At 64.3% G+C, this 57,545-nt stretch carries 47 protein-coding genes and 1 pseudogene (1 of these 48 running past the window's edge); 22 read left to right on the forward strand and 26 right to left on the reverse strand.

Features of this window, described 5'->3' with window-relative positions:
* Positions 1–177: 177 nt before the first annotated feature.
* Positions 178–1,692 (reverse strand): peptide MFS transporter, encoded by a 1,515-nt coding sequence (locus CR105_RS10195; protein ID WP_099788354.1) that lies wholly within the window; start codon positions 1,690–1,692, stop codon positions 178–180.
* 279 nt (positions 1,693–1,971) lie between these two features.
* Here CR105_RS10195 and ppnN point away from each other — a divergent pair, with 279 nt between their 5' ends.
* Both ppnN and CR105_RS10205 read left to right on the forward strand, forming a co-directional pair.
* Complete coding sequence (gene ppnN, locus CR105_RS10200) at positions 1,972–3,342, forward strand: nucleotide 5'-monophosphate nucleosidase PpnN (protein ID WP_099788355.1); 1,371 nt, start codon at positions 1,972–1,974, stop codon at positions 3,340–3,342.
* 82 nt (positions 3,343–3,424) lie between these two features.
* The gene (locus CR105_RS10205) at positions 3,425–3,853 is read left to right on the forward strand and encodes a hypothetical protein (RefSeq protein WP_099788356.1); all 429 of its coding nucleotides are present in this window, start codon (positions 3,425–3,427) and stop codon (positions 3,851–3,853) included.
* 39 nt (positions 3,854–3,892) lie between these two features.
* Here the strand turns inward: CR105_RS10205 and lysS are convergent, their stop codons facing one another.
* The 5 genes from lysS to CR105_RS10230 all read right to left on the reverse strand — a co-directional run bounded on the left by lysS (position 3,893) and on the right by CR105_RS10230 (position 9,484).
* A complete protein-coding gene (gene lysS / locus CR105_RS10210; RefSeq protein ID WP_099788357.1) occupies positions 3,893–5,425 on the reverse strand; it encodes a lysine--tRNA ligase in 1,533 nt (510 codons plus the stop codon).
* A 27-nt stretch (positions 5,426–5,452) separates the two neighbouring features.
* Entirely contained in the window at positions 5,453–6,118 is a 666-nt protein-coding gene (locus CR105_RS10215) for an HAD family hydrolase (RefSeq protein WP_099788358.1), read from the reverse strand.
* 3 nt (positions 6,119–6,121) lie between these two features.
* Positions 6,122–7,226 (reverse strand): peptide chain release factor 2 gene (gene prfB / locus CR105_RS10220; protein ID WP_131021856.1). Its coding sequence is split into 2 segments (ribosomal slippage): positions 6,122–7,144 and positions 7,146–7,226, totalling 1,104 coding nucleotides; the frame shifts between segments, so codons are not numbered across the junction.
* A gap of 63 nt (positions 7,227–7,289) precedes the next feature.
* A complete protein-coding gene (locus CR105_RS10225) occupies positions 7,290–8,051 on the reverse strand; it encodes a slipin family protein (RefSeq protein ID WP_099788359.1) in 762 nt (253 codons plus the stop codon).
* Complete coding sequence (locus tag CR105_RS10230; RefSeq protein ID WP_218968686.1) at positions 8,048–9,484, reverse strand: NfeD family protein; 1,437 nt, start codon at positions 9,482–9,484, stop codon at positions 8,048–8,050. The genes CR105_RS10225 and CR105_RS10230 overlap by 4 nt, the downstream gene beginning before the upstream one ends.
* Before the next feature lie 114 nt (positions 9,485–9,598).
* Between CR105_RS10230 and CR105_RS10235 the strand changes: the two genes are divergently transcribed.
* Positions 9,599–11,608 (forward strand): bifunctional 2',3'-cyclic-nucleotide 2'-phosphodiesterase/3'-nucleotidase, encoded by a 2,010-nt coding sequence (locus CR105_RS10235; protein ID WP_099788360.1) that lies wholly within the window; start codon positions 9,599–9,601, stop codon positions 11,606–11,608.
* Between the two features lie 36 nt (positions 11,609–11,644).
* Here CR105_RS10235 and CR105_RS10240 read toward each other — a convergent pair whose 3' ends face one another.
* The 4 genes from CR105_RS10240 to CR105_RS10255 form a co-directional block, all read right to left on the reverse strand.
* Complete coding sequence (locus CR105_RS10240) at positions 11,645–11,965, reverse strand: DUF2288 domain-containing protein (RefSeq protein ID WP_099788361.1); 321 nt, start codon at positions 11,963–11,965, stop codon at positions 11,645–11,647.
* Between the two features lie 18 nt (positions 11,966–11,983).
* Positions 11,984–12,667: an RES family NAD+ phosphorylase gene (locus tag CR105_RS10245; protein ID WP_370660679.1), complete on the reverse strand. Its 684-nt coding sequence runs from the start codon at positions 12,665–12,667 to the stop codon at positions 11,984–11,986.
* 2 nt (positions 12,668–12,669) lie between these two features.
* Complete coding sequence (locus CR105_RS10250) at positions 12,670–13,107, reverse strand: MbcA/ParS/Xre antitoxin family protein (protein ID WP_099788363.1); 438 nt, start codon at positions 13,105–13,107, stop codon at positions 12,670–12,672.
* 119 nt (positions 13,108–13,226) lie between these two features.
* Positions 13,227–13,865: a TetR/AcrR family transcriptional regulator gene (locus tag CR105_RS10255; protein ID WP_099788364.1), complete on the reverse strand. Its 639-nt coding sequence runs from the start codon at positions 13,863–13,865 to the stop codon at positions 13,227–13,229.
* A gap of 61 nt (positions 13,866–13,926) precedes the next feature.
* Between CR105_RS10255 and CR105_RS10260 the strand changes: the two genes are divergently transcribed.
* Positions 13,927–14,343 (forward strand): MAPEG family protein, encoded by a 417-nt coding sequence (locus CR105_RS10260; protein WP_099788365.1) that lies wholly within the window; start codon positions 13,927–13,929, stop codon positions 14,341–14,343.
* A 7-nt stretch (positions 14,344–14,350) separates the two neighbouring features.
* Here the strand turns inward: CR105_RS10260 and recJ are convergent, their stop codons facing one another.
* The 4 genes from recJ to CR105_RS10280 all read right to left on the reverse strand — a co-directional run bounded on the left by recJ (position 14,351) and on the right by CR105_RS10280 (position 19,200).
* The gene (recJ, locus tag CR105_RS10265; RefSeq protein ID WP_099788366.1) at positions 14,351–16,045 is read right to left on the reverse strand and encodes a single-stranded-DNA-specific exonuclease RecJ; all 1,695 of its coding nucleotides are present in this window, start codon (positions 16,043–16,045) and stop codon (positions 14,351–14,353) included.
* Positions 16,042–17,082, reverse strand: coding sequence for a hypothetical protein (locus CR105_RS10270; protein ID WP_229413823.1), 1,041 nt, complete (start codon positions 17,080–17,082; stop codon positions 16,042–16,044). The genes recJ and CR105_RS10270 overlap by 4 nt, the downstream gene beginning before the upstream one ends.
* Before the next feature lie 110 nt (positions 17,083–17,192).
* Positions 17,193–17,990: a ferritin-like domain-containing protein gene (locus CR105_RS10275; RefSeq protein WP_229413832.1), complete on the reverse strand. Its 798-nt coding sequence runs from the start codon at positions 17,988–17,990 to the stop codon at positions 17,193–17,195.
* Positions 17,991–18,018: 28 nt separating this feature from the next.
* On the reverse strand, positions 18,019–19,200 hold the full coding sequence (locus tag CR105_RS10280) for a hypothetical protein (protein WP_099788367.1): 1,182 nt from the start codon (positions 19,198–19,200) through the stop codon (positions 18,019–18,021).
* A 165-nt stretch (positions 19,201–19,365) separates the two neighbouring features.
* Here CR105_RS10280 and CR105_RS10285 point away from each other — a divergent pair, with 165 nt between their 5' ends.
* Genes CR105_RS10285 through CR105_RS10305 form a run of 5 tightly spaced genes read left to right on the forward strand, consistent with a single transcriptional unit; the run spans position 19,366 to position 24,112 of the window.
* Complete coding sequence (locus CR105_RS10285; RefSeq protein ID WP_099788368.1) at positions 19,366–20,631, forward strand: lipoprotein-releasing ABC transporter permease subunit; 1,266 nt, start codon at positions 19,366–19,368, stop codon at positions 20,629–20,631.
* Entirely contained in the window at positions 20,624–21,355 is a 732-nt protein-coding gene (gene lolD, locus CR105_RS10290) for a lipoprotein-releasing ABC transporter ATP-binding protein LolD (protein WP_229413834.1), read from the forward strand. Before CR105_RS10285 ends, lolD (CR105_RS10290) begins: the two co-directional genes overlap by 8 nt.
* The gene (locus CR105_RS10295) at positions 21,352–22,617 is read left to right on the forward strand and encodes a lipoprotein-releasing ABC transporter permease subunit (protein ID WP_099788369.1); all 1,266 of its coding nucleotides are present in this window, start codon (positions 21,352–21,354) and stop codon (positions 22,615–22,617) included. Before lolD (CR105_RS10290) ends, CR105_RS10295 begins: the two co-directional genes overlap by 4 nt.
* A complete protein-coding gene (gene lolD / locus CR105_RS10300; protein WP_099788370.1) occupies positions 22,610–23,305 on the forward strand; it encodes a lipoprotein-releasing ABC transporter ATP-binding protein LolD in 696 nt (231 codons plus the stop codon). The genes CR105_RS10295 and lolD (CR105_RS10300) overlap by 8 nt, the downstream gene beginning before the upstream one ends.
* Positions 23,306–23,308: 3 nt before the next feature.
* Positions 23,309–24,112: a TatD family hydrolase gene (locus tag CR105_RS10305; protein ID WP_099788371.1), complete on the forward strand. Its 804-nt coding sequence runs from the start codon at positions 23,309–23,311 to the stop codon at positions 24,110–24,112.
* Here the strand turns inward: CR105_RS10305 and CR105_RS10310 are convergent.
* Complete coding sequence (locus CR105_RS10310) at positions 24,104–24,817, reverse strand: hypothetical protein (protein ID WP_099788372.1); 714 nt, start codon at positions 24,815–24,817, stop codon at positions 24,104–24,106. The two genes, CR105_RS10305 and CR105_RS10310, sit on opposite strands and share 9 nt — an antisense overlap.
* A 170-nt stretch (positions 24,818–24,987) precedes the next feature.
* Between CR105_RS10310 and CR105_RS10315 the strand changes: the two genes are divergently transcribed.
* Positions 24,988–25,959 (forward strand): alpha/beta hydrolase, encoded by a 972-nt coding sequence (locus CR105_RS10315; RefSeq protein ID WP_229413843.1) that lies wholly within the window; start codon positions 24,988–24,990, stop codon positions 25,957–25,959.
* 110 nt (positions 25,960–26,069) lie between these two features.
* On the opposite strand, the gene CR105_RS10320 is transcribed toward CR105_RS10315, so the two are convergent.
* Positions 26,070–27,056 (reverse strand): PEP-CTERM sorting domain-containing protein, encoded by a 987-nt coding sequence (locus CR105_RS10320; protein WP_131021857.1) that lies wholly within the window; start codon positions 27,054–27,056, stop codon positions 26,070–26,072.
* Positions 27,057–27,493: 437 nt separating this feature from the next.
* Here CR105_RS10320 and CR105_RS10325 point away from each other — a divergent pair, with 437 nt between their 5' ends.
* Positions 27,494–29,857, forward strand: coding sequence for a DNA internalization-related competence protein ComEC/Rec2 (locus CR105_RS10325; protein WP_099788375.1), 2,364 nt, complete (start codon positions 27,494–27,496; stop codon positions 29,855–29,857).
* Between the two features lie 3 nt (positions 29,858–29,860).
* Here the strand turns inward: CR105_RS10325 and CR105_RS10330 are convergent, their stop codons facing one another.
* Entirely contained in the window at positions 29,861–30,331 is a 471-nt protein-coding gene (locus CR105_RS10330) for a hypothetical protein (protein ID WP_099788376.1), read from the reverse strand.
* 131 nt (positions 30,332–30,462) lie between these two features.
* On the opposite strand from CR105_RS10330, the gene CR105_RS10335 reads away from it, so the two are divergent.
* The 3 genes from CR105_RS10335 to CR105_RS10345 all read left to right on the forward strand — a co-directional run bounded on the left by CR105_RS10335 (position 30,463) and on the right by CR105_RS10345 (position 34,528).
* On the forward strand, positions 30,463–31,260 hold the full coding sequence (locus CR105_RS10335; RefSeq protein ID WP_099788377.1) for an alpha/beta fold hydrolase: 798 nt from the start codon (positions 30,463–30,465) through the stop codon (positions 31,258–31,260).
* Between the two features lie 95 nt (positions 31,261–31,355).
* Positions 31,356–31,925: a dCTP deaminase gene (gene dcd, locus CR105_RS10340; protein WP_099788378.1), complete on the forward strand. Its 570-nt coding sequence runs from the start codon at positions 31,356–31,358 to the stop codon at positions 31,923–31,925.
* Positions 31,926–32,053: 128 nt separating this feature from the next.
* Positions 32,054–34,528 (forward strand): outer membrane beta-barrel family protein, encoded by a 2,475-nt coding sequence (locus tag CR105_RS10345; protein WP_131021858.1) that lies wholly within the window; start codon positions 32,054–32,056, stop codon positions 34,526–34,528.
* Between the two features lie 166 nt (positions 34,529–34,694).
* On the opposite strand, the pseudogene CR105_RS10350 reads toward CR105_RS10345, so the two are convergent.
* Positions 34,695–35,486, reverse strand: a pseudogene (locus tag CR105_RS10350) (Orn/Lys/Arg family decarboxylase); the annotation flags it as partial.
* A 172-nt stretch (positions 35,487–35,658) separates the two neighbouring features.
* Here CR105_RS10350 and CR105_RS10355 point away from each other — a divergent pair.
* From CR105_RS10355 to CR105_RS28840, 4 genes are all read left to right on the forward strand, one after another.
* Positions 35,659–36,579: a hypothetical protein gene (locus CR105_RS10355; protein WP_229413847.1), complete on the forward strand. Its 921-nt coding sequence runs from the start codon at positions 35,659–35,661 to the stop codon at positions 36,577–36,579.
* Positions 36,580–36,690: 111 nt separating this feature from the next.
* Complete coding sequence (locus CR105_RS10360) at positions 36,691–37,152, forward strand: hypothetical protein (protein ID WP_131021904.1); 462 nt, start codon at positions 36,691–36,693, stop codon at positions 37,150–37,152.
* 630 nt (positions 37,153–37,782) lie between these two features.
* On the forward strand, positions 37,783–37,905 hold the full coding sequence (locus CR105_RS29230) for a cysteine peptidase family C39 domain-containing protein (protein ID WP_267873892.1): 123 nt from the start codon (positions 37,783–37,785) through the stop codon (positions 37,903–37,905).
* 20 nt (positions 37,906–37,925) lie between these two features.
* Positions 37,926–38,207, forward strand: coding sequence for a cysteine peptidase family C39 domain-containing protein (locus CR105_RS28840; protein WP_229413855.1), 282 nt, complete (start codon positions 37,926–37,928; stop codon positions 38,205–38,207).
* Between the two features lie 168 nt (positions 38,208–38,375).
* On the opposite strand, the gene CR105_RS10370 is transcribed toward CR105_RS28840, so the two are convergent.
* The gene (locus CR105_RS10370) at positions 38,376–40,628 is read right to left on the reverse strand and encodes an arginine/lysine/ornithine decarboxylase (protein ID WP_099788381.1); all 2,253 of its coding nucleotides are present in this window, start codon (positions 40,626–40,628) and stop codon (positions 38,376–38,378) included.
* Here CR105_RS10370 and CR105_RS28280 point away from each other — a divergent pair.
* From CR105_RS28280 to CR105_RS10385, 4 genes are all read left to right on the forward strand, one after another.
* On the forward strand, positions 40,627–40,767 hold the full coding sequence (locus CR105_RS28280) for a hypothetical protein (protein ID WP_180288150.1): 141 nt from the start codon (positions 40,627–40,629) through the stop codon (positions 40,765–40,767). The two genes, CR105_RS10370 and CR105_RS28280, sit on opposite strands and share 2 nt — an antisense overlap.
* A gap of 398 nt (positions 40,768–41,165) precedes the next feature.
* Complete coding sequence (gene carA, locus CR105_RS10375) at positions 41,166–42,323, forward strand: glutamine-hydrolyzing carbamoyl-phosphate synthase small subunit (protein ID WP_099788382.1); 1,158 nt, start codon at positions 41,166–41,168, stop codon at positions 42,321–42,323.
* A complete protein-coding gene (gene carB, locus CR105_RS10380) occupies positions 42,316–46,128 on the forward strand; it encodes a carbamoyl-phosphate synthase large subunit (protein WP_099788383.1) in 3,813 nt (1,270 codons plus the stop codon). Before carA ends, carB begins: the two co-directional genes overlap by 8 nt.
* An 11-nt stretch (positions 46,129–46,139) precedes the next feature.
* Positions 46,140–47,849, forward strand: coding sequence for a methyl-accepting chemotaxis protein (locus CR105_RS10385; RefSeq protein ID WP_229413871.1), 1,710 nt, complete (start codon positions 46,140–46,142; stop codon positions 47,847–47,849).
* A gap of 74 nt (positions 47,850–47,923) precedes the next feature.
* On the opposite strand, the gene CR105_RS10390 is transcribed toward CR105_RS10385, so the two are convergent.
* The 7 genes from CR105_RS10390 to CR105_RS10420 form a co-directional block, all read right to left on the reverse strand.
* Positions 47,924–48,439: a dihydrofolate reductase gene (locus CR105_RS10390; RefSeq protein WP_099788385.1), complete on the reverse strand. Its 516-nt coding sequence runs from the start codon at positions 48,437–48,439 to the stop codon at positions 47,924–47,926.
* 263 nt (positions 48,440–48,702) lie between these two features.
* Positions 48,703–49,497: a thymidylate synthase gene (gene thyA / locus CR105_RS10395; protein WP_099788386.1), complete on the reverse strand. Its 795-nt coding sequence runs from the start codon at positions 49,495–49,497 to the stop codon at positions 48,703–48,705.
* A 34-nt stretch (positions 49,498–49,531) separates the two neighbouring features.
* Positions 49,532–50,617, reverse strand: a complete 1,086-nt coding sequence (locus tag CR105_RS10400) for a threonine aldolase family protein (RefSeq protein WP_099788387.1) — start codon at positions 50,615–50,617, stop codon at positions 49,532–49,534.
* Between the two features lie 58 nt (positions 50,618–50,675).
* Positions 50,676–52,700, reverse strand: coding sequence for a methyl-accepting chemotaxis protein (locus CR105_RS10405; RefSeq protein WP_099788388.1), 2,025 nt, complete (start codon positions 52,698–52,700; stop codon positions 50,676–50,678).
* A 108-nt stretch (positions 52,701–52,808) separates the two neighbouring features.
* On the reverse strand, positions 52,809–54,662 hold the full coding sequence (locus CR105_RS10410) for an ABC transporter transmembrane domain-containing protein (RefSeq protein ID WP_099788389.1): 1,854 nt from the start codon (positions 54,660–54,662) through the stop codon (positions 52,809–52,811).
* Positions 54,663–54,690: 28 nt separating this feature from the next.
* Positions 54,691–55,761 (reverse strand): lipocalin-like domain-containing protein, encoded by a 1,071-nt coding sequence (locus CR105_RS10415; protein WP_099788390.1) that lies wholly within the window; start codon positions 55,759–55,761, stop codon positions 54,691–54,693.
* Positions 55,761–57,545, reverse strand: the 3' portion of a protein-coding gene (locus CR105_RS10420) for an FtsX-like permease family protein (protein ID WP_229413873.1). 765 nt of this gene lie beyond the right edge of the window; 1,785 of the gene's 2,550 nt are visible here — the last part of the coding sequence; its start codon lies beyond the right edge, outside the window — the gene reads right to left on this strand; the stop codon is at positions 55,761–55,763. Before CR105_RS10420 ends, CR105_RS10415 begins: the two co-directional genes overlap by 1 nt.

Raw genomic sequence — 57,545 nt, forward strand, 5'->3', positions numbered from 1 at the left:
ATGATTTATGCTCCACGCTTCCTTCCCACGGTCGGTTACCCTTCCGCAGTTGCGCTTCACTTCGCTCACTGTGGTCAGCTCGCGGCGGGACTTGCACCCACAGGAGTGCGCCCATGCTGGGCGCACAAATGAAAAACGGCGGCCCGAAGGCCGCCGTTTTAACTTGGTGCGACTGGCTTACTTGACGCCGTGCATCAGCTTCTGGATCATCGGTGCGAGCAGGAACAGCAGCACGCCGCCGGCCATCAGCGACCAGAAACCAAACGTGTAGCCGGACAGCGCCGACGCCACCGACATGCCGGCTTCGCCGGAGACGTGGCTGGCGAAGATGCCCGACAGGTTGTTGCCGATACCGGTCGACAGGAACCAGCCGCCCATGCCCAGGCCAACCAGGCGCACCGGCGCCAGCTTGGTGGTCATCGACAGGCCGATCGGAGACAGGCACAGCTCACCGATCGACTGGATCCAGTACACCGCGAACAAGGTCCAGAACGGGATCTTGTTGATGGTCGGGTCGACCAGGAACGACAGGGCGTACATCAGCAGGCCGAAAGCCAAGCCGTTGAACAGGATGCCGAGGCCGAATTTGCGCGGGATCGACGGGTTCACGTTCTTGCGGCCCATGGCGACCCAGATCCACGCGATGATCGGCGCGCAGGCGATGATGGCCACCGAGTTCACGCTCTGGAACCAGGCGGTCGGGAATTCGGCCATGCCGAACACGCCGGCGCGGTTGACGATATTCTCGGCCAGGAAGGTGAACGAGCTGCCGGCCTGTTCGAAGAACATCCAGAACAGGATGTTGAAGGCAAAGATGATCAGCAGGGCGATCGTCTTGTCGCGGGCGACGGCGCCGTCGCGGATGCCTTCGCGGATCAGCATGATGACGAGGCCGAGGAACAGGATCGTCAGCACGACCTGCAAGTTGGCCGCGCCGGCCTTGAGCAGGAAGTACATCAGCGGGATCACGGCGATGGAACCGAGCACCACGTACACCATGCGCATCGGGTTCTGTGCGTCCGCTTCCGGAGCGCCGATGCCCTTGAGCGCCTTGCGGCCAACGGCGAACCAGAAAAGGCTGATCAGCATGCCGATGCCGGAGGCGATGAACACGACCTTGTAGGCCGGGATGTCGTCGATGCTGAATACCTTCTGCGCCAGTTGCTGGGTCAGGATCGGCGCGACGAAGGCGCCGGCGTTGATGCCCATGTAGAAGATGGTGAAGCCGCTATCGCGACGGGTGTCGTCGAGCGAATACAGTTTGCCGACCATGGTCGAGATGTTCGGCTTGAACATGCCGTTACCGACGATGATCGTGGCCAGGCCAATCTTGAAGATATCAGGATCGGGAATCGCAATGGCGAACAGGCCGATGGCCATGAAGGCGGCGCCGATCAGGATCGAGCGCTGGTAACCGATGACTTTGTCGGCGACGTAGCCGCCGAACACTGCGCCCGCATACACCAGCGCCAGGTAGGAGCCGTAAGTGAGGTTGGCGTCGGCCTGGCCGGCAGCTGCACCGCCATGGAACTGGGTGACGATGTAGAGAACCAGCGCCCAGCGAATGCCGTAGAACGCGAAACGTTCCCAGAATTCGGTCATGAACAACATCCACAGCGGACTTGGATGACCCATTATCTGCTTGAATTCTGGTATTACGACTGGCTTCGTAGGTGTAGCAGCACCGCTCATGCGGGATCTCCCGGATATAGTTATGAATGGATAATCATATGGAGCTTCTATCGCCCCTCACGCCGCCGGATTTGCGATGAGTGAGGCCATCTATTCCAATGCGCTGCATTTTAATGTAAATCGGCCGGCGCAAGCGAATTTTTGCCGGATGTGTTAATCGCGCCTCATTTGGCCCGGCGCACCCCTGCCTCAAACTGCACTGCACAAAGTAGGTTCAGTTGTCGTATATTGGCATTGCAGGCTCGTTCGTTACACAGAATTAGAAAAGGAATTTGTACTATGGACCACGACGTTGTCGATACCCTAATTTCGCCGGAAGGCCGGCTCGAAGTGCTGTCGAAGGCCGAAGTTACCAAACTGCTCGACACCAGCCAGGGCGGCCTGTATCAGGTCTTTCGCAATTGCGCGCTGGCGGTGCTGAACTGCGGCAGCTCGATCGACGACGGCAAGGAACTGCTGGAGCGGTACAAGTCGTTCGACATCAGCATCGTGCAGCGCGAGCGCGGCATCAAGCTCGATATCAAGGGTGCGCCGGCGATCGCCTTTGTCGATGGCAAAATGATAAAGGGGATCCACGAGCACCTGTTCGCGGTGCTGCGCGATATCGTCTTCATCAACAGCGAAATCACCGACAACCCAAAGTTCGACAACTCGCTGTCGGGCGGTATCACCGATTCGGTCTTCCACATTCTGCGCAACGCCAACGTGCTGCGCCCGCAGCGCAATCCGAACCTGGTGGTGTGCTGGGGCGGCCATTCGATCAACCGGATCGAATACAACTATTCGAAAGAAGTCGGCTACCAGATGGGGTTGCGCGACCTCGATATCTGCACCGGCTGCGGACCTGGCGCCATGAAGGGGCCAATGAAGGGGGCCACCATCGGCCACGCCAAGCAGCGCCTGACGGGCGGCCGCTACCTCGGCATCTCCGAGCCTGGCATCATCGCGGCGGAATCGCCGAACCCGATCGTCAACGACCTGGTCATCATGCCGGACATCGAAAAGCGGCTCGAAGCGTTTGTGCGCACCGGCCACGGCATCATCGTGTTCCCGGGCGGCGCCGGCACCGCCGAAGAGATCCTGTACATCCTCGGCATCCTGCTCCATCCCGATAACGCCGATATGCCGTATCCGCTGATTTTCACCGGCCCGGAAACCTCGCGCGACTACTTCAAGCAGATCAACGAGTTTATCGGCGCGACCCTCGGCGAGGCGGCGCAGCAGCGCTACAAGATCATCGTCGACGATCCCGAAATGGTGGCGCGCGAAATGCAGGTCGCGATCAGGGAAGTGCGCGAATTCCGCAAGTCGCGCAGCGACGCGTATTACTTCAACTGGCTGCTGAAAATCGACGAGGAATTCCAGCGTCCGTTCAAGCCGACCCACGAGAATATGCGTGCCCTTAGCCTGCACAAGAACCAGGCCACGCATCTGCTGGCGGCAAACCTGCGCCGCGCCTTCTCTGGCGTGGTAGCAGGTAACGTCAAGGATGAAGGAATCCGCGCGATCGAAAAATTTGGCCACTTCGAAATCCACGGCGACCCGGCGATCATGGGTCCGATGGATGCGCTGCTGTCTTCATTCGTCGAGCAGAGCCGGATGAAACTGCCAGGTAAGACGTATGTTCCGTGCTATCGCGTGATTCAGTAGCTTAGCTGAGAGGCCTCAACGGGCGTGGCGATCGTATCGTGCATCCGTTGACGCTGATCCCGCGTAGCGGGATCATGGATGTATGAACCATGACTCGCGCTCCTTTGAAGATGACCTCTCGTCCCTGAAGGCGGACTTGGCGGTTGTTCGCTCAAACTACGTCACCAAGGCGGACCTGCAGGAAGTCCGGCTGGAACTTAAGGCGGAGATTCAGGACGGGCGCCTGGAGATGAAAGCGATTGAAGCAAATCTGCTGAGCCGCATCGACGCTGTCAGAGTAGATGATATCTACGGACTTAAGATTGAACTCAAGTCCGAAATCAGCGCCCTAGGGACTGAACTTAGGTCCGATATCAGCGCACTGAGGGTCGACAATGAAAAGCTGCGTGGTGAAATGAAAGCCATGTTGGCTGTGGTTCAGAAGAGTTTGAACGCGCAAACCTGGCGGATCATCGGCACCGTGTCATCATTGGTCGCCGTTGTTTTCTTCATCGTCCGCGCCGGATATTGAATCGGGGCTCATTCGAGCCCCCTTTTCAAACAAGCCTTCTTACTCTTCCCGGCGCAAGTGCGGGAACAGAATCACATCGCGGATATTCGGCGAATCCGTAATCAGCATCATCAAACGGTCGATGCCGATGCCGCAGCCGCCGGCCGGCGGCATGCCGTATTCGAGGGCGCGGATGTAGTCGGCGTCGTAAAACATCGCCTCCTCGTCGCCCGCATCCTTGGCCGCCACCTGCGCCAGGAAGCGCGCCGACTGGTCTTCGGCGTCGTTCAACTCCGAGAAGCCGTTGGCGATTTCGCGGCCGACGATGAACAGCTCGAAGCGCTCGGTGATGCCAGGCGCCGTGTCCGATGCGCGCGCCAGCGGCGACACTTCGGCCGGGTAGTCGACGATGAAGGTCGGCTCCCACAGCTGCGCTTCGGCGGTCTCTTCGAATAGCGACAGCTGCAGCGAACCCAGGCCCGACGTGGCGAACGGCTTGACGCCGAACTTGAGCAGCTCGGCCTTCAGGAAGTCCATGTCGTGCAGCTGCTCGTTGGTGTAGCCTGGCGCGAACTTGTTGATCGCCTCGACGATCGTCATGCGATGGAAAGGCTTGGTCAGGTCCAGCTCACGGCCACCGTAGGTCAGCAGCGCGGTGCCGTGTGCGTCGACCGCGGCCCGGCGGATCACCGCTTCGGTGAAGTCCATGATCCACTGGTAGTCGGTGTAGGCCGCGTAGAATTCCATCATGGTGAATTCTGGATTGTGACGCGGCGAGACGCCTTCATTGCGGAAGTTGCGGTTCACCTCGAACACGCGGTCGAAGCCGCCGACGACCAGGCGCTTGAGGTACAGCTCCGGTGCGATACGCAGGAACATCTCCATGTCGAGCGCGTTGTGGTGCGTGATGAACGGCTTGGCCGCGGCGCCGCCGGGGATCGTGTGCAGCATCGGCGTCTCGACTTCCATGAAGTCGTTTTCTTCCATGAAGCGGCGGATCGACGACATCGCGGCGGTGCGCGCCTTGAAGGTGCGGCGCGTCTCTTCGCTCATGATCAGGTCGACGTAGCGCTGGCGGTACTTGGTCTCCTGATCGGACAGGCCGTGGAACTTGTCCGGCAGCGGGCGCAGCGACTTGGTGATCAGGCGCAGGTTGGTGACCTTGACGGTCAGTTCGTCCGTCTTGGTCTTGAACAGCGTGCCTTCGACGCCGAGGATGTCGCCCAGGTCGTAGTGGTGCAGCGCTTCCATCGCGGCCGCGCCGGTCAGGTCCAGCGTGGCGTAGATCTGGATGCGGCCATCGGCGCGCGCGCCGGACGAATCCTGCAGCGTGGCGAAGGCGGCCTTCTTGCCCGCTTCGCGCTTGAGCATCATGCGGCCGGCCATGACCACGGCCACCGGGTTCGCTTCGAGTTCTTCGCGCGTCTTGCCGCCAAATTCTTCGTGGATGGCGGCGGCCTTGTGCTGCGGACGGAAGTCGTTCGGGAAGGCGATGCCATTGCCGCGCAGCGTGGCCAGCTTGGCGCGGCGCTCGGCGATGATCTTGTTTTCGTCGGCCGGCTGCGCGGCGTGGTCCTGGATGTCGGTGGTCATGATAGTTTTATTAGTAGGTTGATCAGGTCAGTCTGCGAACAGGGCGTCGATGTCGAGCTCGGAGAAGTCGGCGGCGACGGCGATGACGTTCTCGAACTCGTCGAAGGCGTTGGCGGGCAGGGTGGTGGTCAGCACCACGCAGCGCATGCCGGCGCGACGCGCCGCTTCCACGCCGAGCGGCGCGTCTTCGAACACGATGCAGCGTTCCGGCGGCACGGCGCAGCGTTCGGCGGCGAGCAGGAAGCCGTCCGGATTCGGCTTGCCGCGGGCGACGTCGGCCGCGCCGACGACGATATCGAAATGGCGCCGCAGGTCGAGGCCATCGAGCGTGAACTCGATGTTGGCGTTGGGCGCGGCGGTGGCCACGGCCAGTACCACGCCTTGCTCTTTGGCGCGGCGAATCAGTTCATCGAAGCCGCCCACCGTCTTGCGGTGCGGGCCGTACAGCTCGCGATAGACGGTTTCCTTTTCCAGGTTCAGCGCCAGCACCTCGTCGTCCAACAGGTGTTCGCCCATGTGCGCGCGGATGATCTCCTTGCCCTGGCGGCCGGCGGTGGTGCGGAAAAATTCTTCCGCATCGATCGTCATGCCGCGCTGTTCGAAGAAGGTGATCCACGACTGCGTATGGAAGGCCATGTTGTCGACGATGGTGCCGTCCATGTCGAAGATGAATGCGCTTTTTTCGAGGCCCATCGCTTACACGCCTTGCTTCAGGGAGGCGGCGATGAAGTCATCGAGGTCGCCATCGAGCACGCCCTTGGTGTTGCCGGTCTCGAAGCCGGTGCGCAGGTCCTTGATGCGCGACTGGTCCAGCACGTACGAGCGGATCTGGTGGCCCCAGCCGACGTCGGTCTTCGAGTCTTCCAGCTTCTGCTGCTCGCTCATGCGCTTGCGCAGTTCGTGCTCGTACAGCTTCGCCTTCAGCATTTCCATCGCCTCGGCGCGGTTGCGGTGCTGGCTGCGGTCGTTCTGGCACTGCACCACGATCCCGGTCGGCGCGTGCGTCATGCGCACCGCGGAGTCGGTCTTGTTGATGTGCTGTCCACCGGCGCCGGATGCGCGGTAGGTGTCGACGCGGATGTCGGCCGGGTTGACGTCGATCTCGATCGAGTCGTCCACCTCAGGATAGACGAACAGGCTGGTAAACGACGTGTGGCGGCCGTTGGCCGAATCGAACGGCGACTTGCGCACCAGGCGGTGCACGCCGGTTTCGGTGCGCAGGTGGCCGTAGGCGTACTCGCCCTCGACTTTCAGCGTGGCGGTCTTGATGCCGGCGACCTCGCCGTCGGACTGCTCGAGGATGTCGACCTTGAAGCCCTTGCGCTCGCAATAGCGCAGGTACTGGCGCAGCAGCATCGAGGCCCAGTCCTGCGCCTCGGTACCGCCGGCACCGGCCTGGATATCGATGAAGCAGTTATTCTGGTCCATGGGATTGCCAAACATGCGGCGGAATTCCATGCCTTCGATGACGAGCTTGATGGCGTCGGCGTCGACGATGACCGCTTCGAGCGTGTCGTCGTCGCTTTCTTCGCGCGCCATGTCGAACAGGTCGTGCGCGTCCTTCAGGTCGGCGTCGGCCTTCTGCAGCGTGTGCACGACGCCTTCCAGCGCCTTTTTCTCTTTACCGAGATCCTGGGCGCGTTTTGGATCGTTCCAGACGGTCGGATCTTCTAGTTCTTCGTTGACTTGTTCGAGCTTCTCTGACTTTTTATCGTAGTCAAAGATACCTCCGAAGTTCGGCCTCGCGACCGGTCAGGTCGTTGAGCAGGGCGGAGAGGGCGTTGATGCGTTCGGCTTCCATGGCGTTTCCGGTCTTGAATTGGGTTGAATCGAACCTTCGATTATACCCGATCCATTGGCAAGATCAGCGGGGAGCGCGGTCGGCCAGGGCTGCCAGCAGGTCCATCGGCATCGGGAACACGATGGTCGATGTCTTGTCGCCGGCGATGTTGGCCAGCGTCTGCATGTAGCGAAGCTGCATGGCGCCGCTCTGCTGCGACAGCACCTGGGCCGCCTGCATCAGCTTTTCGGACGCCTGCAGCTCGCCCTCGGCGTGAATCACCTTGGCGCGCCGCTCGCGCTCGGCCTCGGCCTGGCGCGCGATCGCCCGCACCATCGACTCGTCGAGGTCGACGTGCTTGATCTCGACGTTGGCCACCTTGATGCCCCAGGCGTCGGTCTGGGCGTCGAGCACCTGCTGGATGTCGATATTGAGGCGCTCGCGTTCGGCCAGCATCTCGTCGAGCTCGTGCTTGCCCAGCACCGAGCGCAACGTGGTCTGCGCCAGCTGGCTGGTCGCTTCGAAGTAGTTGGCGACCTGGATGATGGCGCGCTGCGGGTCGATCACGCGAAAATACAGCACCGCGTTGACCTTGACGGAGACGTTGTCGCGCGAGATGACGTCCTGCGTCGGCACGTCGTGCACCGACGTTCGCAGGTCCACCCGCACCATCTGCTGCAGCACGGGGATCAGCAGGATCAGTCCCGGCCCCTTCACCGACCAGAAGCGTCCCAGCTGGAACACCACGCCGCGTTCATACTCGCGCAGCACGCGCACCGACGTCGCCAGCAACGCCGCCAACAGCAAAAATAGGGCGCCGAGCCCAAAGCCGAACTCGAAGATCATGGCAATTCTCCCTTGTTGTAGTAGTCGATCGGCGCGACGTCGAGGATCGGGCCGGCGCGCCCGACGATGCGCACTTGCTGCCCGCGCCGCAGCGGCACCGCGGTGCTCACGCGCCAGGTCTCGCCGCCGGCGTTGGCCCAGCCTTCGCGCTCGGTGTCGTCGAGCATTTCGGCGACAGTGCCGATCAGGTTGTCGATGCCGGTGACGACGGCGCGGCGGCGCGAGCGCAGCGCCACGTTGACAGTCAGCGCCATCAACAGGGCGCTGGCGATGGCCACGGTGGCGACCAGCCAGATCGGAATGCCGTAGTCGGGCAGGTCGGTATCGATCAGGATCAGCGCGCCGGCGACGAACGCGGCGATGCCGCCCAGGCCGAGCGTGCCAAAGCTGGGCAGGAAGGACTCGGCGACCATGAATGTAATGCCAAGCAAAATGAGGGCAAGCCCGGCATAGTTGACCGGCAGCAACTGCAAGCCGTACAACGCAAGCACCAGGCAGATGGCGCCGATGACGCCGGGAGCGACCGCGCCAGGACTCATGAATTCGAACAGCAGGCCATAGATGCCGATGCTCATCAAAATGAGCGCGATGCTCGGATTGGTGATGACGGTGAGCAGGCGCGAGCGGGTGTCCGGCTGCACGTTGACGAGCGGCGCACCGGCTGTTTGCAGCTTCAACGGGCGGCCCAGCACCTGCACGATGGCGCCGTCCAGCCTGGCCGTCAGCGCCGCGACGTCCGGTACGATATGGTCGATCACGCGTTCCTTCAGCGCGTCCTCGGCCGACAGGCTGAGGCCCTCGCGCACCGAGCGATCGGCCCAGTCGGCATTGCGCCCGCGCATTTGCGCCAGGCCGCGCAGGTAGGCGGCCGCGTCGTTGACAGCCTTGCGTTCCAGCGCCGATGTCAGCGGCGGCGTGGCGGCCGGTGGCGTGCCGGCGGGCGTGCCGGGCTTGTCACGTGGTTCGCCTTCCTTGCGGGCGGGCGGCGGCTTGCCCTCCGGCTCCATGCCGGGCGCGCCGATCTGCACCGGCGTGGCCGCGCCAAGGTTCGTGCCTGGCGCCATCGCCGCAATATGGCTGGCGTACAGGATATAGGTGCCGGCGCTGGCTGCCCGCGCGCCGCTCGGGGCGACGAAACTGGCCACCGGCACGGGCGAAGTCAGGATCGCCTTGATCACCGAGCGCATCGACAGGTCGAGGCCGCCGGGCGTGTCGATCTGGAGGATCACCAGCTGGCTGCCGTCCGTGGCCGCGCGGGCGATGCCGCGCACGACGTAATCGGCGCTGGCGGGCCCGATCGGCCCGTCGATCGTCAGCAAGGTCACGGCGGCGCGCGGCGCGGCCGAGGTGGCCGGCGCAACGCACGCCAGCAACAGCGCAACAAGGACAAGGCGCAAGACGCGGTCAAGCATGGCGTGGCTGTGTTGGAACATTCGGCCTCCCCCCATGATGATTAGAAGCTCGGCGCGGCAGTTGGTTCCGGGCTTGATGCCGGACTCCGCACTGCGTATCATGCTGTCCAACATCATCAATTACACCAGATCCCCATGCGCGCCAAGTTTTGCCTGCCCCTGCTGCCCCTGATCCTGAGCGCCTGTTCGGCGCCTGGCGACCGCGCTGTCGTACCCGCCGGCGCGACGGCTGTGCTGGCTGTGCTGGAGACGACCGATATCCACTCGAACGTGCTCGGCTACGACTACTACAAGCTGGCGCCGGATCCGTCCTTCGGCCTGGACCGCACAGCGACGCTGATCGCCCAGGCGCGCAAGGAGTTTCCCAACACGCTGCTGCTCGACAATGGCGACACCATCCAGGGCACCGCGCTGGCCGATTACCAGGCGCTGGTGGCGCCGTTGCGCTGCGACCAGACATTGACCGTCTACAAGGTCATGAACCATCTCGGATTCGACGGCGGCGGCATCGGCAACCACGAGTTCAACTATGGGCTGGCCTACCTGAGCCAGGTGACAGGCAGCCGTTTCGACGTCGACGGCGTCGATCCGGCCAGGCCGCGCTGCGCCGGGCCGGCGTTTCCGCAGGTGCTGGCCAATGTCTATAGCAAAAAGTCGGGCAAGCAGCTGTTCGCGCCGTACCGCATCATTGCCAAGCAGGTCAGCGCGCTGGACGCCAACGGCAAGCCGGTCACCGCGACAGTCAAGGTCGGCATCATCGGTTTCGCGCCGCCGACCATCCTGGCATGGGACAAGCGCTGGCTCGACGGCAAGGTCTACACCGAGGGCGTGCGCGAAACGGCCCTCAAGTACATTCCGCAGATGCGCGCCGAGGGCGCCGACCTGGTCATCGCGATCTCGCACGGCGGCCTGGACGACAGTCCGTACACGCCGGACATGGAAAACGCCAACTACCACCTGTCGAAGGTGCCGGGCATCGATGCCATGCTGCTTGGCCACTCGCACCAGGTGTTCCCGAATGCCGCCAGCGCAGTGGCGCAGTTCAAGCTGGCCGGCGTCGACAAGGCGGCTGGGCTGGTCAACGGCGTGCCGACCACCATGGCCAACCTGTGGGGCAAGCACCTCGGTGTGATCGGCCTGCACCTGACGCATGACGGCGCGCGCTGGGTCGTCGACAAGCGCAAGACCACGGTCGAAGCGCGCGGTGCGCAGCGGGCCGACAAGTCGTTCGTGGCGCCTGATCCGGCGGTGGCGGCGCTGGTCGCGGCCGAGCATGAGGCCACCATCGGCTACGTCAAGACGCCGGTCGGCGCCAGCGCTTTTCGCATGTCGAGCTATTTCGCCGACGTCGGCGACGTGTCGGCAATCGCGGTGGTGAACCACGCGCAGGCAGATTACGTGACGACGTATGTGAAGGCCAGCTTGCCGCAGTACGCGGCGCTGCCGGTACTGTCGATGGCGTCGGCGTTCAAGAGCGGCTCGGCCGGCGTGACCGACTATACCGACGTCAAGGCCGGCGATATCGCGCTCAATAACGCGGCCGATCTGTACCTGTACCCGAACACGCTGTACGCGGTGAAGGTCGACGGGGCTACGCTGTTGGCATGGCTGGAGCATGGCGCCGGGCGCTTCAACACGATCGATCCGGCCGCCGCGGCGCCGCAGGAGCTGGTCGATCCATCCTTCCCGAGCTATAACTTCGACACCATCACCTCGATCGACGTCAGTTACGAGATCGACGTCACCCAGAAGCCGGGCAAGCGCATCGGCAAGCTGACGTACCGCGGCAAGCCGGTGGCGCCAAATCAGGAGTTCATCGTCGCAACGAATAACTACCGGGCCAGTGGCGGCGGCGCCTTCCCTGGGCTCGACGGCAGCAAGACCGTGTTTGCGTCGCCGGACAACAATCGCGATGTGCTCATCGCGTACATCAAGGGCGCCAGGCAGCTGACGTTTGCGTCGCACGGGGCGCAGCGCAGCTGGCGGTTTGCGAAAGTGAAGACGGCCGGGCCGGTGGTGTTTCGCTCGGCGCCGGGCGTGCTCGCGCTGGCGGAGCAGGCGGGGTTATCGAATGTGTCGCTGCTGCGCGCCGATGATGGCGGCGGCAAGGGTTATTCGCTGTACGCGGTCGATTTGTCGCGCTAGCGCAGAGATGCGAGCGCGGGGCCCATTTCGCGGCGTCTAGTTCAGCTTCGCTTTTTCCTGCTGGACCAGAATAAACGGGTGCACCACGCTCGTCCACAGCAACGCCTGTCCCTCGGTCCAGGCCTGCGCCTGCTCGTCGGTCACCTTGCCGATCTTACCGGCGCCCATCCAGGAGGAGATACTGTCCTTGTCGTCGTGCGAAATGCGCACGGCGACGTCAATCAGATCCAGGTCCGGGCTGACGAAAACCACTGAGCCCTGGGCAAAGTGCTTCTCCAGCTCAGCCCATGGCATGCGCGCGGTCTCGCTGTTGATCTTGCGGCGCAGGTCGGTATCGTTGTCGGGATTAGTATTCATGGAAGCTAAAAATAGAAGTCAGATGGAATCGACGACCGGGGTCGGCGAACCCGCCCATGTTAACCGATAGGCGCCGCCTTTGCGCACGTTACCCACCAGTGCGGGCCGAAAGCATGCCAGGTTGGTGCCGCCGCCCCGCCGCACGCTGGGAAAAATGACGCCCATCGACCCGGCTTCGAGCAGCTGCGCTGCCAGCTGCTGCGACGCGACATAGCTGTCCGGTGCGAGCTCCTTTGAAAACCCCCGCTGTCCGCGCAAGTCGTGGAAGGTGCTGGTGAAATCGGCCAGCATGGTCTGGTAGGTCACGCTGTCGTCGAAGCGGTCGATTTCCATATACTCGACGGTTTTGTGGAAGGTGATCTCGGCCAGCGCGGTTTCCGGTTCAAAGGCGCAGTACCACGCGCCGCGCTCGCCGTCGTTGAAGCGGCTGCCTTCCGGCCGTGGATACGTGTACGCGGCGTTGATGATGCGGAAGTTCGGCACGCCGAATACCAGCTCGTCGACGCCGATGCCCGGCAGGTCGCCATATTCGCCGCGCAGTCGCTCGTTGGTCGCGTTGTCGAGTTCGAACAGGTCGCGCAGCATGCCGTCGTCGTCGGCCAGCGGGGCCAGCACCGAATCTTCGACATCGGCGAAGCGCGACGGGATCAGGCGGCAGGTATCGAACTGGCGCAGCGCGGTCAGTGTTGGAGAAGCGGCCAAGGTCACAGCCCTCCGCGCCGCGCGTCGAGCAGCTTGCGCACCGTCTGCATTGCCAGCAGGCCGCCGGCCAGCATCTGCGACAGCGGCGTGCGGCCGCCAAATACGGCGTTCTTGTTCGGCAGCGTGACCCATTCGTCGGCCAGTTTGTCGCCGTACAGGATGTGCAGCGCCTTGTAGATGCCGAGCAGGTAGGAGATGCGCGTGATGCGGTCGACTTCCAGCACCCGCTCGGGGTTCTTTTTCCACTCGTAGAAGGTGGAGGAGGACAGGCCGCCCAGCAGTTCGCGCGCGTCTTCGTCGCGTAGCTGCCAGGCGGCGACCAGCTTGAAAAAACCCTTGAGGGCGGACTTGGACAGCCGCTCGCGTTCGGCCCTGGCGTTGAGGTCGACCAGGACGGCAGGTTCGAAACGGCTCTTCGGGTAGGCGTAGGCGAGATTCATGGTTTTCTCCGGTTATGGAGTATTTATACTCCGCTTCCGGGATAAATGCAAATGTTACGCCTGCAGAATTCACCCGGGCACGCTCAACATTGATCCGCGCATGCACGAGGTCACCTGGTTCAGAGGCCTTCCAGGATCGCCTCTACAATGGCGGTTTGACGCGGCAAGCCGTTTATCTCATCATTTTTTTCAACGAAATTTCCATCGAGGCGCATCGTCACGTAACCATGCACCATGGACCATAGCGCGATAGCGCGTGTCTCGAGGCTCGTTGTTCGGACTCTCTCATCTTTCCCGAGCTTTTCTATTAACAGGCCATAGATGCGATCCATCGCAGCGCTTAACTCGTGGTCATCGAGCAGATCGCGTCGCCATAACAGCCGATAGCGATTCGGGTGAGCCAGGGCATACTCGGTGACCGTGTTGGCAAAGGTCCTGATCACCTCGGGATACTTCATTGTCCCAGTCCTTAGTGCGTTCGTGATCTCTTCTGCCAGAGCGTGAAAAATGCTTGCGGCCAGCGACGTGAGGAGCGCCTGCTTGCTCGGAAAGTGATTCACGGGCGCGGAATGTGCCACGCCCGCCGCTCTGGCAACGGCGCGGATTGTGATTGCGTCCGCGCCGTCACTTTCAAGCATGTCGAACGCACAGCGCAGCAGTTCTTCCCGGAGATTGCCGTGGTGATACGAGTGCCTTGGCGAAGTTGCGGTTTTCATATTGACAGTGGGAATATTTGCATATAAATTGACGGTGTCCATATTGCATCATATGACTTATGAGAGCCATCTGGCAAGCCGGTCATTACACTATTAGGAGACTATGAACGCTGATCTGATCTTTGGCCCACTGCTGGCCCAAATGCTTCTGACGGTAGGTATGTTCGGGCTGCTCGCGGTACGCAAGGCACAGGCGGTTCGCATGAAGAGGGTCAACCTGAAGCAGACAGCGCTCGATCACAGCGCCTGGCCTGATGACGTAGTGAAGGTGTCGAATAACATTGCCAATCAATTCGAGACACCTATTCTGTTCTATATCGTGTGCCTGGCCTTATCCCAGTTGAACGCGGTTTCGGCCACCGTGCTGATGCTTTCGTGGTTGTATGTAGCAACCCGTTTTGTACACGGATTCGTGCATGTCCGATCCAACCGTGTGCCCATACGCCTGAGAGCCTTTGCCGCGGGACTGTTGATCTTGTTCGTCCTCATGCTCGTCATCTTCTGGGAGGTGCTCGGGTGAGGTCGAATCAGGCTGCTTCGGCGTGCTCCACCATCAGCTGCACCTTGGTCACGCCGTTGTATTCGTTGGCGTCGAGCCGGAAGGCGACGCGCGCGCGCTCGCCGAGCGAAGCGGTGTGGCCGAACCAGATCGCATCGTAACGCGTGCCGTTGCGCTCCAGCAGAAGCTTCAGGTGCCGCTCCTTCAGGATGCGCTGGCTGATGACGCGAAATTCGTCGCAGAACACCGGCGGCGCAAAGCCCTGGCCCCACACCTGGCCATCCATCAGGTCGATGAACGCAGTGGTGTAGTAGGCGTCTTCCAGCGGACCGTCGGTTTCGATCACGCGCTCTAGCTGCGCCGTCGTCAGCCACGCCTGGCCGACCGCCTCGAACGCCTTGGCGAACGCGTCGAACGCATCGGCGCGGATCGTCAGGCCGGCCGCCATCGCGTGGCCGCCGAATTTGTCGATCAGGCTGGGTGCGCGCTTCGATACCAGATCGAGCGCGTCGCGCAGGTGAAAACCGGGGATCGATCTGCCCGAACCCTTGATCCAGCCGTCGGCCCCGGGCGCGAACGTGATCGTCGGGCGGAAGAACTTCTCCTTCAGGCGCGAAGCGACAATGCCGATCACGCCCTGGTGCCAGCCGGCGTCGAACACGGCGATGGTGCTGCTTTCGGCCGGCTGGTAGGAATCGAGGTGCACCAGCGCGCCATCCTGCATTTCGGCCTCGATCTCGCGCCGCTTCAGGTTGATCTCGTTGAGCTGTTGCGCGATCTGCCAGGCGCGCCCCTCGTCGTCGGTGACCAGGCATTCGATCCCGAGCGACATGTCGTCGAGCCGGCCGGCCGCGTTCAGCCGCGGTCCGAGCGCAAAGCCAAGGTCGAACGGCGACGCACTGCGCGACTCGCGCCCGGCGACGCGAAACAGCGCCGCCACGCCGGCGTGCATGCGGCCGGCGCGCATCCGCTTGATTCCTTGCGCGACCAGGATGCGGTTGTTCGGATCGAGCCGCACGACGTCGGCCACGGTGCCCAGCGCGACCAGGTCGAGCAGGCTGTCGAGCTTGGGCTGGGTCTGGGCGTCGAAGATGCCGCGCCGGCGCATTTCGGCGCGCAGCGCCAGCAGCACGTAGAACACCACGCCGACGCCGGCCAGGTGCTTGCTGGGGAAGCCGCACTCGGGCTGGTTCGGGTTGACGATCACGCGCGCGGCCGGCAACGTGTCGGCCGGCAGGTGGTGGTCGGTGACGACGACTTCGATGCCGCGCCGGTTCGCTTCCGCCACGCCGTCGATGCTGGCGATGCCGTTGTCGACCGTGATGATGATGTCGGGCGACTTCTCGCGCGCGGTCAGTTCGACGATTTCGGGCGTCAGGCCATAGCCGTACTCGAACCGGTTCGGCACGATGTAGTCGACGATGGCGCCCATCGCGCGCAGGCCGCGCAGCGCGGTGGCGCAGGCAGTGGCGCCGTCGCAGTCGTAGTCGGCGACGATCGTCATCTTCTTGCCGGCGGCGATGGCGTCGGCCAGGAATACCGCCGCCGCGTCGATATGCAGCAGGCCGGCCGGCGCCATCAGCGAGCCCAGTTCGCTCGACAGCTCGCGCGCATCGGTCAGCCCGCGCGAGGCATACAGGCGCGCCAGCACGGGGTGCACGCCGCCCTGGCGCAGCATCTCGGAAGTACGGAACGAACAAGGGCGGGTGGAGATGCGGGTCATGGCAGCAATCGGTCGAGTGTCGGCTGGCGCCAGAATTTGCGCTGTGCCAGACTGGTGGTGGTGAATTCGCCAAGGGCGTTGCGGTGGCTGAGCACCAGCCGCGCACGGCCCACGCCGCCGGCGAGCGCGCCTAGCAGCGGGACGAACGTGTCGTTCTCGAGCCGCTGCATGTGCTGCAGCCAGCCGGCCCAGTCGGTCGCCAGCGCCGCTTCGGCCAGGCTGCCGTCGCAAAAAATGGCGTGCCTGGCCGGCGCGGCCAGCATCTGGGCGAACGAGGTGCCATGGCGGTTGGCCAGCGCCGCCAGCCAGGGCGGTACATCCGCGCAGGCCAGTTCGGTGGCCGTTGCGGCGGCGTCCGCGGCGCTGGCAGCGCCCCAAGGCCAGAAGCCGTTGATGGTGGCAAATCCGCGCGCCTCGCGTTCGGCGTTGGCCGGATGCTCGTGCCACAGCATCTGCACCTCGTTTTGCAGCTTGCGGTAATCGATCGCGCGTTCGCCCAGTGGCATCCAGTCGGTCAGGTTCATGCCGGTGGCCGCGTCGGCGGACGCGGTGTCGAGCGCGCCCCAGGCATCGGCGCGCAGGAACCAGGACATGGCGTCGCCATACAGCAGCGTGTGGCCGCTATCCTCGAAGTACGGTCTGGCGCTGTCGAACAGCGCGCGCGAGTGCGATTCGACCAGGCCGAGGCGCCGGCTGTCGGTCATCATCAGGAAGGTGCGGGAGATTTCGATGTGCGCGGGATTGACGATGAACCAGGCGCCTCCGGCCGGATCGAGGCCGTAAGCGCGCATCACCGCCGTCGCGACAGCCAGTTTGCGCCCCTCAAGCAGGCCAAGCGCGCGGCCCAGCCACAGTTCGTGCGGCAGCGCGCGCGCGCCCGGGTCGGCCGCGCTGGCCTGGTGCGACGAAGTGCGCGACAACAGCGCCGCCAGCGCCGGCATCTTCAGCGCGCGGATAAGGTCAGGGGCAAGTTCGGGCGGGGGCAGGGCGAACGGCAGGACGAGCGTGATTTCGATCATGCCGATATTGTAGGCCATCCGTGGCGGCGGCGGCCGAACTGGCCGCTTTCGCCATGCCAGCTTGCTTCTTTGATAGCGATGCCCGTACACCGCGCGCTTTCTGCCGCGCGGTGTACGGGACAGCGGCGTCAGGCCGCCGGCGTCGCGCCGCCGCCTTGCGGCGCCGCGGATCCTGCAGCATCGGCCGGGATCTCGACCTCGCCATAGCTCATGCCGAGCGCCTCGTCGAACCAGGTGGTGACCAGGCCAAGATGCTCGCGCTCCTTTTCCAGCGCCACGGTGAATTCGGCGGCCAGGTCGTCGAGCCCCTGGTCTTCGGCCAGCGCGACCAGCGTCTCCCAGCCGGCCTTGTCGGACAACTCCGCCGTCAGGATCGCGTGCAGCGATTGCGAAATCGTGGTGCGCGGATCGTTCAGCACCTGCACCAGTCCCATCGATTCAACCCCTGCGAGGTCGGCGCACGGCGTCTGGGTGGTGGGGTCGCCGCCCAGCGATTCGATGGCGTCGCTCACCAGCAGGAAGTGGCGCGCTTCCTCGGCGCGGATGCGTTCGAGGTCGGCCATCGTCATGCTGATCTGGCCGTCGAGCATGACCTCGCACTTGGTGATCAGCGCGTCGTACAGGCGCGTGCCGGTGCGCTCGAAGGCGAGCCGCTCGCCCAGTTTGTCGAGCAAAAGTGCCGGATGGTTCCCCTTGAGCATGGCCACTGCCGTCTGCACGGCGCCGCTGACCGACGCCGGCGGCGGCATCGATCCGACCATGTCGGCGCTGGCGATGTACTCGGCGCGCATGGCGGCCAGCGCCGATTCGTCGCCCGGCGGCGCCATCATCGACGGGTCGACATCCTGCATCTCCTTGCTGGCGATCGGCGACATCATGATGCCGGTGCGGTTCATGCCCATTTTGGTTGCTTGAGACTGGCCCATACTGCCTCCTGAATATCGAGATGAAAAATTAGTGCGTTACCCGCGGCGCCGCCGTGCCCTTGCGCGTCAGCTCCGTTCCGGGCGCCCAGCTGTATCCGGCGGCCACCGTCTGGCTCGGCGAGCCGTCGGCGTTGACCTCGGCGCGGTAGGTGAGCGATGCCTGGTCTTCCTGCGCCAGCGGCACGACCTGCGTGCCGCTGGCGCGCAGGTCGACTTCGTCGGCCAGCACCTGGCGGTAGAAATCGCGCTGGCTGCGAAACTCGATCGGGGAGCTCAGCACGCTGGTAATGATTTCGGCCGGATCGCGCCTGGCAAACTGCTTGAACGCTTCGCACGCCATGTTGAAGTGCCCCAGCTCGTAGTCGAGGAAGCGCTCCCAGATGGCCTTGACGGTGTGATTGGTCTCGGACTCGAGGCAGCTGTAATAGGTGAAACACTCGTTCGCCTCGTGCAGCAGCCATTGTTCGAGCCAGCTTTCGGTCGGATCGAGCATCGAGGAATAGTGGGTCACGTGCTGCTCTTCGACCGACGCGATTTCGGCGTACAGCTGGCGCGCCAGCGGGTCGGAAAACAGCGGCCCGATATTCATGTAGTAGTTGTGGGTCTGGGTCTCGGCGGCGAGGATGGCCAGCGCGTGCAGCTTGCTGAGCAGGTCGGCCTGCTTGCCGTAGGGATTGCGCACGTCGTTTTCGGGCGCCCGATGGTGCTCGATGGTCGGCCGGCCCGGCAGGATGTCGGTATAGCTTTGCAGGATGTTGTTGGCGTCCTTGCCCTCGAGCCGGTCGAGCAGCGCCGAATAGCGGTACAGGTGATCGAAATCTTCCAGCAGCCCGAAGCGGTACAACTGGGCCAGGTAGGGATCCGGCTCGCGCTGGGCGACCGCCGCGGTGACCTCGATCGCCACCTGTTCGTACGCGATCGTCGTTTCGAGCGGTGAATGGTCGGGGCCGAGCAGCCAGTTGATCATCGTCGCCTGGTGCTGCTCGGTGCGGCGAACCTTGGCCAGCGGCACGCGCAGGTCGGCGTTGCAGCGGGCGGCCATGCGGCCGAAATTAAGCGCTTCGAGTTCCTGGCCGTTCATCAGGATGATGCGCACGCGGGTAAACGCGTCGTCGTCGAGTTTGCTGATCGGCTTTTGCACCATGTCGCGCCAGGTAAAGCGCTGCCTGTCGATGCCGGCGCCCTTCGAATCAAAAAGGTTGAGTGCCATGTCCTTTCCTCCATGTCTGCGAAGCGGCGCCCATGCAAAGGGCGTATCTGGTTTTGACGGCCGAAGCAGCACCAAGTTCCGGGGCGATTCAATTGTGACAACCTCTGTCATGGCCGAGCTTTGTGTGGCACACTTCGGCTTCACACGAATTCGCTGCCGGAACACATGAGTATCATCCACAAACTGCCGTACGAATGGCTGGTCGGCCTGCGCTATACGCGCGCCGGACGGCGCAGTGGCCGCAACAGCTTCATCTCCTTCATTTCGCTGATCTCGGTGGCCGGCATTGCGCTCGGCGTGGCCGCGCTGATCGTGGTGCTGTCGGTGATGAACGGCTTTCGCAAGGACGTCACCGACCGCATGCTGTCGGTTCTGGCGCATATCGAAGTGCTCGATCCGCGCGGAGGCATGGGCAACTGGCAGGAAGTGATGAAGGAGTCCTTCAAGAATCCGGCAGTGAAGGGCGCCGCGCCGTTCGTGCAGACCCAGGGCATGCTGCTGCGCGATGGCGGCATGCGCCCGGCCGTGATCCGCGGCGTGCTGCCCTCGGACGAGCCGAACGTGTCCGACGTCGCCAAGACCGTCACCCACGGCAGTCTGTCGGCGCTGGTGCCCGGCCAATTCAACATCGTGATGGGCTACTCGCTGGCGCGTTCGCTCGGCCTGCAGATCGGCGACAAGGTGACGATGGCGCTGGCCCAGGCGCAGGTGACGCCGGCCGGCATGGTGCCGCGCATGCGCTCATTTACGCTGGTCGGCGTGTTCCAGGCCGGCCACTTCGAATTCGATAACGGCATGGCCTTCGTGCACATGGAAGATGCGCAGAAGATGGAGCGGCTCGCCGCGCCATCCGGCATCCGCCTGCGCATCGCCGACATTCACCAGGCGATCCCGGTGGCGCAGCAGCTTGAAGCGAGTTTGCCCGGGCACTTGCAGGTGCGCGACTGGTCTAAACAGAACAAGACCTGGTTCGCCGCGGTGCAGACTGAAAAGAAGATGATGCTGATCGTGATGGCGCTGATTATCACCGTGGCCGCCTTCAACCTTGTGTCGACGCTGGTAATGACGGTGACCGACAAGCAGGCCGACATCGCCATCTTGCGCACGCTCGGCTCGTCGCCGCGCTCGATCATGAAGATCTTTATCATCCAGGGCGCGGTGATCGGCATCCTCGGCACGTTGGCTGGAGTTGGCCTGGGCACGGTGGTGGCGCTGAACATCGACGTCGTCGTGCCGTTTTTCGAACGTTTATTTGGGACTCAAGTTTTGCCAAGCGATATATACCTGGTGAGTGCCTTGCCGTCCGACCTGCGCTGGCCGGACGTCTTTGGCATCGGCGGCATCGCCGTGCTGATGGCGTTCATCGCCACCATCTATCCGAGCTTTACCGCCTCGCGCGTGAAGCCGGCGGAGGCGCTGCGCTATGAATAAGCCGATGCCAACCGCCGTGCTGGCGTGCCGCGGCCTGGGCAAGACCTACACCCAGGGCAGCTACCAGGTGCGCGTGCTCAGTAACGTCGACTTCAGCGTGCGGCGCGCCGAACATGTGGCCATCGTCGGCGCTTCCGGTTCCGGCAAGTCGACCCTGCTGCACCTCTTGGGCGGGCTCGATACGCCGACCACCGGCTCGGTCACGCTGGCCGGCGCCGACTTCGCCACGATGTCGGAAACGGCGCGCGGCGACCTGCGCAACAGCTCGCTCGGTTTCGTCTACCAGTTCCACCACCTGCTGCCCGAATTTTCCGCGCTCGACAACGTCGCCATGCCGCTGCTGATCCGCCGCGTCAAGCGTGCCGCGGCGCTGGAGAAGGCCGCCGCCATCCTCGATCGCGTGGGCCTGTCGAAGCGCGCGATCCACGTGCCCGGCGAGCTGTCGGGCGGCGAGCGCCAGCGCGTTGCCCTGGCGCGTGCGCTGGTCACCGAGCCGGCCTGCGTGCTGGCGGACGAACCGACCGGGAACCTCGACCATGCCACCGCGCAGCAGATCTTCGCGCTGATGCTCGATTTGTCGAGCACCCTCGGCACCGCCTTCGTCATCGTCACGCACGACATCGAACTGGCGCAGCGGTGCGACCGCGTGCTGCGCCTGACCGAGCAGGGCCTGCAGCCGGCGGAACCTGCCCCTTCAACACTCCTGCGCGGCGCCACGACATGAGCTTCATCGACAAACTGCCTTACGAATGGGCCGTCGGCATCCGCTACACGCGGGCCGGCAAGCGCAGTGCGCGCAACAGCTTCATCTCGTTCATCTCCCTCATTTCGGTGTCCGGCATCGCGCTCGGCGTGGCGGCGCTGATCGTCGTGCTGTCGGTAATGAACGGCTTCCAGAAGGAAGTCACCGACCGCATGCTGTCGGTGGTGGCGCACATCGAAATCTACAACCAGCGCGGCGACATGCCGGAGTGGCAGGGCGTGATCGCCGATTCATTCAAGAACCCGGCCGTCAAGGGCGCCGCGCCGTTTGCCGAGACCCAGGGCATGCTGATGTCCGACGGCGTGATGAAGCCGGCGCTGCTGCGCGGCGTGCTGCCGGCGGAAGAATCGAAAGTATCGGACGTGCCTACCAAGATCGTGCAGGGCAAGTTCGCCGACTTGCGGGCCGGCGAATTCAACATCGTCCTCGGCATCGAGCTGGCGCGCTCGCTGGCGCTGAAGGTGGGCGACAAGGTCACGCTGGCAGTGGCGCCGGGCCAGTCCGCGTCGGCCGAGATGGCGCCGCGCATGGTCAACTTTACGCTGGTCGGCATCTTCGAGGCCGGCCACTTCGAATACGATTCAGGCCTGGCCTTTGTGCACATGGCCGATGCGCAGGCGATCGCCAACCTGGCGGCGCCGGCCGGCGTGCGCCTGCGCCTGGCCGACATGCACGACGCGCCGCGGGTGGCGCAGGAACTCGCCGGCAGCCTGCCAGGCCAGCTGCTGGTGCGCGACTGGTCCAAGCACAACCCGACCTGGTTCGCGGCGGTGCAAAGCCAGAAGAAGATGATGTTCATCATCCTGGTACTGATCATCGCGGTGGCCGCCTTCAACCTGGTCGCCACGCTGGCCATGACGGTCACCGACAAGCAGGCCGACATCGCCATCTTGCGCACGCTCGGTTCGTCGCCGCGCTCGATCATGAAGATCTTCATGATCCAGGGCGCGCTGATCGGCATCATCGGCACCGCCGTCGGGGTGAGCGCGGGGGTGCTGTTGGCACTCAATATCGACGTGATCATCCCCTTCATCGAACGCGCGTTCGGCATCCAGTTCCTGTCGAAGGATATCTACTTCATCAGCGCCTTGCCGTCGGACCTGCGCTGGAACGACGTGTTCGGCATCGCCGGCGTCTCGGTGGGCCTGGCCTTCCTGGCGACGCTGTACCCGAGCTTTGCCGCCTCGCGCGTGAAGCCGGCGGAGGCGCTGCGCTATGAATAAGGATACGCAGGCGGTGCTGTCGTGCCGCGGCCTGGGCAAGACTTACACCCAGGGCGCTTACCAGGTGCGGGTGCTCGACAAGGTCGACTTCGACGTCTACCGCGGCGAACACGTCGCCATCGTCGGCGCTTCCGGCTCGGGCAAGTCGACCTTGCTGCACCTGCTGGGCGGGCTCGATACGCCGACGACCGGCACGGTGACGCTTGCCGGCGCCGATTTCGCCACCATGTCGGAAACCGCGCGCGGCGACCTGCGCAATTCGTCGCTGGGATTCGTCTACCAGTTCCATCATCTGCTGCCTGAATTTTCCGCGCTCGACAACGTCGCCATGCCGCTGTTGATCCGCCGCGAGGACCGGGCGTCGGCCGTCCGGAAGGCCACGGCCATCCTCGAACGGGTGGGGCTGTCGAAGCGCGCCATCCATGTGCCGGGCGAGTTGTCCGGCGGCGAGCGTCAGCGCGTGGCGCTGGCGCGGGCGCTGGTCACCGAGCCGGCCTGCGTGCTGGCTGACGAGCCGACCGGGAACCTCGACCACGCCACCGCGCAGCAGATCTTCGCGCTGATGCTCGACCTGTCGAGCACCCTTGGCACCGCCTTCGTCATCGTCACCCACGACATCGAGCTGGCGCAGCGCTGCGACCGCGTGCTGCGGCTGACCGAAAACGGATTGCAGCCGGCAAAGGCCTGAACCATGTGGATCGACACGCACTGCCACCTGGACGCGCACGAATTCGGCGGTGAATCGCTGACGGTGGCCGGCCATGCGGGCGAGGCGGGCGTGTCGATGATCGTCATCCCGGCGGTCGACCGCTACAATTTCGACGTCGTGGCGCAGCTGGCGGCGACCGCGCCGAATGCCAGCTACGCGCTGGGCATTCATCCGATGTGCGTGCCGAATGCGACCGAAGACGACCTGGCGCTGTTACGCACGAAAGTTGAAGCGGCGATGGGCGATCCGCGTTTCGTGGCGATCGGCGAGGTCGGACTCGACTTCTTCATCCCGATGCTGACCGAGCCGGCGATGCGCGACAAGCAGGATCACTTTTTTCGCGAGCAGCTGCGCATGGCGCGCGACTTCGACCTGCCGGTGCTGATGCACGTGCGCCGCTCGCAGGACCAGGTGCTCAAGCACGTGCGCCAGATCCGGCCGGCAGGCGGCATAGCCCATGCGTTCAACGGCAGCTTCCAGCAGGCGCAGATGTTCATCGACCTGGGATTCAAGCTCGGCTTCGGCGGCGCAATGACGTTTTCGCGCGCGCTGCAGATTCGCCGGCTCGCGACCACGCTGCCGATCGAAGCGATCGTGCTGGAGACGGACGCCCCGGATATCTCGCCGGTGTGGATTCACCCCGCGCGCAACAGCCCCGCGCAGCTGCCGGCGATCGGCATGGCGCTGGCGGAGATGCGTGGGATGGCCGCTGCGCAGGTGGCCGACATCACGCGGCAGAACGCGCTGGCTGCGCTGCCGCGGCTGTCCGCCCTGATCTCAGGGTGATTTGGCGGCGTTGACGTATTCGGCCGCCGCGCGCGCGCACTTGATCGACACGCCAAGGGCGGCAATCACGAACGCCAGCAACAGAAATCCCCATGAATTGGGCGCTTCCAGAATCGCGGCGATCGACTCGTCGTCGCGGGCGGTCTGTTTGCTCGTTTCGAGGATGCGCAGCTCGTCGGCCAGCTGCGTCGCCGATGTCACCACATTGCTGCACTCGGAATGGCGGCTGAAGACATTCTCGACGCAGCCCGGATATTTGCTGGTGAAGTCGCGCAGCGAGAGTTCGGCCGCTTCCCGGTCGGCGGCCGATGCGTTGGCGACCTTGAACGAGCCGGCGATCGCGCACAACTCCTTCTTTGCCACCGACGGGTTATACGGCGCCAGCGGGCGCGGGCTCGCCGGCGCGCAGCTGTCCAGCGCCGCCAGCCGCATGCGATCGTCCACCGCGGCCTGCGACAGGCCCACGCGTTCTTCGAGCAGCTGGTGGTCGGCGCCAACCTTCATCCGCCCGGCGAAGGTGGCCAGGCCGATCAGGCCGACCGCGACGCACACTTCGGCCACCAACGACAGCAGCTTCCAGTGGCGCGAACCCTTGTGGCGACCGTCGCGATAGATCAGGTAGCCCCACGCCGACACGACGATCGCCGACACAAAAAATGCCAGCAAGGGCGAGGAAAATAGTCTGACGAAGCCGAAAGTGCTCATTGCGTTTGAGGTGCCTGTGAAATCCTGACGACGCGCGTCGTCGATGCATTCGATTATGGTGGCTTTTCAACTTGATGTGCAAGCAATGTAGTGATTTGCGGCACTTGACAGACAATCCGATCATGATTGATAGTTCTGCAACTATTGCCATTTTTGAAGGAGCTATAACCGTGACGACTGACTGGCTACGACTGATTTTCGCCTCCATGACGCTAGCCGTTGCAGCCGGCGCCGGTGCAGCAGCTGTTGCCGACCAGCCGATCGTGCTCGATACGCCGACCGGCAAGATCGCCGGCAGCCTGATCGTGCCAGCGTCGAAGGGGCCGATGCCGGTGGCGCTGATCATCGCAGGTTCAGGGCCGACCGACAGGAACGGCAACAGTAGCGCGCTGCCCGGCGCGCACAACAGCCTGATGCTATTGGCGCAGGCCCTGGGTGACGCCGGGATTGCGTCGGTACGCTACGACAAGCGCGGTATCGCGGCGAGCCAGCCTGCTGCCGCCAGCGAGGCCGACCTGCGCTTTGAAACTTATGTCGATGATGCCGCCGGCTGGATCGCCATGTTGCGGCGAGATCCTCGGTTTTCGTCGGTGACGGTCGTCGGCCACAGCGAAGGCTCGCTGATCGGCATGCTGGCGACTAAAAAGGCGGGCGCGAACGGGTTCGTTTCGGTGGCCGGCGTCGCGCGCGGTGCCGCTGACGTATTGCGCACGCAGTTCGCCGGCAAGCTGCCGCCTGCGCTGGCGGCGCAAAACGAGGCGGCACTGGTGTCGCTCGAAGGCGGCCGCACGACGACGAACGCGCCGAAAGAACTGGCGGCACTCTACCGCGACAGCGTGCAGCCTTACCTGATTTCGTGGTTCAAGTATGTACCGGCAGACGGCATCGCGGCCCTCGATGTGCCGGTGCTGATCGTTCAGGGCACCACCGATATCCAGGTTGCCGTCAGCGAGGCGGAAGCGCTGAAGAAGGCTCGTCCACAGGCGCATCTTACGATCATCCCGGGCATGAATCATGTGCTGAAGATGGTCGACGCGCCGATGCCGGCACACCTGGCGTCCTACTCCGATCCGGCGCTGCCGGTGGCGCCGGCGCTGGTCACGGCGCTGGTCGACTTCGTGCGCGCGGTGCCGGCCCGCTAGCGACATCGGTTGCGCCGTGTCCGATTGGCGGCAGCGCCAACCGGCTTCGCCACGGCTGCTCACGAGTCGCTTTCGAGAATCCGATAGAGCCTGCATGTGAGAACGCTGCGTCAGGGCGCCCGGGGGCGCGCGGCGTGGCGTTTCCGCCCGCGCCGCGCCAGCGCGACGGCCACCAGCGCGATGGCCGCCAGCGCCGCGGAGCCAGGCTCGGGAATTTGCGTCGGCGCCTCTGGCGGGACAAACTGCGGCCCGGACGTCGGCCCCGGCGGAAACGGATCCGGCGATTCGCTTGCCGGCATCGCCGGCTTCGGTACTGCCGAGGGCAAGGGTTGCGATCCAGCCGTCGGCACCGGCGGGAGTGGGGCGGGTACATCGGGCACCGGCGCGGCAGTCACCGGGGCCGCTGGCGCGGAGGGCACACCCAGCGTCGGCCCAACGGGGAATTGGGTGGACCCAGGAGCCGGAATCGCGGCGCCGTCGCTGCCTGGCCGCGGTGCCGCCGATGACGTGCGCCCAGGCGTGCTGACCGACACCGGCGGCGCTTGCGCCAGCGTTAGCCGGGTGGGCGCATCGCGCAAGACAGTGTATGGCGACGGCGTGCCGAATTGTACATTCGACGCCAGGCTTACCCGCGCCGGTTGCGTGAGCGTGTGTGCCGATGCTTCCGGCGCCATGGCGCTGCCGGCTGCCGGCATATACTCCGGCTCATCAAGCAGGCCTTCGGCCGACACCATCAGCGCATCGAGCGCCTCCGGCGCCGGTTCATTGTCCAGGGTGATTCCTTGCGGCTCGTCGGCGATGCGGTTGCCGCAGCGCGCGCGCACCAGATTCGTTCCATCGGAAAGCAGCTCTTCGCCGACGGCGAGGCGCACTTTGTGCCTGGTCCAGTAGATCTTGTCGCCGATGCGGTAGGACACCTGCACCAGGCGCGATTGTTCGACCCGCACTATCCGCGTGGCGGCCACGTCGAACCCGGCGAAATGGGCCGATGCCACCGCATCGCTGCTCAGCGCGAAGGCCAGTTCTGCCGCGCTGTGGACGCCGCCGGGAAGCACCGAATGGCGATACACCAGCTTCGCGGGCCTGGACGCGGGCATGGAAGGTGCCGCTGTAGCGCGAGCCGCCGGAACCTGCGCCGTCACCAATGCCGGGGCCCGAACGCGCTCCGGCGTTTCCGTCAGCACCAGCCAGACGAGCACGAGAACAATCAGCGCAAAGCCGCCGCCGGCGAGGGCGGCCAAAGACGGGAATGGCTGTTTCGTCCATTTGTTGTTCGCGTATCGCATTACGGTAGCCGGGGGCTGTGGCAATTAATGCTATAAATTAACACAAATTTCCTTATCGAAATTTACTTTTAGCATTAACCCGGCTACTTGGTTGTTAGATTGCAACAGTCGGGCTTCCGCGCCAGTGGCAATCGCCGGCGCGCCCAGGCCGGTGGGTTGGCGCCGAGTTGTTGTGCATTCGATTTCTCCCAACGCGCGCCCGCGCAAACCGGCAGACACTGAACGACTTTCACTCCCATGAGCTCACCATGCGTTGTGCGATTCTCGGATTGGTCGGCGGCGCGGCGTACCTGCAGACGGTGGCTGCCTTACCCGACACTGCGGCGATGGCGTTCTGCTGCACGCTGGCGTTGCTGCTGCTGTGCGGCCTGCGCGGTCCGGCGCGCGCCGCCGCCGCGGGCGCCTTGCTTGGCTTTTGCTGGGCGGCGCTGCTGGCGCACGTCGCGCTGGCGCCGCAGCTGGCCGCCGACGACGAAGGCCGCGACGTCACTCTGGTCGGCACCATCGACAGCCTGCCGTACCGCTTCGAGCAAGGCGTGCGCTTCAACTTTGCGGTCGAACGGGTCGCCGGCGCGCCGATGCACGTGCCGCCGCGCGTGTCGCTGGCATGGTACGCGGGCTTTCGCGACAAGTCGCAGCCGGTCGGCGCGGTGCAGCCGGGCGAGCGCTGGCAGCTCACCGTGCGCCTGCAGCGCCCGCACGGCAACGCCAACCCGTACGGCTTTGACTACGAAGTCTGGCTGCTCGAGCAGGGCGTGCGTGCCACCGGCTATGTGCGCGCGGAAAGCGGCGGCAACCGGCGCCTCGACGCCTTCGTTTTCAGCGTCCGCAACCTCGTCGAACTATGCCGGGCCAGGCTGCGCGACCGCATCCTGCGCGCGCTGCCCGACAAGCAGTACGCCGGCGTCATCGTCGCGCTGGTGGTGGGCGACCAGCGCGCGATCGACCAGTCCGACTGGGCGGTGTTCAACCGCACCGGCATCAGCCACCTGATTTCGATCTCCGGCCTGCACATCACGATGATTGCCGGCCTGTTCGCGGCGCTGGCGTCGTACCTGTGGCGCCGCTCGTTCTTCACCCGCGCCCAGCTGCCGCTGCTGCTGCCGGCGCAAAAGACGGCCGCGCTGGTCGGCGTCGTGGTGGCGCTGCTGTACGTGCTGCTGGCCGGTTTCGGCATTCCGGCGCAGCGCACGCTGTACATGCTGACCGTTGTCGCCGCCGCGCTGTGGTCGGGGCGCATCACCAACGTGTCGCATGTGCTGTGCGTGGCGCTCGGCGTGGTGGTGCTGCTCGATCCGTGGGCGGTGCTGTGGCCGGGCTTCTGGCTGTCGTTCGGCGCGGTCGCCATCATCCTGTTCGCCACCGTCGGGCGCGTCGGCGTTCCGACCGCGGGGCTATGGAACCTGGTGCGGCTCGGCGCCCACACCCAGTACGTGGTCACGCTCGGCCTGGTGCCGCTGACGATGCTGCTTTTTTCGCAGGTGTCGCTGGTCGGCCCGATCGCCAACGCGGTGGCGATACCGCTGGTGAGCTTCGTCGTCACGCCGCTCGCGCTGGCTGGCAGCATGCTGCCGGCGCCGGTGTCGGACGTGCTGCTGGGCGTCGCCCACGCCGTGGTCGAGGCGCTGGCCTGGTTCCTCGGCTGGCTTGGCGACAGCCGGCTGGCCGTGTGGAGCGCGCCGGCGCCATCGCCCTGGATGTTCTGCTTTGCGCTGGCCGGCACCTTGTGGATGCTGGCGCCGCGCGGCTGGCCGCATCGCTGGGCGGGCGCCGTCGCGCTGCTGCCGATGGTGACCCAGCTGCCCACCGCTCCGGCGGCCGGCCAGTTCGCGGTAACGGCATTCGACGTCGGCCAGGGCATGGCGCTGCTGGTCGAAACCGCCGGCCACCGGCTGCTGTACGACACCGGCCCGGCGTATTCGCCGGAATCGAATGGAGGCAATCGCGTCATACTCCCTTACCTGAAGGCGCGCGGCATCGGCGCGCTTGACGGCATGGTCGTCAGCCACAGCGATACGGACCATGCCGGCGGCGCCGCCTCGATACTGGAAGACGTGCGTATAGGTTGGGTGGCGTCTTCACTGCCGCCGGGCCATCCGGTCGTCGTGCGCACGTCGGCGCGCCATGTGCGGTGTGAAGCGGGCCAGCGCTGGCATTGGGACGGCGTCGATTTCGAGATGCTGCATCCGGCCGCGCCAAGCTACGGGAACGCTCACTTGAAGCCGAATGCGCGCAGCTGCACCTTGCGCATCTCGGCCGGGGCGCGCTCGATCCTGCTGGCGGCCGATATCGAGGCGGCGCAGGAAGAACAACTGCTGTCGGCGGCGCCGGCCAAGCTGCGCGCCGAAGTGCTGCTGGCGCCGCACCACGGCAGCGGCACCTCGTCGACGCCGGACTTCCTGCTCGCTGTCCGGCCCGCGCTAGGCGTGTTCCAGGTCGGCCATCGCAACCGCTATCGCCATCCCAAGGCCGAAGTCTATGAGCGCTATGGCGATTTTGCGATCGGACGCTTGCGCACAGATGAATCGGGCGCCGTCATGCTCGATTTTGGCGCCGCCACCGGCGCGCGCGAATACCGGCGCGAGCATGCGCGCTACTGGTATGGGCGCTGACGCTTAAGCGCGGACCCAGTGCATGACCCAGTTCTCTTGCCACGTCTGGCCGTCGTCGCGCGAGAGCGCCTGGTGCCAGCGGCAGGAGTCGGACGAGATGCTGTCCCACACGCCGCGCACGAGGGTGGCGCCGGCGGCGTCCGAATCGGCGCTGTCCCACACGCCCACGCCGTCAGTAAAACTGCCCCAGGCAGGAGTGTTCAGTATCCCGCTTCGCCTGTTGACCCAATGGTCGGCCCACAGCTTGCGCTCGACGTCGAGCAGCCGGATCCCCATGCCGCTGAAGTTGCGGGACGGGATGCGCAATTCCTCGACGCTCGCAATGCCCCCGAGTGCCGCGTACACGGTGGCGTCGCCATCGAACGCGTCCCACTGATTGTCCTTCAACTGGCGATGCGCGATCTTCCAATGGCCGGTCAGAAAATCGAAATCGCCGGCTTTGCCCGTCGCTGCCGGCTGGCTGCTGTTTGTCATGCACGTCTCCTTGAAACTTCACAAGGTACGCGCCAATCAGGTCACATTCGGCCCTGCTTGCTGTTCAATCTCCGGCAGAGTAGGGGAATCCTTCTAGCTGCGCAGTTAGCGGGCGCATTACAATTGTGCCCATGACAAAACACCTTCTGCATTTCACGCACGGCAACGGCTTCCCGGCAGGCGTCTATCGGCGCTTCCTCGATGGCCTTGGCGACGAGTTCGATGTTCGCTCGACCGACATGGTCGGCCACGACGACGCGTTTCCAGTGTCGGACGGCTGGCCGGAGCTGGTGGCCGAACTGATCTCGCGGCTCGAGGCATACCCGGAGCCGGCAATCCTGGTCGGCCATTCGCTTGGCGGCATGCTCAGCCTGATGGCCGCCAAGCAGCGCCCGGACCTGGTGCGCTGCGTCGTGATGCTCGACTCGCCCGTGGTGTCGGGCTGGCGCGCCTGGCTGTGGCGCTTCGCAAAGGAGCGCGGCTGGGACGACCGCTTCTCACCGGCCAAATCGTCGCATCGCCGACGCACCGTGTGGCCGGACGCGCAGGCCGGCTACCAGCACTTCGCCTGCAAGCCGATCTTTGCGGCGTGGGCTCCTGGGGTGCTGGAAGACTACATGCTGCACGGCCTGATGCCGCATCCGGATGGCGTGCAGCTGCGCTTTTCGCGCGAAGTCGAAACCGATATCTACCGCTCGCTGCCGCACCACCTGGGCACGCTGGTGCGCCCGCCGTTTCCGGTGCCGATCGGCTTCATCGCCGGCGACAACTCGTTCGAACTGCGCCAGGCTGGACTCGATGCGACGCGCCGCCTGGTGGGCGAGAACTTCGCCGAGATCAAGGGCGGACACCTGTTCCCGATGGAGTCGCCCGACCTGGCGGCGAAGCTGACGCGCGAGATGATTGCGCGGTTGCTGGCGGCATCGTAAATAAATACCGGGCGGATAAATTCGCGTAAAATCGCTGCATCCGGCGCGCCGCGCGCGCCCAGCATCGATTACTACTCTATGGAAAAGCCCCCGCGATGACTATCAAAAGCGATAAATGGATCCGCCGCATGGCGCTCGAAACCGGCATGATCGAGCCGTTCGAACCTGGCCAGGTGCGCCAGGACGCCGAAGGGCGCAAGACGATCTCTTACGGTACCTCGTCATACGGCTACGACATCCGCTGCGCCGACGAGTTCAAGATTTTCACGAACATCAACAGCACCATCGTCGACCCGAAGAACTTCGATTCGAATTCCTTCGTCGACGTCAAGAGCGACGTCTGCATCATCCCGCCCAATTCGTTCGCGCTGGCGCGCACCATCGAGTACTTCCGCATCCCGCGCAATGTGCTGACGATCTGCCTGGGCAAATCGACCTACGCGCGCTGCGGCATCATCGTCAACGTGACGCCGTTTGAGCCGGAGTGGGAAGGCTACGTGACGCTCGAGTTTTCCAACACCACCCCGCTGCCGGCCAAGATCTACGCCGGCGAAGGCTGCGCGCAGGTGCTGTTCTTTGAAAGCGACGAGGTCTGCGAGACGTCGTACAAGGACCGCGGCGGCAAGTACCAGGGACAAAGCGGCGTGACATTGCCAAAGGCTTGAGTCCTGCGTGCGGCCGGACCAATCGAAAAGCGCCTGCGGGCGCTTTTTTTTCGCTCGGCGCGTCTGGCCTTAATGACAAAAAGATGATACTTTCCTAGAGTTAACTTTTTGATTTTGTTAAAGAATTCATGCATATACGCCATTTCGCCGCACCCCATTCCTTCCCCTGCAAGGCCGTTCCCGCGGCGATCGTCCTGCTGGCGTTGAGCTGCCACGCCCACGCCCAGACGGCGCCGGCCGAGCCGGGCGCGCCGGTAGCCGCCAAGGCCGCCACGCCAGCTGCGTCGGCCGCCGCCAAGGCCGACCCGAAAGCGGCCACCGCTGCAGCCGCGCCGGCGCCGGAGGGCCCGATGCAAGTGGTCAACGTCATCAGCGAGCGCGACACCAACCGGGTCGACCGCCAGGTCTACGACATCAAAACGGGCGCCGCCACGGCGGGCGCGTCGATCGGCGATATCCTCAACAACGTGCCCTCGGTCAACGTCGATCCGAACGGCACCGTGCGCCTGCGCGGCAGCGAGCGCGTCACCGTGCTGGTAGACGGCAAGCCGACCGCGCAGCTGCAGGGCGAGAACCGGGCGGCGGCGATCAACGCCTTGCCGGCCGAGAACTACGAGTCGGTCCAGGTGATCAACAACCCGGGCGCCGAATTCGGCAACGAAGCCGGCGGCGGACCGATCCTGAACCTGATTTCACGCCGCTTTACCAAGCCGGGCGGCAACGGCAGCGTGGCGGCCAACGTCGGTCCGGACGGGCGCCGCAACGCCTTTGCCAACGGCAGTTATAGTTCCGGCTACGCCTCCGTCAACGGCACCTTGAACGTGCGGCGCGACGGCAACGACATCGAGTCGACGCAGCTGCGCGAGCGCATTGACCCGCTGACCGGCGCCGTCAGCCGCCTGCGCCAGAACGTCGCGCGCGAAGCGATCAGCGACTTCGTCCAGGCCGGCGTGGGCGGGCGCTACAACTACAACGCGCGCGATACCTTGACCGCCTCGGTGTCGGTCAACCAGCGCGGCAACGACGCCAGCGCCAACGAACGCTTCACCGATCTGGGCGCCGGCGTGCTGCCGCTGGTCGATTATTCGACCCGCCGCACCACCGATGGCGACGCCCGCAACTACGAACTGGTGACGGGCTTCGAGCGCCGCTTCGCCGCCGATGGCCAGACGCTGAAAGTGGACCTGCGCCATTCATCCAACAACAACGTCAACGAGACCGCCACGCTGTACCAGGGCCTGGTGATTCCCGCCACCGGCGCGCCTAGCCTGCGCGACTACACACAAAACGGTCAGACGCGCCTGCGCCTGACTGACCTCAGCTCCGATTATTCCGGCAAGATGGGCGCCGGCTTCCTGACTACCGGCGGGCGTTGGCAGCGCCATCGTCAGACTATCGACAACCGTTACCTGTTCCTCAGCGGCCTGATCCTGGACACCCGGCGCAGCAACCTGTTCGAGCTGGACCAGGACGTGGTGGCCGCCTACGGCAGCTATGAGATGCCGATCGATAAGCTGTGGTCCGTCAAGGGCGGCTTGCGGGTCGAGCATACCGACCTCGCGCTGGACCAGGTCACCAGCGCCATCGAGGCGGGCCAGAACTACCTGAGCTATCTGCCCAGCCTGTTCCTGACCTACAAGCTGGACAAGAACTCGAATCTGCGCCTGTCGTACGCCGAGCGCATTTCGCGTCCCAGCGCAGGCGAACTGAACCCGTTCGTCAATTACGCCAACGATTACTATGTCAGTTCCGGTAATCCGCGCCTGCGCCCGGTCAAGCTCCATTCGCTCGAGCTCGGCTACGAAACGCGCGTCATGGGGCTGATGCCGGTCACCTTGCGCGGCTACCTGCGGCGCGAATCGGACGTCATTACCGACCGCCGGATATTCTTGACCGAGAATACCTTGCTGACCACGCGGGAGAACCTGGGCGACCGCCGCGCCGGCGGCGTCGAGTTTTCGGTGATGGGAATGGTGCCGCCGGGCTTCCGCGTCGCCGGTATCGCTTTGCCCAACATTCGCTTCATGTTCAACGGTAACTGGGCCTATACCCAGCAGGATCGCCTTGATGCATTCGGCCTGACCGGCGACAAGCGTTCGACGTCGTCGCTGCAGTTGCAGGGCGGCGGGCAATGGCAGATCAGCCCGAACGATGTGCTGAGCGTGATGGCGTTTCACCAGGGACGGTTGTTGTCCGGTGAAGGCTATCGCGAGCCGTTCGGCACGATGAACCTGGCGTACGAACACAAGTTCAGCCCGCGCCTGTCGTTGAACATACGCGCCAACGACGTGCTGCGCTCGTCCAACCAGAAGTTCCGCGTCGATACGCCCACCTTGCGCGACCAGACTGACACCATCGTCAACCAGCGCCGCGTCTACGTGGGCTTGCGCTATACCTTCGGCGGCGTGACCGGCAACGATGCCGTGCGCAATGCGCTGCAATCGGCCGGCGTCAACGCCGACAGCCCGGCGGCGCGCGAAGCGATTCGCATGATGCAGGCCGCGCAAGCGGCCACGCCGGCGGCAAAGGCAGAACCGGCGCCGGCGCCGGCACCCGCTCCAGCGCCTGCCAATCCGCCAGCACCGCAGACAACCCCAGCGTAACACCTCGATGGTTTAGTCGAAAAAAAAGAGCCATTAAAGGCTCTTTTTTTGCTCTAACACTCGTCGGCGAAATGGAATTCCCGCGTGCGCGGGAATAACGGTCTTACTGTCATCGCCTCGCGCTCAGCGAGAGCGGGTCTGACTATAGTCAGACCCTACAAACGTCTCATTGGTTCCGCACGCAGTCGACAAAGTAGCCGCGCTTGCCGTCGACTTCGCGTTTGACCAGGCCATGGACGTCGGTCTCGAAGCCGGGGAAGCGCTCGTTGAAATCGCGTGCGAAGCGCAGGTAGTCGACGATCGTCTTGTTGAAGCGCTCGCCGGGAATGAGCAGCGGGATACCCGGCGGGTATGGCGTCAGCAGGATCGCGGTGATGCGGCCTTCCAGTTCCTCGATGGCGACACGGTCGATTTCCCGGTGTGCCATCTTGGCGAATGCGTCCGACGGCTTCATCGCCGGGATCATGTCGGACAGGTACATCTCGGTCGTCAGGCGGGCGACGTCGTAGGCCTTGTAGAAGTCGTGGATCAGGTCGCGCAGGCCCATCGCTTCGTAGCGCGGGTTGGCGGCGGCGAACTGGGGCAGGATGCGCCACATCGGCTGGTTCTTGTCGTAGTCGTCCTTGAACTGCTGCAGGGCGGTGACGAGCGTGTTCCAGCGGCCCTTGGTGATGCCGATCGTGAACATGATGAAGAACGAGTACAGCCCGCACTTCTCGATGATGACGCCGTGTTCGGCCAGGTACTTGGTGACGATCGACGCAGGGATGCCGGAGTCGCTGAAGACGCCGTCGAGCGACAGGCCAGGGGTGACCACGGTCGCCTTGATCGGGTCGAGCATGTTGAAGCCGGGGGCTAGATTGCCGAAACCGTGCCAGTCGTCCTCGGCGCGGATCATCCAGTCGTCCTGGGTGCCGATGCCTTCTTCGGAAGAGCCGCTCGGACCCCATTCCTCGAATCATGCTCTCGTGTTCGCACGGAAATGCACGCTAGGCACAGAATCATTGCCGCACGTCAACTCCAGCTTTAGCCAGAAAACTATCCTTAATGAACAATGGCGGCACGATTTAACGCTGATGGATTTCTAGCGGTTGCCCCGCTGTTGACAACCTAAGACAGGGGGCGTTCAGATGACGCGCGAAACAAAGCTGGAAGTAGCACGTAAAAGCAGGCGCAAAAGCTGCAGAACACTTGGGGTTGTATTGTTGACCTTATTGCCTCGTCTAGCGTTCGCCGACCTGCCGCTCACGGTTGAACACATCATCACTGAACGAGGCAAGGTAAAACTAGACCTATCGATTGGTTACGCAAATAGCGACCGCCAGGGAGTTTCGGCAGCAGAGCCCATCTCTGTGCAGACCGGTCCTACCTCATTTATCGCAATCCCAACGCAGTTTGGCGAGAGTATTGGGAACAGCGACACCACCGTTACATCGCTGGGTCTGCGTTATGGACTCACTGCCAAAGCCGAGATTTATGCGCGCCTGAGCGGGCTGATGTCAAACCAGAGAAGCAGCGGCCTCGGGCAATCCGTCGAAAAAAATGAATCGCGGTTTGTCGATGCATGGGCAGGAATAAATTATCAATTTAAAGATGACGGATATACACCTGCACTTGTGGGTTTTGCAGAATTAGCCCTGAGCGAGAAGCATCGTAGTAGCACCTCCAGATTTAAGTCAGTAATGTTTGGCGCCACCACATACAAGGCCATCGACCCGGTGGTGTTCTCGCTCACCGCCGCCTACCGCTACAACGGGAGCCTTCAAGAAATGGAGCAAAGATACGAGCCAGGCAACCTACTCTTGATCAACCCTTGCGTCGCTTTTGCGGTAAACGACCGCGTGACTCTATCCACGGATGTGCAATGGACCCGTCTCAGCGCAAGCAGGCTCAGCGGCAACTCTCAGGGTATCGCTCGAACTGCTACTGATCTGGTTCTGGGCGTCGGCTACGCCATCAACAGAGACAACACAGTCAACACCACCTTCAAGGTCAATGCTTCGGGCCGCGGGGGTTCTGAACTGCGACTCAACTGGCTCTACACTTTTTGAAGAGAAGGACGGGCCTCCGGGGCCCAGCAGAAATTGGTAGTGCCCAGCACGACCAAGGCGCCTCGATGTTACCTTTTCGAGGCTTATTATGTCGTTTCAAAAGGAGCGTAAATGATAAAGTCTAAATCCGTAAAAATTGCGTTGGTTGCAATATGCCTGTTGTCTACTCAAGCGCAAGCGAGTGACGCAATGGTCGAAAGTTCTAAACTCGTACCAAATGCCGGTTTCAACCAAACGGATATTAACTCAATGTTCGAGCAGCCTGGGCGGTCGATGCAGTTGGCAAAGCTTTCAGGCCAAGAAATGAAGGAGACCGAGGGGGCGTTCCTCAATTTCGCCATTGGAGCGGTCGTCGGGGTTGGCGGATATGTCTTGATTGCCTCTGCCACGGATACACCCATGACTTGGCAGGGCGCGGGTTTTTCGGCGGGAGTGGGGGCGCTGACAAGCGGCTTGGGGGGCGCACTGATTGGGGCGTCGGGCGGTGGAATTGCTGGCAACGTTGCATGGCGGCCAGCGATGCTGGCGACAAACTTCGGCGCTGCTCAATTGCGCAAAGCTAGAGGTTGGTAATAGTAAAAACTCTGCGATTATCAAGATCGCAGGGTTTTTGTAACATAGGGGAAAGAAATGAGTCTAATGATTGAGGTTGCAAGCTTTTTGGGCGGCGCTATGTCGGAGTATGCCCAGCGGAAGTGTTGGGGGAGCATAAAAATTTTTATAGTAACTTCTTCGATTTTTTTTATGCTTTTCTCTATATATTTTATACTTTTCCCTCCAGCTAAGGGGCTATTATTCGGAGTTTCTGGATCTGCCATTTTGGCGTTAATCCTCGGCTTAATTAATGTGGTATTTATTCGGCACGCCATCAAGCGAAAAAATGAAAGCTCGCGCGACCATGGCTAGAATTTTAGTTCGGCTCGGTATTGTCACTGCAATACTTGCATCGCGAACATTGGCGGCGAATCCGCAGCCGGAAAATTCTACTATTTGGTTCTCAGAGTCAAGCCCGAACCGCCACTCAACCAGACCGGAGGGCGCGCCTCTGATCACTCACGCTGCCCACACCGTATCCCTTGGTAAAAGTTGGAAAGCGTTTCGTGACGATAAAATAGTTAAGCAAGACCTCGACTATTCCTGCGGCGCCGCATCTCTTGCGACTTGCTCAATAGTTTTTATGGACAAGAAGTAACCGAGAAAGGCTTGCTCAACGCCATGAATAAAGGCGATAACCGCGCCAGCTTTGAAGATATGGCGCGTATTCTGCCGCAGTTTGGGTTCAGGGCGGAGGGTTTTGCCGCGAGCTGGGAGCGCTCGTCCGTTTAAAAATTCCGGTTGTCGTGTATGTGCAGCACGGCAAGGACGACCATTTTACGGTGCTACGCGGACTTAACGGCGACACCGTTTGGCTTGCCGACCCAAGTCTAGGCAACCGCACCTACAGTCGCCAGCAGTTTTTGGCAATGTGGCAGACACGAACTAGCTCAAACGACGCACTTGCGGGTAAGTTCCTCGCCGTTCTGCCTGATAGCCCAAGCGTAACCCCACGAGATGGTTTCTTCACAAAATTTCCTCGGCGTCAAAGCGCTAGCGCCGCAGGCCAACTGACGTTTCGAGCGCAACGTTAACTCATCCGGGTTATCGCAAGCGTGATATCTCAACAGAAGGGCAATAGGACACGCATTTGCGATAAGAACTATCCAGTATTGCTGTCCACTAAGTCACCCTTCGCTGGCTTGCAACGAATGCGACACACGTCACACAAACGGAGTGCGACGTAGGCGAACCCGAACTAGCTAGTTCCGCACGCAGTCGACAAAGTAGCCGCGTTTGCCGTCGACTTCGCGTTTGACCAGGCCATGCACGTCGGTCTCGAAGCCGGGGAAGCGCTCGTTGAAATCGCGTGCGAAGCGCAGGTAGTCGACGATCGTCTTGTTGAAACGCTCGCCGGGAATGAGCAGCGGAATGCCCGGCGGGTATGGCGTCAGCAGGATCGCGGTGATGCGGCCTTCCAACTCCTCGATGGCGACACGGTCGATTTCGCGGTGTGCCATTTTCGCGAATGCGTCCGACGGCTTCATCGCCGGGATCATGTCGGACAGGTACATCTCGGTGGTCAGGCGGGCGACGTCGTAGGCCTTGTAGAAGTCGTGGATCGACTGGCACAGGTCGCGCAGGCCCATCGCTTCGTAGCGCGGGTTGGCGGCGGCAAATTGCGGCAGGATGCGCCACATCGGCTGGTTCTTGTCGTAGTCGTCCTTGAACTGCTGCAGGGCAGTGACGAGCGTGTTCCAGCGGCCCTTGGTGATGCCGATCGTGAACATGATGAAGAACGAGTACAGCCCGCACTTCTCGATGATGACGCCGTGTTCGGCCAGGTACTTGGTGACGATCGACGCAGGGATGCCGGAGTCGCTGAAGACGCCGTCGAGCGACAGGCCAGGGGTGACCACGGTCGCCTTGATCGGGTCGAGCATGTTGAAGCCGGGGGCTAGATTGCCGAAACCGTGCCAGTCGTCCTCGGCGCGGATCATCCAGTCGTCCTGGGTGCCGATGCCTTCTTCGGAGAAGGTGTTCGGGCCCCAGACCTTGAACCACCAGTCGGCGCCGAATTCTTCGTCGACCTTCTTCATCGCGCGGCGGAAGTCGAGCGCTTCGAAAATCGATTCTTCGACCAGCGCGGTGCCGCCGGGCGCTTCCATCATCGCCGCGGCGACGTCGCACGAGGCGATGATCGAGTACTGCGGCGAAGTCGAGGTGTGCATCAGGTAGGCCTCGTTAAAGGCGTCCTGGTCGAGCTTGACCGTTTCCGATTCGCGCACCAGCACCTGCGAAGCCTGCGACAGGCCGGCTAACAGCTTGTGGGTCGACTGGGTCGAGAAGATCATCGACTCCTTGGCGCGCGGGCGGTCCTTGCCGATCGCGTGCATGTTCTTGTAGAAGTCGTGGAAGGTGGCGTGCGGCAGCCATGCTTCGTCGAAGTGCAGGGTGTCGATCTTACCGTCCAACATTTCGCGCAGCGTCTCGACGTTGTAGACCACGCCGTCGTAGGTCGACTGGGTAATCGTCAGGATGCGCGGCTTCTTGTTCTTCGCTTCGCGCGCGAACGGATTCGCCTCGATCTTGCGGGCGATCGACTCGGGGGTGAATTCCTCGAGCGGGATCGGGCCGATGATGCCGAGGTGATTCCGGGTCGGCATCAGGAACACGGGGATCGCGCCGCACATGATGATCGAGTGCAGGATCGACTTGTGGCAGTTGCGGTCGACGACGACGATGTCGCCTGGCGCGACGGTGGAGTGCCAGACCATCTTGTTCGACGTCGAGGTGCCGTTGGTGACGAAGTAGCAGTGGTCGGCGTTGAAGATGCGGGCGGCGTTGCGCTCGGACTTGGCGACCGGGCCGGTGTGGTCCAGCAGCTGGCCGAGTTCCTCGACGGCGTTGCAGACGTCGGCGCGCAGCATGTTCTCACCGAAAAACTGGTGGAACATCTGGCCGATCGGCGACTTGAGGAAGGCGACGCCGCCCGAGTGGCCCGGGCAGTGCCACGAGTAGGAGCCGTCGTTGGCGTAGTTGACGAGCGCGCGGAAGAACGGCGGCGCCAGGCCGTCGAGGTAGGACTTCGCTTCGCGGATGATGTGGCGGGCGACGAATTCGGGGGTGTCCTCGAACATGTGGATGAAGCCGTGCAGTTCGCGCAGAACGTCGTTGGGGATGTGGCGCGAGGTGCGCGTTTCGCCGTAGATGTAGATCGGGATGTCGGAGTTCTTGTGGCGGATCTCCTTGACGAAGGCGCGCAGCGCGGTGAGCGCGAAGTCGGTCTCGTCGACCGAGCCGCCGCCAAATTCCTCGTCGTCGATCGAGAGCACGAAGGCGGAGGCGCGCGACTGCTGCTGCGCGAACTGCGACAGGTCGCCGTAGCTGGTCACGCCAAGCACTTCCATGCCTTCCTTTTCCATCGCGGCGGCAAGCGCACGGATGCCCAGGCCAGAGGTGTTCTCAGAACGGAAATCCTCGTCAATGATGACGATGGGGAAACGAAATTTCATGGACAGCTCCAAAGCGAAGCGCCGTGAGCGCAATCCACGCCGGAAAAGGCAGGATGCAGGTCACGGCACCGAAGAAAAAGAAGAAGCGGATTTTCGCAGAAATGTCCGCAATCCGGTGGAAAGATTTTCGTCAGGGTAGCCGCCATCGGGCAATCGTGTCGCACTACATGCAGCAGGGATATATTTTCGGCGGTGAATACGCCGGCGCTACGCGCCACTGCCCGCTTCCAGAGGGGCCATGCGAGGGGCAGCATAGGCCAAGCCGATCGTACGCGCCGCGCCAACATTTAACAATTATGGACCGCCACCGACCCATCGAAAAACCATGTTCTCATAGTAAAAGATATTGAACACCGCGTCCCGGCGAGCCCGTCGATGTGGGAAATAAACGTCACACAAATCTTTCCTTGCAGCAAGGAATAATGCCCCATTATAATAATCTCGTCCACTGGGTCGGACGTCATGATCGACTGCGCGGACGGCCGCAGGCGACCGGTGCTGAATACAGCGAGGTGCCACACATTGAATGGAGAGACGATGAAACACCCACTTGCGCACCGCCCTGGCACGGGATCGCCCGCAATCCTCGCGTTGGCGGACGGCAGCACGTTTCGCGGCATATCGATCGGAGCGCCTGGCCATACTGTTGGCGAAGTCGTGTTCAACACGGCAATGACAGGCTACCAGGAAATGTTGAGCGATCCGAGCTACTGCCGCCAGATCCTCACCCTGACCTATCCGCACATCGGCAACACCGGGATCAACCACGACGATGGCGAGTCGGCGAAGGTGCACGCCGCCGGGCTCGTCATCAAGGATCTGCCGTTGCTGGCATCGAATTTCCGCGCCAGCCAAGACCTGGCGTCGTGGCTGTCGGCGCAGGGGATCGTCGCCATCGCCGGCATCGACACGCGCAGGCTGACGCGCCTGCTGCGCGAAAAAGGCGCCCAGAACGGCGCGATTGCCGTCACCGGCGACGCCGACGCGGCGCTGGCGCTGGCGCGCGGTTTCGCCGGGATGGCCGGCATGGACCTGGCGCGCGAGGTCTCGTGCGCGGCGCCGTATGAATGGGTCGGTCAGGAGTGGCAACTCGGCGACGGTTTCGACGAACAGCGCGCGCCGCGCTGGCACGTCGTGATCTACGACTTCGGCGTCAAGGCCAACATCTTGCGCATGCTCGCTTCGCGCGGTTGCCGCGTGACGGTGCTGCCGGCGCAGTCGAGCGCCGCGGCCGCGCTCGCGCTCGCGCCGGACGGCGTGTTCCTGTCGAACGGGCCGGGCGACCCGCAGCCTTGCGATTACGCCATCGCCGCCGCGCGCGAATTGATCGAACGCGGCATCCCAACCTTCGGCATCTGCCTCGGGCACCAGATCATGGCGCTCGCCTCCGGCGCCAGGACAATGAAGATGAAGTTCGGCCACCACGGCGCGAACCACCCTGTGCAGGACCTCGACAACGGACAAGTGATGATCACCTCCCAGAACCACGGCTTTGCGGTCGACCCGGCCAGCCTGCCGGCCAATTGCCGGGTGACCCACGTCTCCCTGTTCGATCAATCGCTGCAGGGCTTCGCGCGCACCGACCGGCCGGCCTTCTGCTTCCAGGGCCACCCCGAAGCGTCCCCCGGACCGCACGACCTGGGACCGATGTTCGACCGCTTCGTGTCGATGATGGAGGCTACCCGCAATGCCTAAACGTTCCGACATCAACACGATCCTGATCATCGGCGCCGGCCCGATCATCATCGGCCAGGCGTGCGAATTCGACTATTCCGGCGCGCAGGCGTGCAAGGCGCTGCGCGAGGAAGGCTACCGGGTGGTCCTGGTCAACAGCAATCCGGCCACCATCATGACCGACCCGGAGATGGCGGACGCCACCTATATCGAGCCGATCCAGTGGGACGTGGTCGCGCGCATCATCGCCATCGAGCGGCCCGACGCGATCCTGCCCACCATGGGCGGCCAGACCGCGCTCAACTGCGCGCTCGACCTGCACCGCCATGGCGTGCTGGCCGAGTACCAGGTCGAACTGATCGGCGCCACGCCGGAGGCGATCGACAAGGCGGAAGACCGCTCCAAGTTCAAGGACGCGATGAGCAAGATCGGGCTGGGGTCGGCCCGCTCCGGCGTTGCGCACAGCATGGCCGAAGCGTGGAGCGCACAGCAGGCGCTCGGCTTTCCCGTCATCATCCGGCCGTCGTTCACGATGGGCGGCAGCGGCGGCGGCATCGCCTATGACGCCGCGCAGTTCCACACGATCTGCGCACGCGGCCTGGAGCTGTCGCCGACGTCGGAACTGCTGATCGAGGAGTCGCTGATCGGCTGGAAGGAATTCGAGATGGAAGTGGTGCGCGACAAGGCGGACAACTGCATCATCGTCTGCTCGATTGAAAACCTCGACCCGATGGGCGTGCACACGGGCGACTCGATCACGGTGGCGCCGGCGCAAACCCTGACGGACAAGGAATACCAGCTGATGCGCAACGCCAGCCTGGCGGTGCTGCGCGAGATCGGCGTCGATACCGGCGGTTCGAACGTCCAGTTCGCCATCAATCCGGCCGACGGGCGCATGATCGTCATCGAGATGAATCCGCGCGTGTCGCGGTCCTCGGCGCTGGCATCGAAAGCGACCGGCTTCCCGATTGCACGCGTGGCGGCCAAGCTGGCCGTCGGCTACACGCTCGACGAGCTGCGCAACGAGATCACGGGCGGCGCGATGCCGGCCTCGTTCGAGCCGGCCATCGATTACGTGGTGACCAAGGTGCCGCGTTTCGCGTTCGAGAAATTCGCCGGCGCCGACGAGCGCCTGACCACCCAGATGAAATCGGTGGGCGAGGTGATGGCGATCGGGCGCACGTTCCAGGAATCGTTCCAGAAGGCGCTGCGCGGGCTCGATGTCGGCGTCGACGGCCTGCGCCGCATGCACTCCGGGCGCAGCGTCATCGAAGAGCAGCTCAGCGCGGCCGGCCCGGAGCGCATCTGGTATGTGGGCGACGCTTTCGCGCACGGCTTCACGCTCGATGAAGTGCAGCGCCTGTCCGGCATCGATCCCTGGTTCCTGGCGCAGATCGAGGACCTGGTCGGCGTCGAGCTGTGGCTCGAAACGCAACGCCTGGAAGCGCTCGACGAGCCGGTGCTGCGCAAGCTCAAGCAGCAGGGCTTCGGCGACCGCCGCCTGGCGGCGCTGCTGCAGACCGATGAGGACGCGGTGCGCGCGCGCCGCCACGCACTGGCAATCCGGCCGGTGTACAAGCGGGTCGATACCTGCGCCGGCGAATTCGCCACCCGCACCGCCTACCTGTACTCGACCTACGACGAGCAGTGCGAGGCCGAACCGAGCACGAAGCGCAAGATCATGGTGCTGGGCGGCGGCCCGAACCGGATCGGCCAGGGCATCGAATTCGACTATTGCTGCGTGCATGCGGCGATGGCGCTGCGCGAGGACGGCTACGAGACCATCATGGTCAACTGCAATCCGGAGACGGTATCGACCGATTTCGACACTTCCGACCGCCTGTATTTCGAGTCGCTGACGCTGGAAGACGTGCTCGAGATCGTGGCGCTGGAAAAGCCGGTCGGCGTGATCGTCCAGTACGGCGGCCAGACGCCGCTGAAGCTGGCGCTGGCACTGCAGGCGAACGGCGTGCCCATCATCGGCACCTCGCCCGACATGATCGACGCCGCCGAAGACCGCGAGCGCTTCCAGGCGCTGCTGCACGCGCTCGACCTGCGCCAGCCGCAGAACCGCACCGCGCGCACCGAGCACGATGCGGTGCGCCTGGCCGAAGAGATCGGCTACCCGCTGGTGGTGCGTCCTTCGTACGTGCTGGGCGGGCGGGCGATGGAGATCGTCCACGAGCGGGCCGACCTGGAGCGCTACATGCGCGAAGCGGTCAAGGTGTCGCACGACTCGCCGGTGCTGCTCGACCGCTTCCTCAACGACGCCATCGAAGTCGACGTCGACTGCGTCTGCGACGGCGTCCAGACGCTGATCGGCGGCGTGATGGAGCATATCGAGCAGGCCGGCATCCACTCAGGCGACTCGGCCTGTTCGCTGCCGCCGTATTCGCTGTCGCAGCAGAGCATCGATGAGATCGAACGCCAGACCCGTCGCTTGGCGATCGGCCTGAACGTGGTGGGCCTGATGAATGTGCAGTTCGCGATCCAGCAGAGCCGGGTCGACGGCAGGGTGCGCGACGTCGTCTATGTACTGGAAGTGAACCCGCGCGCGTCGCGCACGGTGCCGTTCGTGTCCAAGGCGACCGGCCTGCCGCTGGCGAAGATTGCCGCGCGCTGCATGGCCGGGCAGTCGCTGGCCAGCCAGGGCGTGCTCGAACAGCGCTGCTCGGGCTACTTCTCGGTCAAGGAGTCGGTATTGCCGTTTGCGAAGTTCCCCGGCGTCGACACGATCCTCGGGCCGGAAATGCGTTCCACCGGCGAGGTCATGGGGGTCGGCAAGACCTTCGGCGAGGCTTTCTACAAGGCGCAGCTGGCGGCCGGCGTGCGCCTGCCGCGCGGGGGCAAGGCCTACCTGAGTGTCAAGCGCGGCGACCAGGCGCGCGCCGTCGCGCTGGCGCGCCGGCTCGAGGCGGCCGGCTTCACGCTGTGTGCCAGCCACGTGACGGCAGCGGTGATTGGCGCCGCCGGCATCGCCGTCACGCCGATCGATGCTGACAGCGTCATTCTGGCCGCGCTGGCCGCCAGGGAGATCGCGCTGGTGGTGCTGACGGTCGACGAGCACCGCGGCGCGATCGGCGCCTCGCGTGCGCTGCGGGTGGCGACATTGAACGCCGGGACGGTATTCTTTTCGACCATCAGCGGCGCCGAAGCGGGGGTCGAGGCGATGCAGCACGGCGACAGCTACGGCCTGTATGCGCTGCGCGACGTGCAGCGGCAGGGCACGCCAGTGCGCGCGGACGCGCCGCGCGCCGCGCCCGCAGCGGGCGACCTGGCAGCGGCGGTGACGCTGGTGCCGGAGCGGCGCGCCGGCGTGCGCCTGCGCGCCGGCGGGACGGCGCCGCTCAAGCTGTTCATCCGCCAGCCGTTCACCGAATCGGACGATCAGCAGCAGCGCCTGATCGGCGAGATCATGCAGCTGATCGATGGCGCCAACGGCGCGCCGCATGCGTTCGACTACCTGACCGGGATCGTGGCCGAAAGCGCGGCGACGTTCAAGAAGTCGTTCGAACGGCAGTACCAGCGGCCCTTCACGCCGAAGGCCTTCCGCGACCAGCGCCTGCGCCTGCTGGACCAGGCCGATGCGGTGATCAACATCCGCGTCGGCATGAGCGAGAGCAGCGCCTTCGAACTGGCGTATCACATCTTCGAAGGACGCCGCACTCCGGTGCTGTTCCTGGTCTGGAAGCATGCGCCGATCAAGACCACGCTGCTGCGCGAACTCGACGACCTGGTCGATGTGACGTATCTCGAATTCGACCACGCCGCCGAACTGCGGGCCGGCATTCACGCTTTTTTTAACGCAATACAAACTGGGAACTAACTGCCGCCATGATGGATAACCTGAAAATCAAAACCCTCGTCGTCAGCGCACTCGGCTTCCTGCTGCTGCTGATGGTGGTCATCGGCGTGGTTGGCCTGTACGGTGCGCAGCACTCTGTGAGCCTGATCAAGGATGTGACCCTGGCTGAACAGAAGAGCAGCACGGTGCGCACCGCGATCCGGCTCGAAATGGAGACCAACCGCAGCCAGGTGCTGCAGGCGCTGCAGCACAATCCGGCATTCGAGTGGTCGCAGTTGCATGATCACCCGTTGACGGTGCACCACGCGCAGATCGAGGCTGCCACGGCGCGCGCGACGCGCCACTGGAGCGAGTACCTCGCCAACCTTCGCTCGCCGGAGGAAAAGCGCCTGGCGCAGCACTGGCATGCTAACAGCGACGGACTGGGACTCGAATCGGTGAAGGCAGCCGATGCGGCCATCACGGCCGGCAAATGGGACGACGCCGAGGCGATCCTGATCAAGAAGATCAACCCATCGTACCGCGTCGGCGATGTCGCCCTCAAGCAGCTGATCGACTTGTCCGAGGCGCGCGCCGCGCTGCACGCCGCCGATGTCAGCGTCACTATCGGGCGCAGCACCTATGCCACCTTCGCGGTGCTGCTGGCCGGTCTGGTGCTCGGCGCAACGGTCGCCTGGCTGCTGGTGCGCGCCATTTCCGGCCCGCTGGAAGAAGCTATGACGATTGCCACCAAGGTGGCGGCGGGCGACCTCACCGGGCAGATCGCGGCGCACGGCAATAACGAGATCGGCGCGCTGCTGCGGGCGCTGGGCAAGATGAAGTCGAACCTGGCGGGCATCGTCGCCGAGGTGCGCACCAGCACCGACACCATGTCGAGCGCCTCGCGCGAGATCGCGGCGGGCAACATGGACCTGTCCGAGCGCACCGCCGAGCAGGCCGATTCGCTCGAGAAGACCGCCTCGTCGATGGAGCAGCTCACCAGCACCGTCAAGCAGAACTCCGACAATGCGCAGCAGGCCAACGAGCTGGCGATGTCGGCGTCGCAAGTGGCGACCAAGGGGGGGGTGGTCGTGGCGCAGGTGGTGGTGACGATGGGCTCGATCAATGAATCGTCGAAGAAGATCGTCGACATCATCGGCGTGATCGACGGCATCGCGTTCCAGACCAACATCCTCGCCCTCAATGCGGCGGTCGAAGCGGCGCGCGCCGGCGAGCATGGCCGCGGCTTCGCGGTGGTGGCCAGCGAGGTACGCAACCTGGCGCAGCGCTCGGCCGGCGCCGCCAAGGAAATCAAGCAGCTGATCGGCGATTCCGTGAGCAAGGTCGACAGCGGCGCCAAGCTGGTCGACCAGGCTGGCACCACGATGCACGAAATCGTCACCAGCATCCGGCGCGTGACCGATATCATGGGCGAGATCACCCAGGCGAGCCGTGAGCAGGCGGCGGGGCTGGAGCAGATCAACCAGGCGATCGGGCAGATGGACACGATCACCCAGCAAAACGTAGCGCTGGTCGAAGAAGCCGCCGGCGCCGCCGGTTCGCTGCAGGACCAGACGCAGGCGCTGGCGACCGTGGTCAGCGTCTTCAAGCTCGATAGCGCGGCGCAGCCGGCGCGCGAAGGCATGGCCGCGCCCCGCACCAGGCTGGCCGCGCCGGCGCCGCGGGTGGCGCCGGCCGCGCCGGCCAGGCCAACGCGCCAGCGCGCGCTGGCGGTGGCCAACAGCGAGTGGGAACAGTTCTGACGCCGGCGCGCTGCGCGAGCGAACGGCTGGCCGTGCCGGCCGGCCGGGCAGGCGCCAGCGGCGAGCGCAGACGGCTATTTCAATCGGCTGTAGGTAACGAAAGCGTAGTCGAAGTTGTTGGTGTCGGAATGATGGCGCACGCGCGCGCTCTCGGCCCATTCGCCGGTGGCGAGCGGCGGGAAGAAGGTGTCACAGGCGAAGGTGTGGTCGATCTCGGTGACGATCAACTGGTCAGCGAGCGCCATGGATTCGTTGAAGATCTGCGCGCCGCCGATGATGAAGGCCGGTTCATGACCGACCAGCGCAAGCGCGTCGGCCAGCGAGCCGACCGCGTCGACGCCGTCATGGCGCCAGTCGGGATTACGGGTGACGACGATGTTGCGCCGGTTCGGCAACGGGCGGCCGATCGAGTCGAACGTCTTGCGGCCCATGATGATCGGGTGGCCGGTGGTGACGCGCTTGAAATGGGCGAGGTCCTCGGGCAGGCGCCACGGCAGCGTGTTGTTGACGCCGATGCCGCGCTGGGCGTCGATCGCCACCACCAGGGTCAGGCGCGGCGTGGTAGTGGACTGGCTTGGATCGTAGGTCATGGGCTTCCGGGTGAAATTGGCACGCAGTATTCTAGCAGCCGATCGCCGGCGCGGCCGGGCCGCAGCAGCGAGGCGAACTGTTTGGGCGGCAGCGGGCGGCTGAAATTGAAGGTCGTTCAGGCGGGGATAGCCCACGCCGAAGTCGTCGATCGACCCGACGATACCAGTCGGGGTTTTCCTGAGACTGGCGCCATAACGTCCTCCCCGCGCAGATGGCCGTTAACTTGTTTTCGGTGGCTTGATGCTCGGCGATTGCTGCGGCGTCAGACCGCGACAGGCGCCTTGATGTGCGGGTGCGACTCGTAGCCGGCGATCTCGAAGTCGTCGAACTTGTAGTCGAACAGCGTTTCGGGGTGGCGCTTGATGACGAGCTTGGGCAGCGCCAGCTCGGCGCGCGAGAGCTGCAGCTCGACCTGGTCGAGGTGGTTCGAATACAGGTGGCAGTCGCCGCCGGTCCAGATGAAATCACCGACCTCGAGGCCGGCCTGCTGCGCCATCATGTGCGTCAGCAGCGCGTACGAGGCGATGTTGAACGGCACGCCGAGGAAGATGTCGGCGCTGCGCTGGTAGAGCTGGCACGACAGCTTGCCGTCGGCGACATAGAACTGGAATAGCGCGTGGCACGGCGGCAGCTTCATCTTCGGCACATCGGCCACATTCCAGGCCGAGACGATCATGCGGCGCGAGTCGGGGTTGTACTTGATCTGGTCGAGCACCTGCGAGATCTGGTCGATATGGCTGCCGTCCGGCGCCGGCCAGCTGCGCCACTGATAGCCGTACACCGGTCCCAGTTCGCCGTCGGCGTCGGCCCAGTCGTCCCAGATCGAGACGCCGTTTTCCTCGAGGTAAGCGATGTTGGTGGAGCCCTGCAGGAACCAGATCAGCTCATGGATGATCGATTTGAGGTGGAGTTTCTTGGTCGTCACCAGCGGAAAACCGTCCTGCAGGTTGAAACGCATCTGGTAACCGAACACCGAGCGGGTGCCGGTGCCGGTGCGGTCGGTCTTGACGGTGCCGTTGTCGCGCACATGGCGCATGAAATCGAGGTATTGACGCATGACGCTCTCGCAGTAGGATCTAGCCGTGATTGTACTATGCGGCGAGGGCCGACGAGAACAGCGTCAGCGCTTCGCGCACCGCGCCATCGGGCATGTCGAGCAGGTTGTCGCCGACATAGATTTCGACGACGCTGGTGCCCTCCAGCGCGGCGTGACTGGCGCGGCTGAACAGCCAGATGCCATGCTGCGCGGCGAGGTGGTTGCGGATGCCCAGCGCGCGCTCGCGCGACACCGGCAAATGAAGATGCAGCATGTTCGCCTGCGGCGCCGCCGGATTGGGCTTGATCAGCGGATGGGCGCGCAGCTCGCCGTACAGCCATTCGGTGCGCGCAAAGTAGCCGGGCATGGCGGCGAGGCGCTGGTCGAACTGCATCGCTGCCGCCACCACGTAAGGCGAGCGGTGAATGACGTTGCCGCCCTGGCGTCGGAACCACTCGGCGGCGCGGGCGACGAACGGGCCATTGCCGGCCAGCAGCGCGCCACCGAGTCCGCCGATGCCCTTGTACAGCGAGACGTAGGCCGAATCGAAGCCGGCGGCGACGTCGCGCGGCGTGCGCTTGAAGCCGGCCGCCGCTTCCCACAGCCGGGCGCCGTCCATGTGCAGGTGGGCGCCGCGCTGGCGGCAGTGCGCCTTGATCGCCTCAAGCTCGGCCCACGACGGGTTCTGGCCGCCGATTTCGCGCATCGGCACTTCCATCGCCACCGCGCCAAGGCGGTCGGGAATGGCGGCGAGGTCGTCGACGCTCCACGGCCGGTGACGGTCGCCCGCCTGCAGCGCATCGAAGTGGCCGAGCAGCTGGTAGTTCGATTTCTCGTGGACGAGGATGTGGGAGGTCGGGTGCAGCGCGACGAGCCGGCTGGCGCGGTCGTCGCAGGCGAGCCGCAGCGCGGTCACCTGCGCCATGGTGCCGCTGATGCAGAACACCGCGGACTCGAAGCCGAGCAGCGCGGCGATCTTCTGTTCGAATTGCTGGAGCAGGGCGCCGCTGCCGTAGACGTCGTGGGCGACGCCATGTTCCTCGCACCAGGCGCCCATTGCGGCGAACATCTGGGCCGGCGTGCGCGCCTTGTGGCCGGGGAAGACGGTGTGGCAGGAGGCGAGCAGTTCAGCGTCGGTCAAGGCAAACTCCGGTGGACGGGGCTATAACTGTACACCGGTTTGCCGTGCCGGCAAAGAATCAGCGCAGCGCGAGCGCCCTGGAAACGGGTAGCGAATCGGCGTGCCCGGCGCGGTCAAGCTTGAACAGGCGCACCGAGTCGGCCAGCGCCCCCGCCTGTTCCTGCATCGCTTCGGAGGCGGCGCTGGCTTCTTCGACCAGCGCGGCGTTTTGCTGGGTCACCTGGTCCATCTCGTTGATGGCGCGGTTGACGTGTTCGATGCCGTTGCTCTGCTCGACGCTGGCGGCGGTGATCTCGGCCATGATGCCGGTGACGCGGCCAACGCTGGCCAGCACTTCGTTCATCGTGACGCCGGCGTCGGCGACGAGCTTGCTGCCGGCATCGACCTGGTCGACCGAGGCGCCGATCAGCGTCTTGATTTCCTTCGCCGCGGCGGCGCTGCGCTGGGCCAGGTTGCGCACTTCGGTGGCGACGACGGCGAAACCGCGGCCCTGGTCGCCGGCGCGGGCCGCTTCCACCGCCGCGTTCAAGGCCAGGATGTTGGTCTGGAAGGCGATGCCGTCGATGACGCTGATGATGTCGGAGATCTTGCGCGACGACTGGTTGATCGCATCCATCGTGTCGATCACCTTCGCCACCATCGCGCCGCCTTGGCCGGCGACGCTGGACGCGTTGAGCGCCATCTGATTGGCCTGGCGCGCGTTGTCGGCATTCTGCTTGACCGTGACGGTCAGCTGTTCCATCGAGGTGGCGGTGGCAGCCAGGTTGGCCGCCTGCTGTTCGGTCCTGACGCACAGGTCGAGGTTGCCGGACGAGATCTCGCGCGAGGCGGTGGCGATCTGCTCGGCGCCGTCGCGCACCTTGCCGACCACCGACGACAGGCTGGCGCTGATGCCGTTCATCGCCTGCGCCAGGCGGCCGATCTCGTCGCGCTGGCTGCTGTCGATGCTGGCGGTGAGGTCGCCGTCAGCGATCTGCGTCGCGGCGTTCTGTGCGCGCAGCAGCGGGCGCGTGATCGTCGCGCGTACCACCAGGTACAGCACCAGTGCAAACACGCCCAGCGCGACCAGGCCGATGACGATGAAGCGGTTACGCAGCTCGTTTGCTTCGCGCGTGATCTCGTCCTTGTAGGTGCCGCCGGCGATCAGCCAGTTCCAGTCCTTGAAGGTGGCGTAGGCGACCATCTTGTCGCGCGGGCTGGTTTCGCCTTTTTCGGCGTTGAGCCAGGGATAGGTGATCACACCGGTCTTCTTCTCCAGCATTTCCTTGACGAATTCGCGGCCGCTGGCATCCTTGGTGCCGAGGATATTGGCGCCTTGCCTGGTCGGGTGCACCAGCGCGTCGCCGTAGGTTTTTCCCGGCGCCGACGAGAGAACGAAGAGGTAGCCGGTATCGCCGAACTTGATTTCCTTGATCTTGGCCTTCAGCGCTGCCAGGTCGGCGGAGATGTCGACGCCGACGTACAGCACGCCGATCACGGCGCCGCTGCTGTCCTTGATCGGGTCGTATTCGGTGATGTACTGCTTGCCGAACAAGGTGGCCAGCCCAATGTAGCTTTTACCGGCGCGCAGCAGCGGATAGGCGGCGTGGGTCCGGTCGAGCAGGGTGCCGATCGCGCGTTCGCCGTTTTCCTTCTTGACCGAGGTCGACACGCGGACGAAGTCGTCGCCCGTGCTGACGAAAATGGTGGCATTGCCGCCGGTCTGCGCGGTGAAGCGGTCGGGAATGGTGAAATCGAGGTTGACCGGCTTGCCGCCGTTCGTCAGCACCGGCACCTGTTTGCCGGCGACGTCGACGCTGGTAGCCGCGTCGAGAACGAAATCGGGCTCGAAACTGGCGGTCAGGACGCGGGCGAAGCTGGCGACCTGGCTGGTGACCGCCTTGTTGAACATTTCGACCATGTTGACCACGCCGCGCAGCTCACCTTTGACATCATGCTCGGCGCCGTCTTGCAGCAAGGTTGCCGTCGTCATGCTGAAAGCGAGGACGAGAGCGCCAAGGATGACGCCAACCAGCGTGAATGTGAGGGCGGTGATCTTGGCGCCAACGCCCCACGTGGACGGATTGAAACTGTTGCTGCGCATGTAACTCCAATAATATCGGTCAATACAAAAGCGACCGATAGTATCATTCATGTTGCATTGCAGCAATAGATCATATAAAGCCTACTCCACTAAACCACGCAATTCTGGTCAGTGCACCACGTGGACGTGGTGAAATTGCAGCGCTGCCAGGTTGGCGTAGATGCCGCCAAGCGCGACGAGCGAAGCGTGGGTGCCGGTTTCGACGATGCGGCCGTCTTCCATGACGAGGATGCGGTCGGCGCGCTGCACGGTGGCGAGGCGGTGGGCGATGATGACGGTGGTGCGGCCGACCATCGCCGCTTCCAGCGCGCTTTGCACCAGGCGCTCGGACTCGGCGTCGAGCGCGCTGGTGGCCTCGTCGAGCAGCAGCAGGGGTGGATTTTTCAGCAGCGCGCGGGCAATCGCGATGCGCTGGCGCTGTCCGCCCGACAGGCGCACGCCGCGTTCGCCCAGGAACGACTTGTAACCTTGCGGCAGGCGCTCGATGAATTCGTGGGCGGCTGCCAGCTTCGCCGCGGCGATGACTTCGGCGTCGCTGGCGCCGGCGCGGCCATAGCGGATGTTTTCCATCGCGTCGGCAGAGAAGATGACGGTATCTTGCGGCACGATGCCGATGGCGTCGCGCAGCGTGTGCAGTTCGAGCCGACGGATGTCGACGCCATCTAATGTGATCGAGCCCGACTGCGGATCGTAAAAGCGCAGGAACAGCTGGAACAGCGTGGTCTTGCCGGCGCCCGAGGGGCCGACCACGGCCACCGTTTCGCCAGGCAGGATGTTCAGCGACAGGCGCGACAAGGCCGGCGAATCGGGCCGCGACGGGTAGGTGAAGGTGACGTCGGACAGCGCCAGCGCGGCGCCGTTGGCGGCGCGCGCCGGCAGCGCCAGCGGCTGCGCCGGCTCCTGGATGGTCGACTTGGCCGACAGCAGTTCGAGCAGGCGCTCGGTGGCGCCGGCGGCGCGCTGCGCTTCGCCCATCACCTCCGACAGCGCGCCGATCGAGCCGGCCACGATCGAGGCGTACAGGATGAACTGACCGAGGTCGCCGCCGGTCATGGTCCCGGCCAGCACCGCGTGCGCGCCTAGCCACAGCACGAACACGATGGTGCCGAACACCATCACGATGGCGAACATGGTCAGCATCGCGCGCGAGCGGATGCGCTTCATCGCCGTCTGGAAGGCGCCTTCGACCGAGGCGCCGAAGCGCGTCGATTCGATTTTTTCATGGGTGAACGCCTGCACCGTCGGCATCGCGTTGAGGATTTCGCCGGCCATGGCCGATGCGTCGGCGATGCGGTCCTGTGAGTCGCGCGAGAGCTTGCGCACGCGCCGGCCGAACAGCACGATCGGCACCACCACCAGCACCAGCAGGCCGAGGATGATCGAGGACAGCTTGACGCTGGTGACGAACAGCATGACCAGGCCGCCGAGGAACAGCAGCATGTTGCGCAGCGCCATCGAGATGCTGGTGCCGACAACGGCCTGGATCAGGGTGGTGTCGGTGGTGATGCGCGACAGGACTTCGCCGGTCTGGGTGGTCTCGAAAAACTCGGGGCTCTGGTTGACGACGTGGCGGTAGACGGCGCTGCGGATGTCGGCGGTGACGCGTTCGCCCAGCCACGAGACGATGTAGAAGCGGGCGGCGGTGGCCAGCGCCAGTACCGTGGCGACGCCGAACAGCGCGAGGAAGGTGGCGTTGACGTTGCGGATGCTGGTGGCGCCGGCGGAGGCGCCGAAACCCAAGTCGATCATCTGCTTGAATGCGTACGGAATGGCCAGCGTGGAGGCGGCCGCCATGACCAGCGCGACGCCGGCCATCAGAAACTGGCGGCGGTACGGACGAAGAAACGGGAACAGGCCCTTAAAGGCGGAGAGGCTGCCCTTGCGGTCCGAATCGGGTACTTTGGCGCTGGCGGTGTCGCCGGTTGTGCTACCGGTGGTGCTGCTGGTGGAGCTGTTGGTCATTGTCAGTGCTTCTGATGTTCGTTTTATTTTAAAGAGTCATCGGCTTGAAGTAGCCCGTCAATTCCAGATATCCATGCCCGGCCGGCGCGCCGTCGCGCATGATCGTGACCGCGCCTTCCCAATACACCGCGCCGGTCGAGCGCCGCGAATCGAGCTCCTGGTCGTCCTGCAAGGGCCTGATGCTCCAGCTGGTGGCGCCGGTGACGAGCGTGGTGGCGACCGGATAGACGGCGTTGGTGCGCGGCGACTTCCACTGCGCCTGCGGGGTAAAACTGACCTGGCCCGACGAATACCGCGTCACCTTGCCGGAAGCATCCCGCAAGGTCGCGTGCGCCCATAGTTTACCACCTTGTTTGCCGCGAATCTGGAAAGCCATCAGTGCCGAGCCGTCGTCGAGGTTGGCGCCGACCCAATCCCAGCCCTGCGCGTCCGGGTCGAGCGCGGTGCTGGACCATTCGTGATCGAACCAGGCGTCGCCGGTGACGGCGGCCGGCGCGGCGCCGGCGCGCCCGGCCATGCCGGTCACTTTCATGTTCGGCAAGCTGTAATAGTAACTGGCCTGGTCGGGTTTAGGGCCCTTGCGCGAGTAGCCGTCGTCGCCCTGCACCAGCACCGGCTGGCTTTCGGCCAGGCGCAGGTCGAGCGTCAGTTCGGGCGACTTGATGGTGACGGTGTAGACGCCGTCGGCGCCGCGCACCATGCGCCAGTCGTCGAGCTTGAGGTCGGTGGTGCCGGTCCTGGCGTAGGCCAGGCCAAAGCCTTCTCGCGCGCTTTTCTGGTCGTGCAGCAGGCGGCCGACGGCCGGGTCGGACAGCGCGGCGTGGCCGAGGATGAGCTGCTTGGGCGCGAAGGCGCTCGGGTTGGCGTCGTCGTGGCCGGTGCGGCTGCGAAAGAACGTCACCTGGAAGCCGAGCGGCTTGCCGTCGGCCGTCTTCAGCCAGCCGGTCACGTACCACCATTCGGTCTTGAACTCGGGGTGGGCGCCGTAATCGGCCGGGAACGACAGCGGCCGGCCAGGCACCACCTTTGCCATCACCGGTTCGGCGGCCTGGACGATCTGGGACAACAGCATCAACACGATGATCAGCATGAAACGCATTACCAGTCCTCCCTGACTGCGCGGATTGGGCCGCCCGACAGCGCGTAGCGGCCGGACACGAGCGCCGTCAGCACGGACGCTGCCAGCAGCAGCGCGGCGACGGCGCCCAGCAGGCCCCACGGCAGGTGCAGCTGCATGGTCCAGTGGAACGACTGCGGGTTGACGACAAAGACGAGGATCAGGCTGATGAGCAGTCCGAGGCCGAAGCCGCACGCCACGCCGAGCGCCGTCAGCGCGCCGCCTTCGAGCGCGAGGATGCGCAGCACCTGGCCGCGGGTGACGCCGACGTGGCGCAGCATGCCGAATTCGCGCGCGCGCGCCAGGGTCTGCGCCGAGAAGGTGGCGGCGACGCCGGACAGGCCGATGGCAATCGCGATCGCCTCGAGCAGGTAGGTGACGGCGAAGCTGCGGTCGAAGATCTGCAGGCTCATGGCGCGGATCTCGCCCGGTTCGGCCAGCTGCAGGCCGGCGCCGAAAGGCAGGGCGCGCACCTGCTTGACCAGTTCGGCCGAGGTGGCGCCGGGGCGCATCCACAATGCCGCGTCGCTGACGTCCTGGTCGCCGGTCAGCGCGCGGTAGTCGTCGAGTCGGATCTGCACCGAGCCGGCCTGGCTGGCATAGTCGCGCCAGGCGCCGGCAATGAAGAACGTCTGCAGGCGGCCATTGAGCGGCACTTGCAGGGTTTGGCCGACCTTGACGGCGTACAGGTCGAGCATCGCTTCCGACACCCAGGCCGGCATGCTGCCCGCCGGCGGCGCGGCGGGGGCGCCGACCAGCACCATCGCCTTGGCCGGATCGGCGACGTCGATGTGGCGGGCGATCAGCGAGATCGCGGGGCGCGCCGGGTCAAGCGAGACGTCGCGCGTACGCAGGAAATCGGCGCGGCCAACCGCGGGCAGGGCGGCGAGGGCGGCCTGCTGCGGCGGGCCGAAAGCGGCCGTATTGCCGGCCGCGGCCTGGCGCACGTACAGGTCGGCCGGCAGAATCTGCACCAGCCAGTCATCGACCGAGACGCGAAAGCTCGACACCATGATCGCCATCGCCACCATCAGCGAAAAGCTCGACAGGATGCCGCCGAGCGCGATCGCCGCCTGGCCGGAGGCGTTGGCCAGGCGCGCCAGAGTCAGCGCCGGCACCGCGCGCTGGCTGCCGCGCGCCATGGCGATGCGGTTGACGGCGCCGAACACGAAGCTGGCCAGGCGCGGCATCATGCCGATGCCGCCGATCAGCAGCAGCGCGATGGCGGCGTAGCCGAACAGCGGCAGGTCGAACAAGGGTGGAGCGAGCGTCAGCAGCGCGGCGACGACGAGGCAAACCAGCGACGGCCAGACGCGCGCCAGGCGCGACAGCGCCGCTTCGTCGCTGCCCGACTTGAGGGCGACGGCCGGCGCCGCGCGGGCCGCTTCGAAGGCCGGCGCCAGGCAGCCGAGCAAGGCGACGCCAAGGCCGAGCGCAAAGAACACGAACGCGGCGATCGGGGTGAAGACGACGGTCGGGCGCACGCCGGAAAAGAAGCCGGCGCCCAGGTCGGCGCCGAAGTAGCGCAGCGCGGTGGCGGCCAGCGCGTAGCCGGCGGCGATGCCGAGCGCCGCGCCGATCAGGCCCAGGCTGGCGCCTTCGAGCAGCACCTGGCCGAGCAGTTGGCGCCGTTCGACACCGAGCACGCGCAGCAGCGCGAACTGGCTGCGGCGCCGGATCACCGACAGCGCCTGGGTGGAAAACACCAGGAAGGCGCCGGTAAACAAGGCCACCAGCGCGAGCACGGTCAGGTTGACGCGGTAGGC

It is taken from the genome of Massilia eurypsychrophila, assembly GCF_002760655.1.
In the GTDB taxonomy this organism is placed as follows: Bacteria; Pseudomonadota; Gammaproteobacteria; order Burkholderiales; family Burkholderiaceae_D; genus JAFCUW01.

What these genes read in the sequence shown, in the direction of transcription:
- CR105_RS10195 (WP_099788354.1), bottom strand. Translation starts at nt 1,692, where the DNA reads ATGAGCGGTGCTGCTACACCTACGAAGCCAGTCGTAATACCAGAATTC.
- ppnN (WP_099788355.1), top strand. Translation starts at nt 1,972, where the DNA reads ATGGACCACGACGTTGTCGATACCCTAATTTCGCCGGAAGGCCGGCTC.
- CR105_RS10205 (WP_099788356.1), top strand. Translation starts at nt 3,425, where the DNA reads ATGAACCATGACTCGCGCTCCTTTGAAGATGACCTCTCGTCCCTGAAG.
- lysS (WP_099788357.1), bottom strand. Translation starts at nt 5,425, where the DNA reads ATGACCACCGACATCCAGGACCACGCCGCGCAGCCGGCCGACGAAAAC.
- CR105_RS10215 (WP_099788358.1), bottom strand. Translation starts at nt 6,118, where the DNA reads ATGGGCCTCGAAAAAAGCGCATTCATCTTCGACATGGACGGCACCATC.
- CR105_RS10225 (WP_099788359.1), bottom strand. Translation starts at nt 8,051, where the DNA reads ATGATCTTCGAGTTCGGCTTTGGGCTCGGCGCCCTATTTTTGCTGTTG.
- CR105_RS10230 (WP_218968686.1), bottom strand. Translation starts at nt 9,484, where the DNA reads ATGTTCCAACACAGCCACGCCATGCTTGACCGCGTCTTGCGCCTTGTC.
- CR105_RS10235 (WP_099788360.1), top strand. Translation starts at nt 9,599, where the DNA reads ATGCGCGCCAAGTTTTGCCTGCCCCTGCTGCCCCTGATCCTGAGCGCC.
- CR105_RS10240 (WP_099788361.1), bottom strand. Translation starts at nt 11,965, where the DNA reads ATGAATACTAATCCCGACAACGATACCGACCTGCGCCGCAAGATCAAC.
- CR105_RS10250 (WP_099788363.1), bottom strand. Translation starts at nt 13,107, where the DNA reads ATGAATCTCGCCTACGCCTACCCGAAGAGCCGTTTCGAACCTGCCGTC.
- CR105_RS10255 (WP_099788364.1), bottom strand. Translation starts at nt 13,865, where the DNA reads ATGGACACCGTCAATTTATATGCAAATATTCCCACTGTCAATATGAAA.
- CR105_RS10260 (WP_099788365.1), top strand. Translation starts at nt 13,927, where the DNA reads ATGAACGCTGATCTGATCTTTGGCCCACTGCTGGCCCAAATGCTTCTG.
- recJ (WP_099788366.1), bottom strand. Translation starts at nt 16,045, where the DNA reads ATGACCCGCATCTCCACCCGCCCTTGTTCGTTCCGTACTTCCGAGATG.
- CR105_RS10270 (WP_229413823.1), bottom strand. Translation starts at nt 17,082, where the DNA reads ATGGCCTACAATATCGGCATGATCGAAATCACGCTCGTCCTGCCGTTC.
- CR105_RS10275 (WP_229413832.1), bottom strand. Translation starts at nt 17,990, where the DNA reads ATGGGCCAGTCTCAAGCAACCAAAATGGGCATGAACCGCACCGGCATC.
- CR105_RS10280 (WP_099788367.1), bottom strand. Translation starts at nt 19,200, where the DNA reads ATGGCACTCAACCTTTTTGATTCGAAGGGCGCCGGCATCGACAGGCAG.
- CR105_RS10285 (WP_099788368.1), top strand. Translation starts at nt 19,366, where the DNA reads ATGAGTATCATCCACAAACTGCCGTACGAATGGCTGGTCGGCCTGCGC.
- lolD (WP_229413834.1), top strand. Translation starts at nt 20,624, where the DNA reads ATGAATAAGCCGATGCCAACCGCCGTGCTGGCGTGCCGCGGCCTGGGC.
- CR105_RS10295 (WP_099788369.1), top strand. Translation starts at nt 21,352, where the DNA reads ATGAGCTTCATCGACAAACTGCCTTACGAATGGGCCGTCGGCATCCGC.
- lolD (WP_099788370.1), top strand. Translation starts at nt 22,610, where the DNA reads ATGAATAAGGATACGCAGGCGGTGCTGTCGTGCCGCGGCCTGGGCAAG.
- CR105_RS10305 (WP_099788371.1), top strand. Translation starts at nt 23,309, where the DNA reads ATGTGGATCGACACGCACTGCCACCTGGACGCGCACGAATTCGGCGGT.
- CR105_RS10310 (WP_099788372.1), bottom strand. Translation starts at nt 24,817, where the DNA reads ATGAGCACTTTCGGCTTCGTCAGACTATTTTCCTCGCCCTTGCTGGCA.
- CR105_RS10320 (WP_131021857.1), bottom strand. Translation starts at nt 27,056, where the DNA reads ATGCCCGCGTCCAGGCCCGCGAAGCTGGTGTATCGCCATTCGGTGCTT.
- CR105_RS10325 (WP_099788375.1), top strand. Translation starts at nt 27,494, where the DNA reads ATGCGTTGTGCGATTCTCGGATTGGTCGGCGGCGCGGCGTACCTGCAG.
- CR105_RS10330 (WP_099788376.1), bottom strand. Translation starts at nt 30,331, where the DNA reads ATGACAAACAGCAGCCAGCCGGCAGCGACGGGCAAAGCCGGCGATTTC.
- CR105_RS10335 (WP_099788377.1), top strand. Translation starts at nt 30,463, where the DNA reads ATGACAAAACACCTTCTGCATTTCACGCACGGCAACGGCTTCCCGGCA.
- dcd (WP_099788378.1), top strand. Translation starts at nt 31,356, where the DNA reads ATGACTATCAAAAGCGATAAATGGATCCGCCGCATGGCGCTCGAAACC.
- CR105_RS10345 (WP_131021858.1), top strand. Translation starts at nt 32,054, where the DNA reads ATGCATATACGCCATTTCGCCGCACCCCATTCCTTCCCCTGCAAGGCC.
- CR105_RS10355 (WP_229413847.1), top strand. Translation starts at nt 35,659, where the DNA reads ATGACGCGCGAAACAAAGCTGGAAGTAGCACGTAAAAGCAGGCGCAAA.
- CR105_RS10360 (WP_131021904.1), top strand. Translation starts at nt 36,691, where the DNA reads ATGATAAAGTCTAAATCCGTAAAAATTGCGTTGGTTGCAATATGCCTG.
- CR105_RS28280 (WP_180288150.1), top strand. Translation starts at nt 40,627, where the DNA reads ATGGACAGCTCCAAAGCGAAGCGCCGTGAGCGCAATCCACGCCGGAAA.
- CR105_RS10370 (WP_099788381.1), bottom strand. Translation starts at nt 40,628, where the DNA reads ATGAAATTTCGTTTCCCCATCGTCATCATTGACGAGGATTTCCGTTCT.
- carA (WP_099788382.1), top strand. Translation starts at nt 41,166, where the DNA reads ATGAAACACCCACTTGCGCACCGCCCTGGCACGGGATCGCCCGCAATC.
- carB (WP_099788383.1), top strand. Translation starts at nt 42,316, where the DNA reads ATGCCTAAACGTTCCGACATCAACACGATCCTGATCATCGGCGCCGGC.
- CR105_RS10385 (WP_229413871.1), top strand. Translation starts at nt 46,140, where the DNA reads ATGGATAACCTGAAAATCAAAACCCTCGTCGTCAGCGCACTCGGCTTC.
- CR105_RS10390 (WP_099788385.1), bottom strand. Translation starts at nt 48,439, where the DNA reads ATGACCTACGATCCAAGCCAGTCCACTACCACGCCGCGCCTGACCCTG.
- thyA (WP_099788386.1), bottom strand. Translation starts at nt 49,497, where the DNA reads ATGCGTCAATACCTCGATTTCATGCGCCATGTGCGCGACAACGGCACC.
- CR105_RS10405 (WP_099788388.1), bottom strand. Translation starts at nt 52,700, where the DNA reads ATGCGCAGCAACAGTTTCAATCCGTCCACGTGGGGCGTTGGCGCCAAG.
- CR105_RS10410 (WP_099788389.1), bottom strand. Translation starts at nt 54,662, where the DNA reads ATGACCAACAGCTCCACCAGCAGCACCACCGGTAGCACAACCGGCGAC.
- CR105_RS10415 (WP_099788390.1), bottom strand. Translation starts at nt 55,761, where the DNA reads ATGCGTTTCATGCTGATCATCGTGTTGATGCTGTTGTCCCAGATCGTC.